Raw genomic sequence first — 56,088 nt, 5'->3', positions numbered from 1 at the left:
TGTCAATGTTTCGATCGGCTGTGGCAGCACATTTGCGATCTGGTTCCAGTGTAAAGGATTTGTAAAGAAACCCGTAAAAACGATTCATAACCTTATAGTTATATTATACTCTTTGTGAAGAGAGGAGGGATATGGAGCATGGACATTTTGGAGTTGGCAGACAGTCTAAAAGCGCTGGGCGATCCCACGAGGCTGAAGATGATTGCTTTATTGAAGCTCCGGGACTTTTGTGTTTGTGAATTTGTTCCGATCTTCAAAATTTCTCAGCCAGCGGTATCTAAGCATGTCGGGCGGCTCAAGGCTGCTGGATTTGTCACGGAAACTCGAAAAGGCCAGTGGGTGATTTATTCCTTGAATCGAAGCAGATTGGCAGAAGTAGGATACGGATTGAGTCAATTGCCCGACCTTTCTGCCGAGATCGAGGAACTTGGTAAGCAAGGTTTGCTAGTGACGTGCGAGTAAGAAAGGAGGGGCAAAAGTGGGTGAACACACAGGAAAGCGTTTGTCTTTCCTAGATCGCTATTTGACCGTGTGGATATTTCTTGCCATGGCATTCGGAATTGGAGTCGGCGTTTTCATTCCTGATACGGTTGCCATCCTGAATCAATTTCAGGTCGGAACTACATCTATTCCGATCGCAATCGGGCTCATTTTGATGATGTATCCGCCGCTTGCAAAGGTGCGCTATGAAGAATTGGGGCGGGTGTTTCGCGACGGGAAAGTGCTGGGGTTATCCCTTGTACAGAACTGGGTGATTGGTCCGATTTTAATGTTTGTGCTAGCGATTGTTTTCTTGCAAGGCTATCCCGAGTACATGGTAGGTCTCATGATGATTGGGCTCGCTCGCTGCATTGCAATGGTCATTGTATGGAACGATCTTTGTAAGGGAGACACTGAATACGCGGCGGGACTGGTTGCCTTCAATTCAATCTTTCAGGTCTTGTTCTATTCCGTTTATACGTACATTTTCATTACAGTTTTGCCAGAGTGGTTCGGTTTGCAGGGGATGGTGGTTGACATAACTATCGCTGAAGTAGCCAAAAGCGTCTTTATTTATTTGGGGGTGCCGTTTCTTGCAGGGATGATCACACGCTATACGTTGGTCCACCGAAAAGGGCGTACCTGGTACGAGAGCGTGTTTGTCCCAAAAATCAGTCCGATCACGTTGATCGCTCTGCTGTTTACGATCATTGTCATGTTCTCGATCAAAGGGGACGTCATCGTCGCGCTTCCGCTGGATGTTGTGCGGATTGCGATTCCACTGTTGATTTACTTTGTCATTATGTTTTTGGTGTCGTTTTTCATGGGGAAAAAGGCAGGAGCTCCTTATCCAGTAACCTCTACGCTGGCGTTCACCGCTGCAAGCAACAATTTCGAATTGGCCATCGCTGTTGCCGTGGGCGTCTTTGGGCTCCACTCCGGGGCTGCGTTTGCTGCGGTGATCGGCCCACTGGTAGAGGTGCCCGTGATGATTGCACTCGTGAATTTGGCACTTTGGTTTCAGAAGAAGTATTTTCATCCAGGCCAAAAGTAAAGGAGAGTCCAACATGGTTAACAAAGCATTCGTCTATTTTCTATGCACGGGCAACTCTTGCAGGAGCCAAATGGCCCACGGTTTTTTGCAAGCGCTTGGCGGGGGAAAGTACGAGGTGATGAGTGCGGGGCTAGAAGCGCATGGGCTGAATCCCCGGGCCGTAGATGTGATGAAAGAAGCAGGAGTAGATATCAGCCATCACACTTCCGACAAGATTGATCCTGTCATTTTGAAAAAAGCGGATTACGTCATTACGTTATGCGGGCATGCAGATGAGAATTGCCCTTTGATCCCGAACGAAAACGCAATCAAGCTGCATTGGGGGTTCGATGACCCAGCCAAGGCAACAGGGACAGAGGAGGAAGTAAAGGAGCAGTTCCGAACCGTTCGTGATGCCATCAGGAAGCGTGTCGTCCAGTTCGTTGAAGCAGGAAAATAACATGAAATGCCCCCGGTTCTCGGATAGGTAAGCGGGGGCATTTTCCAATATCAAAAAAAATTGATGTAATCCGTTGCTTTTGCAAGATTTTGGTGATACAGTTAATACATCAAAAAAAGTTGATGCAGGTGAGACAGGATGAAGCAAGGAGATATAAGCGGGACATTTGAACAATATGAAGCCAAATTTAAAGCTCTTGCGGATCGGAAGCGACTGCAAATCATGTACGAACTGACGCAGCGCGGCAAGGTTTGTGTATGTGATTTGGCAGAAGTGATGGATATGGCACAGTCCAAACTGTCCTATCATCTCAAGATCCTTCTCGATGCCAATCTCATCCAAAAAGAGACGGATGGAACATGGAACTACTATCAGCTAAACGAAACTCAGATCAATCACCTTCTTTCCGAAGAGCTTTGTTGTGTGTTCCGGTCTAGCAACACTTGTTACTAAAATTTTTTTATTCAAAACATCAATTTTTTTTGATATTTAAATCAAATTTTTTTGATATTGAGGAGGAACAGTCATGTTGTATGCTCATATTGGGATTAACGTAACAAATCTGGAGAAGTCGATCGCGTTTTACTCTAAGCTGTTTGACGCTGAACCTGTCAAAGTAAAGCCTGATTACGCGAAGTTTCTTCTGTCTTCTCCAGCTTTGAATTTTACGCTGAATGTAAGCCGTGAAGTGACCGGGAATCAAGTGAGCCACTTTGGATTTCAAGTCGCTTCGACAGAGGACGTCCTCATCCATAAAACACGTTTGGAGAAGCGCAATCTTTTTTCGAATAAAGATGAAAGGAACATTACCTGCTGTTATGCAACCCAGGATAAATTCTGGGTACACGACCCGGATGGAAACGAGTGGGAGTTCTTTTACACGAAAGCAGATGCAGATACTCATCGGGAGATTGCAGCAGTTTGCTGCACGCCTGAATCCGAGAACGGGAATGGGGAGACAAAGAGCTGTTGCTGATGGCGAAATGGGGAGGGCCATATGAAAATGGCGAGAATGTAGATTTACCATAGCCAGCGGAGTCAAGGGAGTGAGGTGAGGCAAACCCTTGACTCGTTGGCAGATGGATTGAGCAATGCAACTGAGTCCTGTACTTATTGCTTCGTCAATATAACCGGCCCGTTCGCCGTAATAGCAATCGTATGCTCGTACTGGGCAGACAGCTTGCCGTCGCGGGTTCTGGCCGTCCAACCGTCGGCATCGACAGTGGCGTGGTAGGTGCCGATATTGAGCATCGGCTCGATCGTGATGACCATGCCTTCTTTCAGGCGCTGACCCCGTCCTGGAGGGCCGAAGTGCGGAACGAACGGCTCCTCGTGCATTTCCTGTCCGATTCCGTGGCCGGTAAAGTCGCGCACAACCGAGTAGCCTTGTGCTTGGGCGTACGTTTGAATGGCGTGGGAAATGTCGCCGATCCGATTGCCGACAACCGCTTGTTCAATGCCCAGGTACAGTGATTTTTCCGTGACTTCCAGCAGCTTTTTCGCTTCCGGTGAGACGGTGCCCACTTCGTACGACCAGGCCGAATCCGCCAGCCAGCCGTTTTTGCGCACAACCATGTCGATCGTGACGATATCTCCATCGCGCAGCGGTTCCTTTTTCGGGAAGCCGTGGCAAATCACGTCGTTAACGGAAGCGCAGGTGGCGTACGGGTAGCCGTGGAAGCCTTTTTGTTCCGGTGTTGCGCCGTGGCTCGCCAAAAACTCTTCTACAAATTGTTCAATTTCCCAAGTGGTTAGCCCAGGACGAATCATCTTCGCAATCTCGCGATGGCAGGCAGCCAAAATCTTGCCTGCTGCGTGCATCAGTTCGATTTCTTCGGGTGTCTTGAGGATAATCATCGACTCTCTCCTTGTCCTCGCGTAAGTTCAAATGCTCTCTATACAGTATACAGTGTAGACCTGTTTGGGGCTAATTGCCACAGTGAAAACGGCATGGTAGGATGAGGAAGAACTAAACAACCTGGGGGTAGGTAGCGTGGACAAGTTTCAAGAACATCTGGCGAACTACCAGATTCATGTAAAGGACGATATCGAAAAACGCGTCGCATTTATTCGCGAGCAGATTGACGGAAACGGGCTGGGCGGCGTAGTCGTAGGCATTTCCGGCGGGATCGACAGCGCCGTAACAGCGGCTTTGTGCGTGCGTGCCCTGGGCCGCGAACGAGTCGTTGGCATCTGGCTGCCAGCGTATTCGCAAAACGTTCACGCCGAAGATTCACAGCGTTTGGCTGAAGCGATCGGAATGAATTTGCATACAGTCGATGTCGGAGCTGCGTACGATGCGCTTGTTCCAGCTATTGAAGGAGTGCTCGCGCTCGACGACAAGACAAAAGGAAATACAAAAGCGCGCCTGCGCATGACCGTGCTGTACGCCGTAGCTAACCAGAAAGGCTATCTGGTTGCCGATACGTGCAACCGCAGCGAGATTCATGTCGGCTACATGACAAAAGGCGGAGACGGTCTGGCTGACTTCAACCCGGTAGCGAGCCTGACCAAGCACGAAATGCGCATTCTCGCCGCTGCACTTGGCGTGCCGGATGCGATCATTACGAAAGCTCCTTCCGCCGATTTGTGGGAAGGCCAAACGGATGAGCAGGAAATGGGCTTTACGTACGAAGACCTCGACCGCCTGCTGATTACCGGAGAAACCAGACCGGAGGCAAAAGAGCGCATCGATTACTTGCACCGCATATCCGAACACAAACGCAACCTGATGCCAGGTATTTAAGATGAGCGATTACAAGCTGTTTACGAGCTGCCTGTGGCAGACGACGAGTGCGGTCGTTTCGACGCCTGACCGACTGTATTTGTTTGACCCGGCCTATTTTCCGCACGAGATCGAGGCGATTGCCGAGTATGTGCAAAGTGCGCGAAACGGACGGGAGCTTGTTCTCGTCTTGACGCATGGCGACTGGGACCATATTGTGGGCTATCCCCGATTTGCCGATGCCAAGCTGATTGGGCACAAAAAAATTACCGACCCTGAGCGGCTTGCCAAAAAGCTGCAGAAGGCGAGGAAGTTTGACGGCTCGTATTATGTGAATCGTCCGTACGAGCTGAATCCTCCCGCGTTTGACAAGCTGGTCGAGCAGGTGGAAGCATGGGAAGAAGTGCGGTTTATCCCGGTTCCCGGCCATACGGTTGATCAGCTGGCGACGCTCTTTTGCGAGCAAAAACTGCTGGTCGTCGGCGACATGCTTTCCAACCTGGAATTTCCGTTTGTGGACGACAGCAGCGCGTACTTGTCGAGCTTGCAAGCGATTGAAAAGCTGGTCGTGGACGGCGAGGTTGAAGAGCTCATTCCGGGGCATGGCGTCCCGGCAAAAGGGCGCGAGTCAATTTTGCACCGGATCAGACGGGACCAAGAGTATTTGCTTGCTGCCCGGAAGCTGATTTTCGAAGGCGTAGCGGCGGGGACGAGCGAGGAAGCGCTGGCAGAGAGCTTTCGGCAAATCTCCTACGACGGTGCGCCGATCGGCCAGTATTTGCAAGATTCCCACGAGCAAAACCGCATCGTGCTGATGAAGGAAGCTGTTTCACTGACAGGTTGATTATTAGGCAGTTTTGTACGATAATAGAAGTTACGCACAAAACTTTCTAGGAAAGAGGTGGAACAGATGTCGACGACTGAATTGATGCTGAGAACGAGCCTCGAAGGCCGCGTGAAACGTACGTTGCAAACGTATTTCCGCCGTCCTAACGACGTGTTGGTAAAAGAAAGCCTCGGAGCGAACGGCCTGTCCCCGGAACAAGTGGAAGTTACGATGGAACTGTTGAAACAAGACGCTACTGTTGCAGAAATCATCGAGCAACTGCGGGATAAAGGCTACTTGGCGTAACGCAAGATTGCGTACATAAAAAAGACCGGACGGACAAGAAATTGTCAGTTCCGGTCTTTTTTATACAGATATAAGATTCTTATCCAGTATAAGTGCAACTAAGGCTGCGCCGCAGGCTTGGCGCAGCCAAGTTTTCTAATGCGAAGCGGTGGAGCCGCCGAATTTTCAGGGAGAGGTGCGGCCGTGGGTCACGGAGCGGCGCAGTTTTTTCCGGCGATACATCAGAAGAGCGCCATGTACCAAAAAATAGCTGGCGACTGCGACGACCAGGCCCATAATCGCGCTTCCTGTGAAGTAGGCCAACCCTTTTTCTTTCATCCAGACAAGCCATTGCGGCCACGCTTCGTGCGGAGGGGCGGGGGGAGACTGTAACGGTTTTCCGACAAAAGCGTACCCAATATTGTAGTTCACGACCATGAAGATAGGCAGCACGAGTTTTCCGATGACAAACGCGATCAAACCCGCAGGCAGGCTGGCGCGAAACAGCCTGACCAGCGGAAAGAGCAGCAAAAAAGCGAGGCCGAAGGTGGGCAGGGTAATGAACTCGACAAAAATCCCGACGGAAAAGCCGCGGGCGACAAAAGAAGGCGCCCCTTTCATTCTGATCAGCTTGTAGTATTCGAATTTCAGTTTGCGGTACAGTTTGTTCCACATAGTTGCCTCTCTTTTGTCTGAACTCATGTTCTGTTTTTCCCAAAAAAGGCTTCGCTTGGGGGAAGCCAATTAACACAAGTATGTCCAGTTCTCCTGGCAAAAATTGATACCCCTTTGTCCACGCCGACCGAGAGGAGCGTTCATTTGTGAATGCTGCTATCTTTTGGCATAATGGAGAGGGCAGACCCGCAAGAAAAGTGGTGGAAGTTATGGCAGAAGTGATGACTACATTTGGCGACTACATTGCGCAATACGGATACGGAGCCTTGTTTGGCTTGTTTTTTCTGGGAATTTTGGGGATGCCGCTGCCAGAAGAAACGCTGCTCGTTTTTTCCGGTTTTCTGGTTTCGACAGGTCAATTGGCTTATTGGCCTACTTTTCTCGTCTGCTTTCTCGGCTCGATATCAGCGATGACGACGGCCTACTGGATCGGGCGAAAGCTGGGCTTCCCTTTTTTAGAGAAGTACGGGAAGCGGCTCGGCATGGGATACACCGTCTACAAAAAAACGGAAGAATGGTTCAATCGGGTAGGAAAATGGGCGCTGCCGCTCGGCTATTTTATCCCTGGGGTGCGACAGTTTACCGCCTACTTCGCGGGAATTACGAGACTTCCGTTTCCGACATTTCTGCTGTACACGTATACGGGCGGGCTGTTTTGGAGCCTGTTGTTCGTCACCTTGGGCTGGCAGTTGGGAGAGCGCTGGGATGAACTGTTCGATCTCATCTCGCGCAATCTGGCTATATTCTTTATCGCATTGTTTGCAATCATTGCCGGCTGGTCTTATTTGCGGCATCGGGCAAGTTTGAAGAAACAAAAACGGAGGGGAATGCAATGAGTGAAGAGAATCGGCAAGACAATAACCTGCCAGTGATTCGCGAGCCTGAGCAGTTGGTTCCGCTACAATTACCCGAGGTGCATCAGCGTTTCTACGACAAACTGCGGGCCAAAATCGAAGCTTTCATCAAAGACAAAGGCGTCAATGACACGGCAGCGAACTATATTTTGTTGGCGCCGGATCTGTTCGTGTTGCTCGCCCGTCTGCTTCTGGACAAGCGGGTAGGCGTTCAGTCCAAGGCGATTGCCGGGGTGGCGGTCGCTTATTTCATCACGCCGATCGATTTTATCCCGGAAGCGCTCGTCGGCGGCGTCGGGCTTTTGGACGACGTCGTTTTGGCAGTTTACGCCCTGCGGCGAATTTTGGTGGACGTGGATGAAAAAATCGTGCGCGAGCATTGGAATGGCAAGGAAGACTTGCTCGGTGTCATTACGAAGGTCGTAAAGTCGGCAGATGACCTCGTTGGCAAAAAAATCGTGAAAAAGCTGGAAGAGACACTGTTCCGAAAAAAATAAACAGGATGGGACACGAATGACAAAATATTTGCTGGATTATCAAGAGGGAGAGAGAGTCGTCGCCTTTTGCCTGGTGAAAAGCAAAGAGGCTGGCGTGGCGAGCAACCAGAGCGAGTATTTGAACCTGGAGCTGGGGGATCGCTCAGGCACGCTCATGGCCAAGCTGTGGGATGTCAGCCCTGAAATGAAAGAGTGGATCGCCGTAAAATCTGTGGTGAAAATCGACGCCGCCGTCCAGATGTACCGCGGGAAAAAGCAGCTGGTAATCCAGCGCATTCGCCCGGCAGCCGAATCGGATGAAGTGTTGATGGAGTCGCTGATCCCTGTATCCCCGGTTCCGGTGGACGAGCTGTGGACGAAGCTCATGCAGACGGTAGACAGCTTGAAAAGCGACACGCTGCGAGCGATTATCCGCGAGGCGTTGGCTACGGAGGAAATCAGCGAGCGGCTGAGGCAGTACCCGGCAGGGGTAAAAATGCACCACAATTACTACCACGGACTGCTGGAACATATCGTTTCCTTGCTGTCAGCGGCGCAAAGCTTGCTTCCGCTCTATCCGCAGGTCGATAGAGATGTCCTCTACGCCACTTGCATCCTGCACGATATCGGGAAGCTGTACGAGCTGTCAGACCCGATTGCGCCGGACTACACCACGCCAGGCCAGCTGATCGGCCATCTGGTGATGGGCGTCGAGATGGTCAGCGGCATTTGCCGCAAGCTGGACATTCCGCTCGGAGACGCCGAGGTGCTTCATCTCAAACATTGCATTTTGAGTCATCATGGGGAAGTGGAGAACGGCTGGGGAAGCGCCGTATCCGGCAAGACTCCGACGGCTGTCTTGTTCCATTACCTGGACCAGATCGACAGCAAAATGAACGCACTCGGGCAAACACTCGCCGACATGGGCGAGGAAGACGAGTGGGCGTACGCAGGTGTGCTCAGACGAAAAGTTTGGCGAGGCTACTAATCGTCATCTGGCAGCATGAAAAAGGAAAAGCACCAAAACCAGAAAGCCAACTGCTCGAATCAGGCAGTTGGCTTTTTTGTGCCGAACAAATTTTCTGAAACCTTTTCCTTCCTGTACCGTCTTACTACAAGATTGGCTTGCAAAGGAGGAGTTTGCTATGAAAAAAAGCAGCAAAATGATTGAAGTAATGCTGGTGGCGACAGTTCTCGCCGTGCCGGGAGCTGCGATTGGAACAGCGGCACCTGTCTATGCCTACGACGGCAAATCTGATCTCGAAGTCATGCCGCTGCCTGACGATATACGCAAGCTTTTGGTCGATTTGAAGGAAGATTACGTGCCGCTTTTGTCCGACCTGCACGTCGATGCGATCGGAAAAGGCAGCAAGTCCGAGACGATCCTTGCTCTGTCCGACCGAAAAAGCGTGATTACCGCAAATATTTTTCTCGATCTCGTCGTCGATGCAGATGGAAACATTACTTCCTTAAAACTGAATGGCGCTGACCGTGATCAGCAAAAGTGGGACAAACAAGCAACCTACAAAAAGCTGACGGATTTTATTCGCGAGAACGTGCCTGACCATATCGTCATAGCGACACAGCCCATGCTCTCTACAGAGCGGAAAGCGGGACTCGACCGCCTGGCAGTCGTGCCGTTTTATCCGGTGCTCAACGGCGTCTGGGTGAAAAAGGAGATGGGTCGCGCCTATATCGATGCTTCGGGACAGATTGTGCACTTTTGGCAAGAGAAAAAGAAGCTTCCACTGGCAACGGAGGTAGCTGACCCGAAAAAAGCGATCGCTCTGGAAAAGGCGGCGAGCGCGTGGGGCAATGACCTGGACGTGCAGCTTGTTTACGATACCGCTGCGGGCAAGCTCGTATACGAGCCGGTCAAGCTCCCGGTTGTGGATGCCCTGACCGGAGAAATCGTCCCGGAAGTCACTGTCACGGCAACGGAAACCGTCAAGCTGAAAGGAACCGCTGGCAACTCAAGCTGGGGCGATCGCACTAAAATGGAAGAGTGGCTTGCGAAGAACTTCGCGCTGAAAATGAGCAGCCTGACATTCGAGGCCCCATCCGTGAAACAAAAGAAACGCGACACCGATCTGTACGAGTGGAACGCGAGAATGTACCAGAGTGCCTCCGTGCTGGTAGAGCGGAAATCGAAGTCATTGCTTGCCTTTTCCCTGGATGGCTCGGCCCAAAGCGAACGGGAAAAACCGCTGAGTGAAGATGAAGCAAAAGCGTTGGCCCTCCGTTTTGCAGAAACGAATTTGTTGTCCAGGGAACAGAGCTTTGTGGTCAAACAAACCCGCCCGGTTGACTACTTGCCCGGATGGGCCGATCAAAATGTGGTGCGGCCGCTCTACCAGTACGATTTTTATCCCGAGGCCAATGGAATCCGCGCGAAAACTCCGCTGTTTACCATCGAAGTAGACGCGAAAAAAGGGAACGTCGTCAAAGCAAAGGTGAACGAAACAGCCGCGATGCCAGCCGCGTTGGACAAACAAGGGGTCATCGGTCAGGAGCGAGCCAAAGAGATGTTGCTGAAGCATGCTGCTTTGCGCCTTGCGTACTTCTATCCGCAGATCGGCGGGCAGACAGCTGCCACTCCGCAGCTCGCGTATGTGCCGACGGCGGATACGGAAGCGTTGCAGGTGGAAGCCAAAACAGGCGAAGTAGCGGGCAACTGGCGTGAGCTGACCGAGTAACCAAAACAGGCAACGACCCGGCGTGGCTGTGTGCTGCCGGGTTGTTTGCATGGATTGTCCCATGCCTTTCTTTTCAAAATAGACAAACACTTCACAGCTAGTAGGATTTTTTTGCTTTTTGTAGAATATCTTCTTGATTCCCATTTGATTTGGCAAAAATGCCGATCACGAGAAGGAGAAAGTGCATGAAACGGCCAACCTATACCCTACCAAGTATTGTCAAAAAGGTGTTCCGGTCCGGCGAGCGCTCCCTCCCACGTACGGAGATTTGCTCCCGGATGGAAGTGAATGAGCTGACGGCTTTTTTGGATCTGGATAGCGCGACACTACTTGATAAAGTGTTGAAGATGGAGCAGTCGCCTGTACGGATTGCCAGCTCGGAGGCGATCGTGGAGATCACTTACCAGCCGCATCAGGTGTACGATTTGGCGCACCGCTTTTTGCGCGATACCCAAACGCCTAAAAAGCTGGAACAGATCGTCGCTGAGTTGCGCCGTCAGACGCAGTTTGGCTGGAATCAGATCCTTCGCATGTTGCAATTGGAACGCGACCCTCGCTTTGTTCAGTATCAAGGCGACGACCGATGGTTCCTGGCAGAGTGGACGCAGGCAAACGACCAAGTCTACGATTTTTGCCGGGATAACGGCATCACGCACGTAGCTGCCCGCTCGCTTGTCCATTTTCTGGAGCAAGAGGTGGGGATCGCCGGGGATGCCGCTTTTCTGCCCCTGCTGGATGACCGATTCCGGGTCGAGGGAGAAACGCTGTATATCATTGTTCGCAGTGAGGAAACCGATGAGGAGCTGGCTGCGGAAGAAATCGCAGCGGCGGACTCTTCTGAATCGATAGCCGTCATCGAGAATGAAACAGAGGAAGTTGCACCCGAAACAGCAAGCCCGTTGCATCAGGAACCGAAACAAGAAGAAACAATTTTTACCAAGGAGGAAACGAACATGACAAACGCTACGAATGTACGAGTGCTGGAGGAAGTACAACAATTGCTGCAAGAAGCAATCAGCCGCCTGGAAGGCCGCAATCAGGAGATGTCCCAGGAAGTCGTCGCGCATTTCCAACAAAGCAATATGCAAGCTATAGAAGTGCTGATGAAAGAGAAACATAAGCATGAGCAAATCGTACTTGGCATTCAGCAAGTACTGGCAACCAGTGAGCAACAATGAGTAAACTTGAGGCCATGATCCGGTTGGAACAGCGATTTGATTTGCTGCGCGACATCATCGCGAGTTATCGGATTCGCCTTCAAGACATGGAGCGGGAAGTGGTGGAACTTTTTGCCGCCAACCAGCTCTCTGCTATATCTACATGCATGAGCGAAAAGCAGCGCATCGTCCGCTTGATGAACCGTCTGGAGCTGTTTATTTCCCAGTGGGAAGGCAACGGCGATGTGGGAATCGCACATGAGCCAAAACGAGAACACTTGAACACATGATGGAAAATGCGGTAATATAGGGGGATTGTGTAGGATTCCCCGCGCATGCCGCGTGGGATGGAAAGGAGATCCAAACCCTCTATGTCAGTAGGAAGAAACGAACTGTGCCCGTGCGGGAGCGGAAAAAAATACAAGAAGTGCTGCGGAGTCGTTACACCGATTACCGAACTGCGCAGCCGTCATGAACAAAAATTGCAGAAAGAATATGCAGGCTGGGTCGAGCGTCTGAACCATTTCGTAGGTGGCAATGTCACCAGCGAGACCATTTCCGAAGCGCGCAGCCGTTTTGCAGCAGAAGTGGGCTTGACCGAAGAAGAAGTCACGCGTCCAGAGTGGGCTGCGCATTTCTTCAACTGGTGTGTCCTGGATGTGAGAACAGGCGGAAGCACGCTGCTGGAGAACTACATCAAGCAGCACGGCCGCCGGATGGAGCCTGACCTCCGTCGTGCTTTTGCAGGCTTGCATCTGAACGTATACGAGATCACGGAAGTAGACCGCGATGTCATGACGGTTCAACATCCGCTCACTTTGGAAAAGCATTACATTTTGCGTTCCAATAGCCTGAATGTCATGCCAGGCCAGATGATCGTCGGTCGCCTGTTGAACCTCGGCTTGCGCAACATGCTCTTTTCCGGCAGCATCATTTTGCAGCCGCATGTCAAAGAAAGCTTGCTGGAATGGCTGAATCAGCATCCGGAAGTGGAGCATGCGGCAGAAGACGCGGGCAAAAGAGTGTATACGACGGAGCTGTACCGTTTCATCGTTCAGTTCGGCGGGACAGAAACAGGCAGCGAACAGCCAGCATCTGGTCAAGGCACCTTGCTGCGCCGCACGTATGTGTTGCCCAATCGCGATCAGCTTTCCAAAGCGATCGAGGCCAATCCAGCTTTCGAGCTGAAAAAGTCCGATGGCGCCAAGGAAATCTGGGTATATGCGACACGCAAGGAAGAGCATCTGTTCCCGGCGCTGAAAGATGCGTTGCTTGAACTGTATGAAGTGCAGGCAGAGGCAATTTTGGAAGGCGACAAGCTGTATCTGGAAGGATACGCTTCGGAGCTGGAGGAAGTGGCGCAGCTGCTTTTGCTGCTCGCTTACGAAAAAGAGGAAGAGATTCGCGTCCTGACCTCGACTGGTTCCAGACTGTCCAAAGGAACCTTGTTCATTACGAGCCAGCCGACATTGCCGCCAAAAGTATTGCAATGGGCTGTGCAGACGTATTTTGCGGAAAAATGGCTGGTGAACCCGCAGGATGCGCTCGACGACCTGCCTCCTGTTTTGGTGGCGGCGTCAGACAGCAAAGAGCTTCACGCCAAGCTGGAAAGCCTCCTGGTGCAAATGGAACAGGATCACAAAGTAGGACAAGGCATTGCCCGTTTCATTCGGATGGACATGCTCCGTCCGCGCCTGAGCCTGTCCAATGCCAGCCTGCACGTGAACAACCTGCTCAACCGACCATTGATCGAAGGCTTGCCAGAAAGTGTGTACACCGTGCATCCTGACCGACTCGCTGACATCAATCGCTTCGTGCAAGAGATGACAGAAGGCAAGTCGGAAGCTACGGTCAAAAAATATGATGAGGTTATGAACAACTTCCGCTCTTTTGTCAGAGGCGCGTTTGGCCCTGCGTTTACCTGGGAGCAGCTGCGCAAGGAGGAGCTTGCTTATTTCCTCGTTCATGACATTTTTACCCGTGCAGATGCTGCGACGAAAACGTTGGCAACAAACCTGCTGTCTGTTCTGACCGCATTCTTCAAGTGGCTGGACAAGCAAGGAGCCAGTGCCTTGTACGCGAACATGCAGTCTTTGCTGGCAGAGCTGAAAGAGACGCTGCCAGAAGCATACCGTTTGCGTGGCGTACTGGAAAAGGAAGCCAATCAGAACTTGTACGGCAACACTTCCGCTCCGAAAGAAGTAGCAGAGGAAACGCTGCTCTTGCTGGATACAGCCGCAAACGGCTGGGTTGCCAAACGTCCTGATGGTGAAAAAATCACGTTGGCTATCGCTGCTGACGGAAAAGACGTGCTGGCGCCTGACTGGATGATTTCCGGCGTGTTTGGCAAAGGCGAGGATGGCAACTGGCGTCTGTACAGCACGCCTGAGCTGTATCCGCCAGCGATTGCCCATTTGCTGGGTGTGCCGACTGGCGTCTTGGTATAAAAACAAAACCCGAGGAATCGCTCCTCGGGTTTTTTCTTTTGACGCAAAAGCGTGCTGTTATTGCACCCACGATTGCAAGGTTTTGTCTTTCGGCAGCAAAAATCCGACCAGACCAATTAACGGGAGCACCGAGCAGAGGGTGATGACGAAGCCAAGGTCGAACATATCTGCCAGGTAGCCAAAAGCGAGAGCACCCATGCCGCCCATGCCGAAAGCCAAGCCAATAATCAAGCCGGACACGGTGCCGATTTTGCCTGGCAAAAGCTCCTGGGCATAAACAACGGTGACCGAAAAGCTGGACAGCATGATGAAGCCGCTTACGAGCAGAAGGGGAAAAGACCAGAAGCCGGAGACGTAAGGCGTCAGCAAGGTCAACGGCAACGCGCCGAGTGTCGAGAGAATCAGCAGATTGCGTTTTCCGAACCGATCCGACAGAGGGCCGCCAAAAAAGGTGCCGATGGCTCCGGCGAGCAGGAAGCCGAACACAACTAGCTGGGCGCTGGAATAATCCATATGTTTGACGTACATCAAGTAAAATTGATAAAAGCTCTGATAGCCCGCATTCATCCAGGAGCGGACGCTGACGATCAGGATGAGCAGCCACAAGGCGACGAGCCGCTGCTTTCGGTTCGTGTACGTCACGACCGCGGCAGCGGCTTTTTTCAGCCTTTGTTGACCGCGATACCACAGCGCCACGTAAAGCAGAACGCCGCTTGCCAAAACCGCCGGAAGCAAAAACCAGGCCGCTCCCGGCTGGCCGAGATTGGCGAAGACGAGAATCGTCATGAGCGGAGCAAGCGCTTGGCCTGCGTTTCCGCCGACCTGAAAAATCGATTGCCCCAAGCCGCGGCGCGGGCCGGATGCCTGATGCGCAAAACGGGACGCCTCCGGGTGAAAGACAGCGGAGCCGATACCGACACAGGCAACAGCGACGAGAACGAAGGAGTAGCTGCCTGCAAAAGCGAGAGCGAGCATCCCGAGCCCGGAGACGAGCAAGGCAAGCGGAGGCAGAAACGGCTGTGACTTGCGATCGGAGAAGTAACCGACAACAGGCTGCAAGACGGATGCAGTCAGGTTCATGACCAAAAGAATGAAGCCGACTTGTGTGAAGGTCAACGCCAGATTCTTTTCCACGATGGGAAGCAAGGCCGGAATGACCGCTTGCAAGCTGTCGTTCAGCAAATGAACGAGACTGATGGCAAACAGCATGCGATACACGGTAGGTGCTGCTGTTGTTGCCCCAGACGCTTGCAGCGGTGTCGATGTGGCACTCATGTCAGTTCATCTCCATTATTCAGAGTGGGAAAATCGTGCAGCTTCTTGTTCAGTGAGAAGTTGCCGTTGACTTTTTCTCACTGTAGCACGGATGGGCTGGAGGCGTCATCACTGTCTGGATGGAATATGCCGACGAGATATACGCTTCGTCTTCCACGATGAAGTTTTGGGATCGGTAGGTAAATGCAAATGCGTTGTCGAAAAGATGAAGGACGAGACCATGAGCAAAAGGCTGGGAGGAGTGCCGAAGTGCTGAAAGGGATTACCGAATACTGGCTATGCGTGGGTGGAGCCAATGTGGACGTGCAAGGAGTCACTTCTGCCAGATTGCTGCCTGGAACGAGCAATCCGGGGCATGTTCAGCAAGTGGCAGGCGGAGTAGCTCGTAATGTGGCAGAAAATCTGGGATGGCTTGGGGAAGAAGTACAGCTTTTTGCTCTTGTGGGAGAGGATGCTGACGGGGAATGGCTGCGGCAAGTGACGGCCAAAAGCGGAGTATCGACCCACGGGATGTTGCGGATTGCTGGCAAATCGACTGGCAGGTATTTGGCGATTCGCGATCTCGACGGAGAGCTGTACACAGCAGTGGCAGACATGGAAGTCAACGAGGCGTGGACAGAGGAGCTTGTCCGTCAGGCTATGGAGCGCCTGCCGCAAGCTGCCGGTCTGTTTATGGATGCAAACTTGCCCGTGCCGGTCATGCACGCCTTTTTGGAAGAGGCAAACAGGCTGGGAAAAATCGTTGCTGTCGATCCTGTCTCCGTGAAAAAGGCGGAAAAATGGCGGCCCTTTTTGCATGGGGTGCATGTGCTGATTGCGAGCATTGATGAGATAGAAATATTGTCCGGCCAATCGCTGCATTCCTTCAACGATGTGGAAGTATGCGCGAAACGATTGCTCGAACAAGGCGTGCGCCAGTTGATGATCAACTGCGGCGAAGCGGGCCTGTATTTGTGCCGGGAAGCCGAATCGATCTGGATCGCCGCTCCTCCTGCGCCGATTCGCGAAGCGGCATGCGACGCTTTTGCCGCGGGCATTCTTTTTGCGCAGCATCGGACGCCCCTGCTGCGGGAACAAGCGGCCTACGGAATGGCGCTTGCGGAAATGAGCCGCGACAAACATCGCCCTTACAATCTGGAACTGCTCATGCAGCGAAAACAGTCTTTTACTGGAAAAGAGATGCAAATTTTCGAGCGGGAATGAGGGTACATAGAACGGCGTACACTAATTGGGTATTTTGTCCCAAGGAGGAGTGTACATGGAAAAGAAGTCCAACGATGTGAACGGCAAGCAAGAAAGCCACGTGCGTCAAGGCGGCGATTCGCATCGCTCCAAGCAAAAGCAGCCGGATGGGCCAGTGCAAGGTTTTAGCCAGGCGCCAAAAGGTCTGCAATAAACAGCAAACCGATTGTGACCGCTTTGCCCAACGCAAGCGGTCACCTCTTTTTTCGGCAAAAAATGCCGGGACGTTTTTCACAGAAAAAAACTCCTCTATCGACAAAAACGGTAGGGGAGTTTTGCGTGAAAGGAACATTTTTCTACAAATGCAGACAATCCTATGGTACAATACCTGAATCAGATGATTACCAACAGAAGAAAATATTAGTTCATCTGGTTAAGTGGCACTGTTCCCAATTGTGCCTCCCTTTTCTTTTGTCAAAAAGCGTGCGCGAACAAGGAGATTGATACATATGCCAGAAACTGTTGCAAAAACACGCGCTTCTGCTCCGCGCAAGAAGAAGCAGCAGCCAACCCGTAGCCGGAAGCTGCGCAGATTCCTGACGATCTTCGCCTTGACGGTTCTGTTGCTGGTCGGCGGTGTCGCTGGAGCAATTTATTGGAAAATTGAAGACACTCTGGACGAAGTAACGAGCCCTGTAGAAAATGGTTTTACCTCTGAAGTATCCAAAAATGTGGACCCGGTCTATCATTCTGACAAGCCGATGTCCTTCGTCTTGCTCGGCTCCGATTCACGGCCAGAGACAGGCTCGATGAACACGGACGTGATGATTGTCGCGGTAGCCAACCCGGAGACGAAAAAAGTGACGATGGTCTCCATCCCGCGCGATACGCGTGTGAAAATTCCGGGATATCGCGATTATCACAAAATCAACTCGGTTTACGCCAACGGCGAGGCTGAGCGCAGACAGGCCGAGCGAAACAAGCAGACGCCGACAGAGGACGGAATTTCGCTCACGAAGAAAACATTGAACGAAATTTTGGGGATTCCCATCGAACATTACGTAGCGGTCGATTTTGATGGCTTCAAAGCTGTGATCGACGAGCTGGGCGGTGTCGAGGTCAATGTCGACCGCAAGCTCGTTTACGACGATCCGACTGACGATACGCACATCAACCTCAATCCTGGACTGCAGAAGCTGAATGGCGAGCAGGCGCTTGGCTATGTGCGCCACCGCCACGACAATCGGGGAACCAAGTATTACTCCAGCGATTTCGACCGCAATCGACGCCAGCAGGAAGTGATTCGTGCCGTCGTTGACAAGGTAGGCTCCCTGGATGGATTGACCAAAGTTTTCAACATCATGGACGTAGGGAAAAAGCATATACATACGGACCTGTCCAAAGAACAAATCAAGGGACTCGCGTACGACTTCAAAGGATTTAGCGCTTCGACGCTGACGACGCTGGACAACGGCGCTTATTGGCAAGGCGGCTATACGTTCCTGGAAAAAGAGAAGCTCGATCTGATTCGCGATTCCTTGCAAGCGGAAATGGGCGTGTCCGGCAATGTAGTAGCAAAGCTGAACAACTCCCCGACATTGGGATCAGGGGAATCAACTGTGTCGGCATCGAGCAGCAACCGATCGACCAAAAAGAAAACGACGGAGTCGGCAGCTTCGGCCAAGCCGAAAGCAAGCGAAGAGACGAAAAAGTCGACGGAACAGGAAGTCGCAGAGGGCGAGGAAAGCGTGACGGATGGAACGACTCCACCGCCAGATGTAGCGAATCCGGAACAGCCGGGCCAGACGACTACACCTGAGTCGCAGACGACAGTTCCGAATGGGACTGTCATCCAGCAGCCTCCTGCCGTTCCAGCAGGAAATAGCGGGACTACGGCACCACCTCCCGATATCGTTTCTCCGCCTGCAACCGGACAGGACGGCGGAGCACCAGCATCGAACCCGACAACGACTCCATCATAGCAAGCAGGCAAAGCACCCGTTTCTTGAAAAAGAGCGGGTGCTTTTTAATGAGGCTGGCAAAACGTTGCCAAGCCTTTTCTGTTTTCAATAGAACTTTTTTTATAAAAAATGAAACGAAAGGTTTAGAAAACACCAAATTCGTGGTACAATAATAATATGCTGATAAGACAGATTAATCAGAAAAATACTTACCTGACTGGAGGGATTTGGATGACGATTTTCTTGGTGAACCTGTTTCTGGTGATTGCCTTTGTGTACCTGATCAGCCGCCAACAAAATGAAGAGCTTGTGTACGATGAAGATTTTTTCCTCCAGAACCCCTCAGCGCTGGAAGAATATCAGCAAATGCCGATCGATTTCCAACACGCCTTTTTCCGCAAGCATAAAGAGTGGATCAAGGAAAAATATATGCGCGGGGAAAGCTACATTTTAGGCTATTGCCCAAACAAAGAAGTAAGACGCGCCTGGCTCTCTGAATTTATGAATCAAAAAAATATGAACAATACACCGACCCCTTCCTGAGCGAAGGGGTTTTTCGCGCACCGGGCAATCGTGCTATACTTCTAGCTGGATAGGGAATAACGCATTTACAGGAGGAACCATTTACCGTGCTGCAATTATTGGTAGAAAAACTAAATCAACTGCTGTCTACACGAGGGATGATTACGGATGTCGTTTTGCGTTCGGATCGCTCCTTGCTGGAAGACGAAGAAATGCGCGAGGTCATGATCACCTTCGCAAGCTCTTTTGAAGAGGAACAGCCGACGGCAACGATTCATCTTTTTTTGCTGGAAGACGAGCAGAGCTGCGAAGTTGAGGTAGAGATTCAATATCCGGGCAAACTCCAGGAAAAACAGGTTCAGGACTTGTGGGAGCAGGCGAGAGGGCGGGTAGCAGAATGCTCGGTTACCGAGAAACGCCGCTATACCGAGCCAGGCAAGCTGGTGGAGGCATCTGTACAGGTGGACTACCACTTTGTCGTGCAGACGCCAGAGCGTGCAGAGCAAGAGACCGCGCTGAACGAGACGCTGGAGCGGTTTGCAGCGGATTTGGGAGAGCTGGTCAAGCTGGGATAAGCCGGGACGAGCAAAGCGAAGCACAGGCCGGGAGGGACACCTCTCGGCTTTTTTTGCTTCCCGGTCTAGAAAGAAAGGCAAGCGGTTTGCTGCAAAGGCGGCAGGCGCTCCCCATGTTTTGTTTGTTTTGCGGAAACAGCGGGCAGGATTTGCGGGCAGAGATGCAGAATCGATTAAACAGAAAATGAATGAGCATTCATTCTTGTTTGAGGGGGTCCTATCATGAAGCTTGCAAATGTCCAACAGCCGATCCGGCTCGGAGCGATGACACTGCCGAATCGGATCATCATGGGCTCGATGCACGTCGGGCTGGAGAAGCTGCCGAACGGCGTAGAGCGCCTCGCAGATTTTTATGCGGAGCGAGCCAGCGGGGGAGCAGGATTGATCGTGACGGGAGGAGCGGCTGTGCTGCCGGAGGGTGGCATGGGTGAGGTCTACTGCAACGTGTTTCTCGATGAACATATCGAACAGCTCAGGATCATTACAGAAAAAGTGCACCAGCAAAAGGGCAAAATCGCGTTGCAACTGTTCCATGCGGGCCGCTACGCGTACAAAGAGGTGACAGGACTCGATCCGGTAGCTCCCTCGCCGTTGCAGGCGCCGATCAATCGCACACAGCCGCGGGAGCTGGACGAGGCTGGCATTGAACGGACGATTGCCGCTTTTGCCAGTGGTGCGGTGCGGGCGCAGAAAGCTGGTTTTGACGCTGTCGAAATCATGGGGTCGGAAGGGTATTTGATCAATCAGTTTCTCTCTCCTGTGACCAACCAGCGGCAGGATGAATGGGGAGGAGACTTTGGGCGGCGGACACGCTTTGGGGTGGAAGTAGCGAAGCGCGTGCGGGAAGCAGTTGGCCGTGATTTTCCTGTGTTGTTCCGAATGTCCGGGCTTGATCTGATTCCGGACAGCACCACGATCGAAGAAACGCTGCAATTCGCCCGGATGCTGGAGGAGGCCGGGGTTGACGCGCTCAATATCGGGATTGGCTGGCATGAATCGAAAGTGCCGACGATCTCCATGATGGTGCCGCGCGGAGCGTATGTGTGGGTCGCCCAGCAAGTCAAAGAGGCTGTCCACATCCCGGTCATCGCCAGCAACCGGATCAACGACATCCGTCACGCAGAAGAAATTTTGCAGGCTGGCCGCTGCGATCTCGTTTCGCTGGCCCGTCCGTTTTTGGCTGACCCGCAAATCGTCGCGAAAAGCGTTCAGGGACGTTTTGATGAAGTCAATACGTGCATCGCCTGTAACCAAGCTTGCCTCGATCATATTTTCGATGGCAAGGTCGCATCCTGTCTGGTCAACCCGATGGTCGGCAGAGAGGTGGAGTGGGCGTTGGCACAGGCAACTGTCCGCAAAAAGGTCGCGGTCGTGGGCGCTGGCCCTGCCGGATTGGAAGCAGCCCGCGTGCTGGCTGAGCGGGGGCACGAGGTTGTTCTGTTCGAAAAGCAGGAGCGCATCGGCGGGCAGTTGAACTACGCGCGACAAGTGCCAGGCAAGGCCGAATTTAACGAGACGTTGCGCTATTATCAGACGCAGCTGGTCAAGCTGGGGGTAGAAGTCAGGCTGGGCACAGAAGCGAGCGCGGACGAATTGGTGCGCGAAGGCTTTGCGGAAGTCGTCATCGCGACAGGGGTTGTTCCGCGCAGACCGGAGATTGCGGGCCAGGAGATGCCGCACGTCGTCATGTACAATGAAGTGTTTGAGCACAAGGTAAAGGTCGCAAGCAAGGTCGTGATCGTGGGCGCAGGGGGAATTGCCTGTGACTTGTCCCACTTGCTCGTCCATGACGAGGTGATCTCACCGGAAGCAGCGGAGTATTTGCTCGCGTATCGGATTTTGGATGCGAAAGCTCTGCACAAGCTGCAAACAGGCAAAAGAAAGGTCTTCATGCTGCGCAGGGGCAAGCACGTCGGCACCGGGCTGGGCAAAACGACGCGCTGGGCGACTTTGGCCTATTTAAAGCAAAACGGCGTAGAGATGCTGACCGAGATCGAGTACAAGCGGATCGCCGAAGAAGGCGTGTACATTACCCGCAATGGCGAAGAGCAGGTCATCCCGGCTGATACGGTGATCATCGCGGCGGGAGCTACGCCGAATGATGCCTTGTATCACGCGCTTGCAGGACGCATTCCGGTGCATTTGATCGGCGGCGCAAAAGAGGCAGGGGAGCTGGACGCCAAGCGGGCGATTTTGGAAGGAGCACAGGTGGGAAGGGCGATTTGATGCCCTGCAAAAGTTTTTCTATTCCGAAAATACATTGGATCGTGTATGATGAAAAAAGTATGTCGTCTTTTTAGAACTTTTGTCGAATCGCTTTTCAACATACTTAAATTCTTGCACAATGGAAGCATACTGTTCAAATTCATTTGATTGGGGGCTTTCGCCTTGATGAACCATAACGGCATTCTATTAGGAAAGCGTTACTTCCTGTACTCCACTGCACCTGTAGCAGAAGTGGAGGGATGGACGTTTACGATTGCCCCGGGGTTTAAGATGATTGCAGGTGGTAGTGCTAACCCACTTCAGACACTTATCAGCGTTTACCGTGAAAATGAAAAGGTTGCTCAACTCGTGCTTCATCATAGACGTTCCGACTCAGATGTCACCGTGCAGGCCGTCTCCAGCGAGCTGCTGCTGGAAATCGCGCCAGCGACCAGAACTGTGAGTGTGGCAGAGAAGTTGTAAGGCACCCTGAGCAGGGTGCTTTTCGCTTTTTTCCCCTCTACATAGATACAGGCGAGGAGGCCGAAGAATTTGACAGCAAACGAATGGCAAGTAGGCGAGCTGCAACTTACGTGGCTCAGAGGCGGTTTGACCCAGCTCGACGGGGGAGCGATGTTTGGCGTGGTTCCCAAGCCGTTGTGGAGCAAACGCTATCCGCCCAACGAAAGCAATCAGATTCCGCTTCGGGCAGACCCGATTTTGATTCAGGCGTATGGCAAACGCATTTTGATCGAATCCGGCATGGGGAACGATCGGCTGACAGAAAAGCAGAAGCGCAACTTCGGCCTCGTGGAAGAATCGCAAGTAAAAGAATCGCTGGCGGCAAAAGGCTTGACGCCTGCTGATATTGATATCATCATCATGACGCACATGCACTACGACCACGCAAATGGACTCGTATCCGTACAGGACGGGCAGCATGTCTCGACTTTTCCGAACGCCGTCATTTACGTACAAGAGCAGGAATGGGCGGAAATGCGAGAGCCCAACATTCGTTCCCGCAATACATACTGGGAAGAAAACTGGCGCCCGATTGAAGCGCAAGTGCAAACATACGGCGACACGCTGGAGGTCGTTCCCGGCATTAGCTTGCATCACACGGGCGGCCACAGCCAGGGACATGCCATCGTCCGCATGGAAAGCGGCGGTCAACTGCTTTTGCATCTCGCAGACATCATGCCGACGCACACCCACCACAATCCGCTGTGGGTCATGGCGTACGACGACTACCCGATGACGTCGATTTTCGCGAAAGAAGAATGGATACTCGGCGGCATCCAGCAAGGAGCCTGGTTCACGTTTTATCACGACGCCGTCTACCGGGCGGTCAAGCTCAATGAAAAAGGCGAAATCATCGAGCACATCAAAATAGAAGCGTAAAGGCCGGGAGATCCCCGGCTTTTTTTTGCAAGTTAGCAGCTATCGAATTTTTGATAAGTCTCATAGAAATTTTTCATAATCCAAAAATTTTGAATGCTCATTGACGAACCATAGACTCCTCACTACAATAGGAACATCACAGAGCGTCTGTTCTGGTAGCAAGGCGCAAGCAGAACAGTTGTGGGGAGAAGAGAGCATGAGCTGGACTAAAAAACGTTTGCAGGAGTACCACCCGATCGTCTGGTCGCTGATTGTCGGGACTGTGTTTGTCAGGGCTGCTAGTTCGATGAGCATGCCGTTTTTGTTTTTATACTTGTCGAATCATACCGATATGGATTTGGCGATGATCGGTTTGACGATCGGAGCTGGCCCATTAGCCGGGACGATTGGCGGTTTTATTGCCGGGACGTTGTCGGACCGAATCGGACGCAGACGGGTCATGCTGGGGGCGTTGTACGTCTGGACGCTCGTCTTTATCGGCTTTGCGATCAGCAAAAACCCGTTGGTCTTGCTGTTCCTCAATATGGCTGGCGGGCTCTGTCGCTCGTTTTATGAGCCGGTCTCGCAGGCGCTGATGGCGGATGTGACGCCGCCGGAAAAACGGTTTCGCGTATTCGGCCTTCGCTATACGGCGATCAACGTAGGGGTAGCGGTCGGTCCGATTGCGGGCGCTGTGCTGGCGAAGACGTCCGTCGCGCTGCCTTTTATGATTACCGCGCTCATTTACTTGCTGTACGTCATCAGCTTGCAAAGATTGCTGAACAAGTTCGGGATCAAGCAAATCGAGGGGCAAAAGAAAGAGACGATTACTTTTGGCCGCGCCTTCAGCGTAGTCGTGAACGACAAGGCATTCCGCCTGTACATGATTGCCGGGGTGCTGGGAGCGGTCGGCTATTCGCAAATGTCCTCCACGCTCGCCAAGTTCACGGAGATGACAGTGGCGTCCGGTGCGGAGCTGTTCGCGATTCTCATGAGCATCAATGCAGTTGTCGTCGTGCTCATGCAGATGCCTTTGACTAGATGGGCAGAAAAAAAGACGCCCCTCACCGCAATTGTGGTCGGAAACGTCATGTATGCACTGGGCGATATCGGCTACGCGTTCGCTGGCTCCTGGGCGCTTTTCATCATCGCCATGGTATTGTTTACGTTCGGTGAAATCTTGACCTTTACCGCAGGTGACGTTCTGATTGACCGCATGGCGCCGGAAGGAATGCGCGGCAGCTACTACGGTGCCAAAAGCTTCAGCAACCTCGGGCAGTTCATCGGTCCGTGGATGGGCGGCATGCTGCTCGGGCTTTACGGCGGGACGACGCTGTTCTTGACCGTAGCCGCCTTTTCCATGGTCAGTAGCGCCTTCCAGTGGGCAGGTCAGCGGGTGTACTTCGCCACGCACGGCAAATCGCTGAACGAGGCGCGGGTGGAATCACTCTAGCGCCTGCATGATCCGCTCGGCGATCCGCGAATACCCTTCCGTGTTCGGATGGAAATGATCGGTGTACAAGTACGACTGTTCCTTGCGCAAGAACATGTCATAAGTCGGGACGACGAATACTTGCGGGTAGCGGGCCGCGATTTGCGAGGCGGAGTTGTTCCAGTCCAGGACGGGTTGCACCGTATCCACAGCCGCTTCCGTATTGCCGAACGGGTTGTACAAAGAAGTGTAGACGATCGTCGCCTTTTTGTTCAGCGCACGAATTTGTCGAATGATCTCCTCATAGTTGGTCGTAAGCCTGTCAATGGCTGCGGCCACTTTTTCTTGTTCAATCGTGTAAAGTCCTCCGGTTTGCCTGAACAAGTCGTTGCCGCCGATGGTGAACAAGATCAGGTCGGCATCGGCAATCAGCGTTTTGACCTGTGCTTCGGACATTTGCTTGAGCAGGTCGGTCGACTCTTGTCCGTTAATCGCGAGGTTGGTAAACGTGATCGAGTGGCCCGCCTTTTTTTCCAACGCTTGCCGGACGAGCCCGACGTATCCTTGACCGTTTGCATCGCCGGCACCGCGTGTGAGCGAGTCACCGAGCGCGACGATTTTGCGGACGCCTTCAGCAGGCAAAGGCGCTGGCGTTTTCGCGGATTCGGCAGGGGATGTTCCTGTAGCGGGGGCCAACTGCTGCGGGTTCATCGCCAGGACAAAGCCTGTAGCCAAGAGCAAAAAGGACAGAAATGACAGCAACCCTGCGGTCCGCCAGAGAAGTTTGCCGGATGTGCGCATCGGCTATCCTCCTATTCGATGTGAAGTGAACAGACATGGTATAATGTGGTTGGACATCTTATGCCAGTGTACCATAAACGCAGAGCTTGCGTCAGTCGCGGGCAGCGCAAACAAAGACAGGAGGGCGCACATTGGGCGATACGGTCCTCGCAGTATCAGGATTGCAAAAAACAATCGGCAAAAAGCAGATTATTCACGATATTACTTTTGAAGTGCTCGCCGGAGAAGTGTTTGGTTTTCTCGGGCCAAACGGAGCGGGCAAGACGACGACGATCCGCATGCTGGTCGGTCTGGCAAAAGCAGATGGCGGAGACATTCGCATCGGGGGAGTATCGCTGCGCGACAATTTCCCGGAAGCGATCGCGCAAGTTGGCTGCATCGTGGAAAATCCCGAGTTGTACAAATTTTTGACGGGAAGAGAAAACCTGGAGCAATTTGCCCGCATGAGCGGCGGGATTGCGCCGGAGCGGATAGAGGAGATCGTGCGCTTCGTCGATCTGGAACGGGCGATTGACGACAAGGTCAAGACGTACTCGCTCGGGATGAGACAGCGGCTGGGAATCGCGCAGGCGCTGTTGCACCGACCGAAAATCTTGATTCTCGACGAGCCGACAAACGGACTGGACCCGGCTGGCATCCGCGAAATGCGCCAGTTTATCCGGCGGCTTGCAGAGGAAGAGGGACTTGCTGTGTTCATTTCCAGCCATCTGCTCAGCGAGATCGAGATGATGTGCGATCGGGTAGCGATTATTAGCCAGGGGAAGGTTATTTCTGTTGGGCTGGTGACTGAGCTGATGGAGCAGTTTGCCGATCAGGTGGAATGGACCATCTCCGCTGCGCATATGCAAAAGGCAATGGACGTGCTGCGTAGGCATAAGGCTGTGACGGAGATTGCCGCGGTCGGAGAAGACCGATTGAAAACGCACATGGATATGGAACGGGTAGGAGAAGTCAACCAGGCGCTGGTTCAGGCAGGCGTTCCGGTCGTGGGAATTGCCACGAAAACGGTGACGCTCGAAGACTTGTTCCTGACGTTGACAGGAGGGGGAGAAAAATGAATCCAAGCATGCTGGGCCTCGTCCAAAATGAAACGGTCAAACTGCTGCGCCGCCGCCGCTTCCTCGTCGTCGTGCTGATTCTGGCGATCCTCATCCCGATTTTTACATACGCGCAGTATCGTTCTGTGATCACCACCCAGGAGCGCATGGGCACGACTGACTGGCGTCCGCTTTTGACCCAGCAAATCGTCGATATGCAAAACAGGCTTGCCTCCAGCCGCCTCCCGGACGAATGGCGCGACATCATTAAAATCCGCATTCAGCAACAGCAATATTATCTCGACCACGATATCAACCCGATGGCGCCTGGAGGTCCGACTTTTGCCCGCGGCTTTATGGATCAGACGATCTCCATGTTTTTGCCGATGATCATCGTCATTTTGGCAGTCGATATCGTCTCGGCGGAATTGAGCGAAGGGACGATCAAGCTGTTGTTGACCAGACCCGTTCGGCGCTGGAAGGTGTTGACCAGCAAGTACATCACTTTGCTGCTGTTTACGTCCTTGACCGTGGTGATGACGCTGTTTATGGCTTATTCGCTGTCAGGCTTCGTCTTTGGCTATTCCGGATGGGACTTGCCTGTGCTCACCGGCTTCGAAGTGGCAGGCGGAGAGTTGCAGACAGCAGGGGCGTTCATGTTGCCGCAGTGGCAGTTTTTGCTCATGCAGTACGGACTGGGCTGGTTCGTGTGCCTCGTAGTCGGAACGATCACGTTCATGGTTTCCGTGCTGATCCGCAGCGCCGCCGCCGGGATGGGAGTCATGATGGCGGCCCTGATCAGCGGCATGATCCTGACCCAGATGGCCTCTTCCTGGGAGTCGTCCAAATACTTGTTCGTCGTCAATTTGCAGTTGACCGATTATTTGAACGGCACACTGCCTCCGATCAAAGGAATGACGCTTCCGTTTTCCTTGACTGTGCTGAGTATATGGGCCGTAGCTGCTCTGATCGTAGCCTACACCGTCTTTATCCGCCGGGACGTCACTTCCTAATTTGGAAAAAAGCGCTACCTTTTTCCTTCTCGTTCGTATTTACTGAGAGGATCAGGAATGGCAACGAGAGGAGATTGACGAGAGAGTATGGACGTATTATGGAAATGCGGGACAGTCGCTTTGACAAGCATGCTTGAATTGTGGGGAGCGATTCCCGTTGGATTTTTATTGCAGTTGCCGCCGTTTTTGACGGGGCTGTTCAGTGCCATTGGTGCAATAGCAAGCGCGGGTATCGTCATCTTTTTGGGCGGCTCCCTGCGAAGCTGGCTGATGAAACGTGTGGAGAAAAAGGGGAAAAACCAAGGACGAATGGGGCGCATTTGGGAGAAGTACGGCGTCATCGGACTTGGACTGGCCTCGCCACTGTTAACTGGCGCTCCGCTCGGTGCTGCGATCGGGATTTCGCTCGGCGCACCAGTCGGCAAGCTGATGTGGTGGATGTCGATCGGCATTGTTTTATGGAGCATCATCCTGACTGTAGCCGTTGCGTACGGCTTGCTTACGTTCCTCACACTGTAGAGGCCCACGAAGGCAACCGCTGCTTTTGGCTAGTGGAAATTTTGCATACGAAGATCAATAGATGAATAAGGAAAACATAGGAAAGCGGGGGATCATTCATGAGTGAGAAAAAGGAAGTGCTGGTGCCTGAACTGGAGGAGTTGCTGCACAAGTTTACCGAGTTGTTGACAGGCGAAGCGACGCCGGAGCGGATCGAGATGGTGAAAGTATGGTGTTTGTATACGACGATGGCAAAAGCAATGCCGCCGCTCATCCAGCATTGGGGCAGCGAGCCGGAGCATCAGGATGCCCGCAATCAGATCAGAGAGATTATCGAGCAAATCAAGCAGTGGAACCAGGCTAAAAATCAGACCCATTAATAAAAGAAGAAACGCCGCCTTTTGTGCTTCATGGCAAAAGGCGGCGTTTTTTGGTGTGCAAAAACCTTATTCCGTCAGAGTGGCGTCGGCTAACCGAATCTCCAAGTATCGCATAGGAGCAAGCTCGCCCCGATAGCTCAGTTTTCCTGCTCGGATTAACTCCTGAATCCGTTGCAACAAATACATGTCACCGATGCACTGCTCGCTGCGGCCCATCACCTCGCCAATGACGCGGCCGGCTTTCTGGAACGAACGGGTGGAGCACTGAAGCAGTGCCGCATCGTAGTAATCTTCCGGCACCGCTTGAACCAGCCCGTTTTCGATAATGCGCAGGCGGCTGGTGGAGTGCAGCCAATGAGCTTCCCAGTCATGCACCCATTCCTCGATTTGAGCGCTAGACAAGCTTGCTTTTGTCTCCCATGCACCATGGAGACGTTCCGAATAAATCTCGCCGACACTTCTGATCACATACGGAATGGTGTTGTTCTCTTCATCTGTGACGGTGTAGTGGATGCGCTGACTATAGGCGGACACATCCACGGCTTCGAAGCGGATTGCTTTGGATTGGAGCATGGAGACGACGTAACGTATCCCGAGCTGATCGGAAGTGCACCGTCCGCCATGCCACAAAACAACCGTGCTGCCTGCGGGGATGTCGGCAGCGAACGTCCGGTCTTGCTGAAATTGTTGGGCGAACAGCTCCAAATCCTCCTGAAAGTCAGGTTCTGTTGCGACGAGCAAGTTTTTGAACCATTGCCAGCGTTGCTCCATTCCATCCTCGGTAGTCAAATGGGCAATCGGGCCGATCGAGAAGTCATCGCGAAGGCAAATGATCGAGCCTGGCAGCCTGGCTGCACGCAGAAATACGCGCAACGTCCCACACGCAGAATCGCCGAAGCCGATATGAAAAGTTTGCATATCTTTTCTCCTTTTCCTGTTTCTGAAAGGGCAACCCTCTTGATTATAGCAGACAGTCGGAAGCGAACAGGGCAAAAGGAGAAGACGCGAAAGCTGTTTGTCTAGTCGTTCAAGCTTTTTGCGAAGGAGCAGCCAGCACCTCTTTTCGTCTTAGCATAGGCAGGACAAACAAAATGCTGACGGCAAACAACAGGCCCGCACCACCGAAAAGCAAGGGAAGGGAATACAGGCTTTTCAGCCATCCCGCGATGCTCATGGAGACGACCATCGTTCCCATAAACAGGGGAGTCAGGACGCCGTTTACCCGGCCGATATACGCTGCATCGCTCGTTTTCAGCAGAAGCGTGTTGATTCCGACGTGAATGCACGGGAAGAACAGACCGTTGATAAACTGGAAAAACATGACTGCCCACAATGCGGTAGACAGGCTGTTCCCGAAAGTCCCGATGGCGCTTATGAGCAGACCAGCAGCAATCAGCATTTGCGGTGAGACTTTTTTCGCGACATTCATGACGGCACCGCCACCGATCAGCATCGCGGCTCCGTTGACCATCATCAGCCATTGCAAATATTCCTTGGGGAGCCCGAGGCGTTCGACGACCAAAAAGACAAACAGCGGCTGAATCAAGCCAGATGCCAGCCCGATGCAAGTGAAGATCGCGCCGAGCGCGCGCAAGGAAGGTTTTGACCACACATAGCGGAACCCGGCTGCAAACTCGGTCCAGAAGCTTTCGCCAGTGTGATTTTTTTGCCCGTCCTCGTCGCGCGGGAGCTGGAACAAAACGACAGCGGAGAGGACAAAAGAGACGCCCATCACGCCAATGGCGGACGAGATCCCGAAAGATTGGTAGAGGAGAGTGCCGAGAGCCGGACCAATTACCATGAACACTGCCATCATCGTCTGAAACATCGCCATGGCAGGTTGCAATTCGTGTCCGGGAACGTGAAGCTTCAACAGTTTCATGCCAGAAGGCTGCGAGAACTGGGAGAGCGTCGCCGAGATCAAGGTGGCGAAAAAGACTGCCTTCCATGTGCCGAGCACGAGGGTGAGCAACACAGCGCCAACAGAGAGCGCACTAAGCAAGTCGCAGATGATCATCGTTTTTCTCGGGCGCCAGCGGTCCGCAAATGTCCCGCCGATGATGGAAAACAGAAAGATCGGGCCAAACTGCGCGACGGAAATCAGGGAAACGGCGTAAGGGTCGTTGTTCGTCTGATCCATGACAAACAAAAGAATCGCGAAGTTGCGAACCCAGACGCCGATTTGCAAAAGCGCTCCTGACAACAGGATGGTGCGAAAATACGTATTTTGAAACAGGGACGAGCGGGGAGGTGAAGCATTAGACATGTGGATGCACTCCTTTTCAATAAACAAAAGTTGTTTTTGTTTATGTTATAACAAACATTATACACATTAGTTTAAAGTGATCAATACCGTACTAAAACTTTTCCATCCCCCGACCCGGCCGCTCGAAGCCAGGCTTGGCAAATAAAAAAAGACACGAGCCTGATGGAACAGGTCGTGTCTTTGGAAAATCGTGTTTTCGTTAAGGCTTCCAGGTCAGTTGCTTGGAAGCTTCAATCAATTCGTCCAGCGAAACACCGTGGGCGGTTATCACTACGTACAGGGACTGATTATTGGACTGGGCGTTGAAATGGACCGCGTGCTCCGCGACCGCATTTTTCGCGTCCTTGTTGTCAAACGAGACGGCAATAGCTTGCTCGCCATTGACTGCAAACAGCTGAGTGGCGGAAAACGTTCCGGGAATCGACAAGCTGCGTTTGCCTTGTGTGTTCCGTACTACGTCGATCCGAATCCAGTCGTTGTTGCGCTTGTAATCAGCGGCCAGATGCGTTACTTTTTGGCTCGTTTCTGATTCGTATTGCACGGAAATCGAGCTTAGCGAAAAGCTGTTCGGGTTTTGGGCCAGCACGGGAACGGGCATATCGGACGCTTGTACGGCTGTATCTGTATCCGTAAAGGTCGACAGCGTGATCGGCTGTTTGGCTGCCATGGCCAACGACGGGCCGACGAGTCCGTTTTCGCTGTTCTCTTGCTCGGGCACGGCGGTCATTCCCATAGGCTGATCGGCCGTGATCGCGGGTGCCCCGCCTTTTTTCGCAGCCATCAGGGCGTTCTCGGCGACGTTTTCTTCGCTTGCCGCGTTTTCTTTGGCATTCACCGCAGGTACTTTGGCAGTCGGTTGACTTCGGGCAGCCGCAGCCCCCTGGTTTTCCGGCTGAGCGGTGCGCGCTTGCGGCGGCGCCGCTTTGCTTTGCTGCGTGTCGTCCAGCGCAACAAGGGCATTGGCGGCAGCTGGCGCGGCATCACCGTTCGGATTAACTGCTGCTGCCGCTCCTGTGGACGGAGTAGCCGCTTCGTTTTGCTTCGCCATTGGCTGACTGCTGCCGCCTGTTGCACCTGTTGTCGCCTGGGCTGGTGCAGGAGGAGCGGCTGGAGCTGTCTCTTGCGCTTGCGTCGCATTGCCGCTGTACGCCACGATTTGATTGCTTGCGCTTGCCTGATTGGCTTCCGGTTGGGCGGCTGTCTGCATCATCTGATCGTCCTGAAGCTGCTGATAGCTCAGGAAGCCCACTGCCAGGAGGACTGCTGCGGCGCTGACCCAGGCGAATGAAGGGAAGCCTTTGGGCCGACGCTTGCTGGTTGCTGGTGCTGCCGCTTGCTGTGGAAGCACAGCGACGGTTGCGGTGGCGGCATGAGGGGGCACACCTTGTCCTGCGTTCTGGTAGATGGCTTGCATAATCCGCTCTTCCAGATTCGCTTGGGGCAGTGGAACCTCCTTCAAGAACTGCACCTCCTCTTCTGTTGTCATTTGCGTTTCAATCCATGCGATGCACTCCTCACAAGTTTCTATATGAGAGAAAATATCGCTGTCTGTGTCATCTAGCCATGCTTTTCTAAATGCCTGGCAGTTCATGTACGAGTCCCCCTTCCTTGCGGGTTAACAATTTTGCGAGTTCTTGGCGAGCGCGCAAGTAGCGGACGCGTGCTGTAGACTCGGCGATGCCGAGAAGAGTTGCAATTTTTTCAAACGGATACTCATGCGTGCAACGCAGAACGATTACTTCCCGGTAAGTATCCGACAGCAAGGCGAATGCTTCCTGGATTTCCCTGCGCTGCTCCTTGTTCATGAGCGAATCCTGCGGAGATTCGTCTCGTGTATTGGACGGCACGTACGCCAATTGCTCGTCAGAGTCGTGAAACTTTCGGCGGCGCAAAAAATCGATACTCTTGTTGCGGGCAAGCGTATGTAACCAGGATGAAAACTGCGAGTCGCCTCGAAACGTAGACAGTTTTTCATACGCCTTGACGAACACTTCCTGAGTAAGATCTTCTGCATCAGCGCGATTGTTCACCATTTTGTAGATAAAAACGTAGATCATATGCTGATATCGCTGGATGAGGTCGCGATACCCTTCAATTTCGCCCTGAAGAATCCGCTGAATGATTTCGGCGTCGGATTGCATTGAATCTCCGGCCTCCCTTCCCTCTATGTGACGCTGGCTTCTGTCGAAACGTTTCAGACCAGCATCTCGTTTTCTATAATTTCGTATGGATAGCCTTGTTCTACGAGAAAAAGCTGACGATGGAGCGAAAACTCCTGCTCTCTCGTATCGCGTGTAACGAGTGTATAAAAGTGGGCAGTGTTGTTGTCCGTTTTCGGTCGCAAGATGCGTCCCAGGCGCTGTGCTTCTTCCTGACGGGAGCCGAACGTGCCGGAAATTTGAATCGCGACGTTGGCGTCCGGCAAATCGACGGCAAAATTGGCTACCTTGGAGACGATCAGGCGTGTGATTTCCCCTTTTTTAAATTGTTCGTACAGCGTCTCGCGCTCTTTTTCCGGGACTTTGCCCGTAATCAGCGGAAGCTGCAAGGCGGTTGCCATTTGCTCCAGTTGATCGACGTACTGGCCGATGATCAACACTCTGTCGCCCTCGTGGCGGTCGAGCAGCTTGCGGACCACTTCGAGCTTTTTCGGGTTTTCGGCAGCGATCCGGAACTTTTGCCGGGCGGTTGCATGTGCGTACGCTTCCCGCCATTTTGGCTCAAAAGGCAGCCTGATTTCGCGGCAACGCGCTTCCGCAATCCAGCCAGCTTCCTCCATCGCTTTCCAGGGAACCTCGTACTTTTTCGGGCCGATCAACGTAAAGACGTCTTCTTCCCGGCCGTCTTCCCTGACGAGCGTGGCGGTCAACCCGAGTCGGCGTGTAGCCTGGATGCCGGAAGTAACACGAAAGACAGGTGCAGGCAGCAAATGCACCTCATCGTAAATAATAAGCCCCCAGTCACGCTCTGAAAAGAGTTTCATATGAGGAAATTCATCCAGAGAGGTGGGGCGGTATGTGAGAATTTGATAAGTTGCCACAGTTATCGGCTTTACTTCCTTGTGATCTCCGGTGTATTCGCCAACAAGATCGGGGTCCAGTTCGGTTTTGTCCAGCAGCTCGGAAATCCACTGGCGCACGGAGGTCGTATTCGTCGTCAAAATAAGGGTAGCGGTCTGCAATTGCGCAATCGCGCCAATGCCGATGACCGTTTTCCCGGCTCCACAGGGCAGGACGAGCACGCCGCTGCCACCCGTAACCGCGCCGCCCAAGTGAAAAGCATCGACAGCGTCTTTTTGATAGGAGCGCAAAGCAAACGGCTTGCCCGACGCACTGGTCTGCCGCAAGCTGACCGGACAGGCTTCTCCTTGCGAATACCCCGCCAAATCCTGCACAGGCAGTCCAAGCTTGATCAGCTCCTGCTTGATCAGCCCGCGTGCGTAGCTTTTGAGTGTATAGCCTTCTTCGAACAAGGCCGCGATCGATTTGTATCCGGTCAGCTCTGTGAGAACAAGAGGATCGTCACTATTTAATACGAGATCATCCCCGTGACGTTCCAACCGAATCAGCCCGTATTTGCGCATCGTTTCTTCTATTTCTTTGACGAGCGTTGGCGGCACGCCGTATTTGCTGTATGCGCCAAGCACTCCTGTTACTTCATTCGGGGAAAGTCCGCTGGCTGCCGCATTCCACAGCGACAACGGGGTAATCCGGTATGTATGGATGTACTCCGGACTTTTCAGCAATTCGCAAAAACCGCTGATGGCCTGTCTTGCCTCCGCAAACAACGGATGTTGTGTTTCCAATAATACAGTGCGATCGCTTTGGACGATCATCGGCAAGTCTGGACGATAAGACAAAAGATTCACCTCGTTACAAACGGCATATGAATCAGCACTATGGTATCACAATCCGGAAAAGAAAGAAAAACAGACAGGTAACATTTGCGATAGGATGGGAAACAATATCCCAAAGCAATGGACGGAAAGGGAGGCGGGGAGAATGGGAATGTGGGGAAGCTTGTTTAACTTGGGTTTGGTCTTGATCCTCGTTTTCCTCAACGGCTTCTTCGTTGCAACCGAGTTTGCCGTGGTGAAAGTGAGGGAGTCGCGCATTGCCCAGCTCGTGGCAGAAGGCAACAAACGGGCGGAGAACGTGGAGCAAGTCATCCACAATTTGGATGCTTATTTGTCTGCCTGCCAATTGGGCATCACTCTCGCCTCGCTCGGACTCGGCTGGCTTGGCGAGCCTGCTGTGGCTCACTTGCTGCATCCGGTATTTCGCTACTTCCAGCTGAACGAGACGCTGGTGAGCAGCATTTCCTTTATTATTGCGTTTTCCGTGATCACTTTTTTGCATATCGTGCTGGGCGAACTGGCTCCGAAGACACTTGCGATTCAGCGCACCGAAATGGTCGTGCTCGCTGTCAGTCGGCCGATCCAGCTGTTTCACAAAGTCATGTATCCGTTTATCGCTTTGCTGAACTGGTCGGCAAGCCGCATCCTCGCCTTGTTCCACATTTCCATGGAGCCGCATCAGGAGGCGCATACAGAAGAAGAAATCCGTATTCTGGTCAACGAAAGTCACAAAAGCGGCCTGATCGACCAGACAGAGCTGATGCTGGTAGACAACATTTTTGATTTTTCCGAGACGATGGCGCGGGAGATTATGGTTCCGCGAACCGATATGGTTGTGCTCAACGTGCGCGATCCGTTTGACGAAAATGTCCGCCTCGTGCAAAACGGCCGATTCACCCGCTATCCGGTCGTCGATGGCGACAAGGATCACGTCGTGGGGAGTTTGCACATCAAAGACATGCTGACAGGGCTTTTGGAAGGCGAGCACAGCGATCTGAAAACGTTGATGCGCCCGGTTTTGACGGTTCCCGAGACGATCTCGATCAGCCGTCTGCTGACGATGCTGCAAAAACAGCGCGGGCAAATGGCGATCATCATCGATGAGTACGGGGGCACGGCTGGCTTGGTGACGCTTGAAGATATTATGGAAGAAATCGTCGGCGATATCCAGGATGAATTTGACGACGAGCGTCCGGAAGTAGAAAAGAACGACGGCATGCTGTCGCTTGACGGCAGAATGCTTTTGGAGGAAGTGGGCGACTACCTGGACCTCGATTTGGAATCCAGCGAGGTCGATACGCTGGCCGGGTGGATTTACATGCAAATCGACCATCCGCCCCGCGTAGGCGACCGGGTGCGGGAGGGCAAGTTCGAGTTTGTGGTGGGGGAAGTCGATCACTACCGGATTACCAGGGTTCTCGTGAAAAAAATGCCAAATGCAGAGGAAGAAACCGGAACGGAAGATTGATGAAAAAAGCTTTTCAGGACGCAATAATATGCTATAATGGGACACAAGTTGCACAAATGCAAGATGCCTTGTTACCAGAGGGTGATCAGGCACAGAGAGCAGAGCTTAGAGGAGGAAGTACAGATGAGACGAGCAGTCAGTATGGCACTGACCACTTTGCTGGCCATTTCTTTGGCAGCATGTGGCAATCAAACAGGTGGACAAAATGAAGCAACAGCGACCAGTTCCGGCCAAGGCCAAACGGTGAAGCTGGGCTTGACGCAATTCGTAGAGCATCCCGCTTTGGATGCGATTCATCAAGGAATCTTGGATGGCTTGAAACAATCCGGCTACGAAGAGGGCAAAAATCTGGAGGTTGACTACCAGAACGCCCATGGCGATATGAACAACACGGTATCGATTGCGCAGAAGTACGCCGGAGACAAGAAGGATTTGGTCGTAGCGATTGCGACTCCATCCGCTCAGGCTGCAGCCAAGGCGATTACCGACAAACCTGTTTTGTTCAGTTCCGTAACAGATCCGATCTCGGCTCAGCTGGTCAGCAGTCTGGAAAAACCGGACAAGAACGTGACTGGAACGAGCGACAAAGTATCGATGGAACAACAATTGAAGCTGATCAAAACCTTCCTGCCCCAGTTGAAAAAGCTGGGCGTGATCTACACCACCTCCGAGGTCAACTCTGAGGTACAGGTAAAAGAGCTGGAAGAGGCAGCGAGCAAAGAAGGCGTAGAAATCATCAAGGCGGGCATTTCGCAGCTTTCCGAGGTGCAATTGGCAGCTCAGGGACTTGCTGGAAAAGCTGACGCCATGTTCATTCCGATTGACAATACCGTCGTGTCCTCTTTTGAGGCTGTACTGGGAGCAGCGGAAGCGAACAAGATTCCTGTTTTTGCTTCCGACACAGACACCGTAAAACGCGGCGCAGTAGCCACGTACGGCATCGACTACTACCAGATTGGCAAGCAAACAGGCGAAATGGCTGCCCGTGTCCTCAAAGGACAAGCGGTTGCAGACACTCCTGTCGAAATTTCAAAGCAGGCCGACCTGTACATCAATGAAACAGCAGCCGGGAAGTTTGGTCTCACGATTTCAGAGGCACTCAAACAGCAGGCGAAAGAAATCACCAAGTAAAAAGAGAGCGTCAAGCTCTCTTTTTATTCTTTTAAAACTGTTTTATCCGTGTTAAAATTAGAAAAAATTTTTCAAGGGGGCATTTATCACATGTTCAAACAGAAAAAGACTATTAGAAAAATTCAGAGTTTTTTATTTCCTTTGCTGCTTTTGTCTGTTACCGCATGTGGACAGCAAAGCGCTACCCCGGCGAGCAACGAGCAGACTCCACCTGCTTCGAACCAGCCGGCGCCAGCTGCTGAAACCAAACAGTTTAAAATCGGGATTTCTCAGTTCGTAGAGCACCCGGCATTGGATGCAGCACGCGAAGGCTTTGTGGCGCAGCTTGCCAAAAACGGATACGAAGACGGCAAACAAGTAAAAATCGACGTCAAATCAGCGCAAGCGAGCATGGATACAGCAATCTCCATCGCGCAAAAATTCGAGTCTGACAAAGTAGACCTCGTACTGGCGATCGCGACGCCGACCGCTCAGGCTGCTGCCCAAACAAGCAAAGACATTCCGATCTTGTTTACGGCAGTAACCGATCCGGTAGAGGCAGGTCTGGTAAAAGCGATGGATAAACCGGGAGCAAACGTGACAGGTACTTCCGACATGAACCCGGTGGAAGAGCAATTGAAGCTGATCAAAGAATTGAAGCCAGATGCGAAATCAGTTGGAGTTATCTACAGCTCCGGCGAAGTGAACTCCAAAGTGCAGGTAGATGCGGCGAAAGCAGTAGCGGACAAGCTGGGCCTGTCCATTCAGGAAGCAGCGATCACCAGCGCAACAGAGGTGAAGCAAGCGGCTGAGTCGATGGTAGGCAAAGTAGACGCGTTCTACGTGCCGACAGACAACATGGTCGTATCGTCGATTGCAGCAGTCCTGAGCGTTGCCGAAGCGCAAAAAATTCCGGTCATCGCAGGGGAAGAAAACTCCGTGAAGAGCGGTGCAATTGCTACTTACGGAATCGACTACACCAAGCTCGGCGAACAAACAGCAGACATGGCAGCAAAAATCTTGAAGGGCGAAGCGAAGCCGGCAGACATGGCTGTCGAGATGCAGGCAGACATGAAGCTCGTATTGAACAAAAAAGCAGCGGAGAAAATGGGAGTGACCATTCCGCAATCCATGCTCGACCGCGCTGGCGAAGTGATCGAGTAATAATCGCAGCAACAGGAGGATTTCTTCTATGAATTTGGCAATAATGGGAGCCATCGAGCAGGGCTTGCTATTCGGAATTTTAGCTCTGGGCGTGTATTTGACCTTTCGCATTCTAAACGTACCTGACTTGACGGTAGATGGCAGCTTCGCCTTGGGCGGAGCGATCGCAGCCAAGTTTATCATCGATGGAACCAACCCGTACCTGGCTACTCTCCTGGCGTTCATCGTCGGGGGATTGGCAGGGGCATTTACCGGCGTTTTGCATACAAAAGGAAAGGTCAACGCACTGCTGGCAGGGATTTTGACCATGATCGCGCTGTACTCGATCAACCTGCGGATTATGGGAAAGGCGAATTTGCCTTTGCTGCGTGAAGATACGTTGTTCACCTATGTAAAAGATTTGAGCATTCCCGACTTGACGGTAGGCGGCGTCACTTTGCTGACTGGCGTATCCATCGTATTTTTCGTCGGAGTTCTCGTGCTCAAGCTGGTAATTGACTGGTTCCTGCACACCGACCTCGGCCTCGATCTGCGGGCGACAGGGGACAATCCAAAAATGATTCGCAGCTTCGGAGTGAATACGGACACGACCACGATTATCGGTCTGGCGCTGTCCAACGGTCTGGTAGCTGTGTCTGGCGCTTGGGTTGCCCAGTTCCAGGGCTTTGCCGATGTCGGCATGGGGATCGGGATGATTGTGATTGGTCTTGCTTCTGTTATTGTCGGGGAAGTGCTGTTCGGCAGCTCCTCCATTTTCCGCGTCACACTCGCTGTCATTCTCGGTTCGATTGTGTACCGTTTGGTGATTGCCCTGGCTTTGCAGGCGGGATTGAATCCGTCCGACATGAAGCTGATTACCGCCTTGATCGTCATTGTCGCATTGACTGTTCCGACCGTTGCCAAAGGAATCTGGAAAAAACAAGCGGTACGCTCGGTAAGGGGAGGAAACAGCAATGCTTAAAATTTCCTATGTTAACAAAGTGTTCAATGCGGGCACCGTCAATGAAAAAATCGCGTTGCGCAATGTAAACTTGCACGTCAAGCGCGGAGAGTTCATCACCGTAATCGGCAGTAACGGAGCCGGAAAGTCGACGATGATGAACATGATCTCCGGCGGGCTGTTCCCGGACAGCGGAACGATCACGATTGACGGCAAGGATGTCACGCGCCTGGGCGAGCACCAGCGGGCCGAATTGATCGGTCGGGTGTTCCAGGACCCGATGGCAGGTACTGCGCCGAACATGACGATTGAAGAAAATTTGGCGATCGCGCTCGGGCGTGGACGCCGCCGCACGCTAGGCTTCGGAGTGAACAACCACAAGCGCGAGTTGTTCCGCGAGCAGTTGAAGCAGCTTGACCAAGGACTGGAAAACCGTTTGAAAACAAAGGTGGGATTCCTTTCCGGCGGTCAGCGTCAGGCGCTCAGCCTGTTGATGGCTACATTTACGGAACCGAAAATTTTGCTGCTGGATGAGCATACGGCAGCGTTGGACCCGAAAAGGGCGCAGCTCATTGTCGAGCTGACCGACAAGATTGTCGCTCGCCACAAGCTGACGACGATCATGGTCACGCACAACATGGAGCAAGCGCTGAACATGGGGAATCGCCTGTTGATGCTGCACGACGGCGGGATCATTCTCGACATTCCGGATGAGAAAAAACGAACCATGAAGCCGCAAGACTTGCTGCGCGCCTTCGAGGCAGCCCGTGGCGGAGAGAGCTTCAGCGAAGACCGATTCTTGTTGACCTAACGCTTTTCATCAGCCTTCCTGCGCGAGCGGGAAGGTTTTTTCTTTGGCGGTCAAATAGCGGTGCATGGCGAACGCTCCAATGACCAGGATGCCAGCGACGATCGTGAACAGCAGCGTGCCGCCGTAGTGCAGCAAGACCAGACTGCCCAAATACGGGCCGCACATGCGGGAAATATCCCAGTGTGTCCCGGTGATGGCAAAATATCGGCCGCGCATCGAGGATGGCGCAATCCGCGTGACAAAAGCGAGCAGTTGGGTCAAGCCGACGCTTTCGCCGATGACGAGCAGCACTTGCATGGCGAGCAGAAGCGGCAAGGAATCGATGTAGGCATAACCGAGAGCGACGAGGAAGAAGCAGCCGTATGATGCGGTGATGAGCCAGCGAGCGGGCATGTGCTGTGTCCACTTGACGAGCAGAAATTCAAACATGATGAGCAAAATCCCCTTCACAGCGATGAGCAAGGCGAGAGCTTGCAAATAGTCGGGCAGCGTATTTTTCATGTGCAGCTGCAAATTTGTTTCGGTTTGCGCATAGAACAGACTGATCGGCAGTGAAAGCGTCATGATCGCCAATGCCGGGCGGTATGCCTTCCATGCTCCTCTACTGAAGCGTGGCGCTTTCTCGTGAGCTGCTTCCGCCCATTCCGGCAACGGCGTTTGCGGGATTTTCCACAAGACCGCCGCCGCGTAAACGAAAAGCGAGATCGCGGTAAACAGAAAAGCCATCGCCGGATTGTACTTGTAGAGAATCACGCCAAGGAGTGGCCCGATTGCCGCCCCAATGCTTGAGGACGTATTCAACAGAGCAAAAGCACTTGCCATTTGCCCAGGCGGGATCGTATCGGCCAGATGGGCGCGGCTTGCCGGGATGAACAGGGAGCGGCCAGCGCCGTTGAGCACGTACAGGACGGCAAAAGCGGCGATAGAATCGGCAAAAGCCATCCCGAGCATGGCGAAGCCTTGAATCAGCAAGGCAACGAGCAGCATCGTTTTGCGCCGAATCCGGTCAGTCAATCCGCCCGCGAACAAGGTCAGCAAAATCTCGGAAAACGGCTGCAAGCCGATCACCAGCATGGTGAGTGTGACGGAGCCGCTGATGTTTTCGCTCAAGTACAGGACGAGAAAAGGCGCGATCATCGTGCTGGACAGGGAAGTGAGCGTTTCCCCGAACAGACGAACCCACAGCAAGGCAGGGTATTCCGCGATAAAGTTGCGGAAGGAAGCGGGGAGCAGATGCATAGACGTGTGTCCTTTCTCCGGAGGTTCCGGCTTGGTGGTTGGTTCTTCGAATTGTAAGCTGGCGGACGACACAGAAAAAGCGTACGATTAGGGGAATCATTTTTTCATGTTTTTTATTGGCGGTGAAATGAGATGCAACTGGTTGAACAATATCTTCGTTTATGTGCGCTGAGGCCAACCGTTTCGGTCGGTCGTCCGCTGGAGATCACGCTGGCAGAAGTCGCGGCGATTTTGTGCTGTACGCTGCGCAATGCCACATTGACATTGAAAAAAATGCAAGCCCGCGGCTGGCTCGGCTGGCAGCCGGGACGAGGCAGGGGGAATCATTCCGTTCTGACCCTCCTTTTGGAACCGGCAGATTTGCTGCTGTCTGTAGCCAAGGAGCTTGCCCAAACAGGGGAAATTCGCGCGTCCCAGGAACTGATGCAGCAATACGGGGAGGCGTGGCCGACTTTTTCGCAAAATTTTTCACTCTGGATGAAAAGTCAGTTTGGAGCGCGGGTGACGCGGGAAAAGGGTAGTAATAGCCGAGTCGATACATTGCGCTTGCTGCTCGATCGCCCGTTTGAAGCACTGGACCCGATTCACGTTTTGCTGCGTTCGCAAACGCATTTGGTCAAGCATCTGTTCGATACGCTTGTCCGGTTTGATCCGCTCACGAAGCGAATAGAGCCGCAGCTGGCCTTTCATTGGGAGACGGACGAGAGCGGAAAGCGCTGGACGTTTTACTTGCGAAAAGGCGTGCTGTTTCACCATGGCCGCCTGCTGACTGCTGACGACGTCCGTTTTTCCTTGCTGCGCCTGATGGAGCAATCGTTCAAGCATCGCTGGCTGGCTCGTTCTATCGAGTCGGTAAACGTCTGTGATGACTATGTCGTGACGATTGAGTTGAAAGAGCGGGATGAGCTGTTTTTGCAAGCGTTGAGCAAAGAACAACTGTCGATTGTCCCGCGTGACTACACCGAGCAGATGGGGGAGCAGTTCTCGCGGTTGCCGGTAGGGACAGGGCCGTTTCGCGTTGTGCGCCACGACGATTCCATGCTTGTCCTTGAGGCGTTCGCGCCGTATTTTGCCGGGCGGCCGTTTTTGGACAAAATTGAAATCTGGTGCGTCCCTGGCATGGGACAAGCGGACTGGACAGATGAGAGCGTGCTGACTGTGGCGAAAGCGAGTTCGCTCCAGGAAGCGGAGGCAGAGCCTGCGTGGAACGAAGTCGCCCGGCAGGAGAAATGCTTTCAGTACGTCAGCTTGAATGCAGCCAAAAAAGGCCCTTTGGCGGACGCTTCCTTTCGCAGCTTGCTTGCGGAGCTTTTGGCTGGCCCTGCGCTCAGGGAGGAGTTGAAGGGCGGCAGGGAGCAGGCGGAAGTATGGGGAGGATATCGGCAGACGGCAGGCTCCACTCCAGACGATCCAGCGGAAATCGCCCGCCTGGTAGATGCAAGAGGCTACGGCAAAGAGACGCTCAGCCTGTACACTTATCCAGACGCGGATCACATCGAGGATGCCGAATGGATTCGGGACAAGGCCAAAGCGTACGGCATTCCGATCGAGATTCAGTACGCCACTCCGGAAGAACTGGCTTTACCTGCCTTGCTGCAACACGCTGATCTCGTCGTCGACAGCGCCAATGTGGACGAGCGAACGGAGCTGTCGCTCGTCGAGTTTTTGCTGGCAGAAGCTTTGAGCATCACGCACCATCTGACTGCACACGGCAAAGCGGAGCTGGAAGGGCTGATTCGCAGCTTGGGGCAAACTACGCTGACAGAGGAGCGTCAGACGATTGTGCGCACGATGATGGAAAAGCTGATGGCTGATCATATTTTTGTGCCCCTGTACGCCAATCGCGTCGAGATGAAAGCACACCCTCGTCTGTCGGGAATCAGCCTGGACGCGTACGGCTGGATCGATTTTCGGACGGTCTTTGGGCGATAATCGCATTCTCTGCCTTTGTTCATATAGGGAATGGCCGACTTCGCCCGCAAATGTGGCGAAATCGCGCCTCCCAGCCAAAGAGAAGCAAAAATTTGTCACACATTCATATGAAACCGCTTTCCTTTTTTATCGTATTATTAGATGTATATATCATCGTTTGTTTATTACTTGTTCGGAGGAGGAACGACACGTTGTATACCAAAACGGAAAAAGACAAACATATTTTGTTTGCATCCTTGCGCTTGATGATTTGCGTCGGGCATGCCGACGGTTATATAGGTTCCCGGGAAGTTGACCGCATTCATGACATTGTCAATTCGGAACATTTTACGCTAAAAGAGCGGCAAATCCTCATGGATGACATCGATTACCCGAAACGTCCCGAGGTGATCGTAGAAGACATGGTCGACCTGAGCCAGAGCGAGAAGCTCGTCATGATGCGCAAGCTGTACCATATGGCGCTGATTGACCGGAAGCTGTCGCCGCTGGAGACGAAGGAAATCGCGCGCATCGCTTGCCTGATCGGCATTTCCCAGGAGAAGCAGGCGCAAGTGGAAGAATGGATTCGCGAAGGGATCGCCTGGCGCGATCGCTGGAAAGAGATCGTCGGCGACTAATTACGACCCCAATCGCATTGGGGTCTTTTTTATTGTCCAGATGTGTCGCAAGTTGCGGGCGGGAAGCTTGGCTTGGCAAAGCTTTCTAAAGTACAATAAAAGGAAGTGTGAAGCAAATGCGACTAGGCGCCACGATGAAGGAGGAGATCTTATGTTGCGAATTTTAGTTACGAATGATGACGGCATCGAGGCATTGGGCATCAAGCGGCTGGTGGAAGCGCTGCTCGTACTGGACCAGGCAGAAATCTTTGTGGTGGCTCCCGATGAGGAAAAAAGCGGCGTTGGCCACGGGGTGACCTATCGCACGCCACTGGCAACGGAAAAACGCGACTTTTACGGTCTTCCCGTCAAAGCGTGGGCGGTGAACGGCAATCCCGCCGACTGCGTGAAAGCCGCCTATCATTTGCTGTTTGCGGCAGAAGAAAAGCCCGATATCGTGTTCTCGGGAATCAACGTAGGGACGAATTTGGGGCGCGACATATATTACTCCGGCACATGCAGCGGGGCCAGAGAAGCGGTTATTTTGGGAGTTCCCGGCGTTGCCCTGTCCTATGACAACTGGTACGACCAGGAAAATTACGGCGACGTCGTACAGATGATCGCGCCGCTCGTGAAAGATTTTGCGGAGCGAGCCGGAAAAGGCGAATTGGCGCCAGAAGTTTTCTGGAATATCAACATTCCGCACGTCCCGCTTGCGCAAGTCAAAGGGATTGTTCCGGCGACGCTTTCGCTGCATCATTATGAGGACAAGTACAGCGAAGCAGCAGAAGGATATTTTTTGATGCGGGAGTACCCGCAGGTGATGCCGATTGCAGAGCCGTATGACTACGACCTGGTGAAGCATGATTACATCGCCGTCACGCCTGTCCATATCGATGCCACGGATCGTTCGCTGCTCAAGCAGATGGACGGCTGGCCGCTGATGCAGCCATGGGAAAAGCAGGGGGAGCAGCCAGATGAATGAGGAGTTCAATCCCGTGCTTGCCCCGGACCCGGCTCTGCGCTCTCCCGTCAAGGAGACGCAGGGCGAGGTTCTCGATAAGCACGATTTTTTCGACTTGTACCAGCTCGCCAGCGAAGCGGGGCTGCCTTATTTTGCCCGCATGAACGGAACAGGAGAGGTCGAGCTGTACCTGGTGTTTGAATCGGTGGACGCTTTTGTCGAGCAGACGCGGGATGCTGTCTCTGTTGAGTTCAAGACGTATCAAGGCAAGCTTTTGGGCGTGATCTGGACGCTGTCTGATCCGCTCCAGCCGCTCGGCTTTCCGCTCACTTTTGACATCCAATTGGCGGAGCAGCGGGGAATGGCGTTGCGAATGCTGGAACAGCCTTGTACGCTCCTGCACTATTTGGCTTACGGGGAAGGCGAGCTGACGCATATTTACTCCGAGTCCATCTTTTTTTCCGCAGGAGAGGTCGAGCGCACCCGGGAAATGATTCGTTCCCTTTTTGAGGGGAAAGTCGAGACGATCCCGCAGGAGGCACAGGTGCGCGAGGAAGAAATGCGAAGCATCGCGGCACTGTCTTTTCCCGACACGGTTTTCACGGAAGAAGGGCTGGCTTTTGTCCTCGACTACAGACGGATGCAGGCCGTACATGGCGAAGAAGGCGCCCAGCACCTGCTGATGAGCACCGTTCGCCAGGCTGTCTGGGTGATGCGCAGACACGCGCGCAGCGAGGTGCGGGAGTCCGCGTTTACCGTATGGGTGGCGGAGCGCGGCGAACTGCTCGATCTGATTGTCACCCCAGGGCTTGGGCACTTGTTTGAGGTCATCCACATGGCAGAGGAGGACGCCAATCCGTTTTCCCGCTTCCTGTTGACGCTGCCGGAATATGTGGAGACAAAAGAAGTTTCTGCGCTCGGTCTGGGCGCGTATCCGCTTTTGCGCTATGAAAATGGCGTACTCTATCATTTGGAGCTGGACGAAAATGTACAGGCGCATCTGCAAACCCTGTTCGTGAAAGCGTTTCCGGGCATGCCTGTTCCGTATCAGTAAATGTTGCAACATTGTGAAATAGCATTTTCATAGGAATCTTTTGCCCTTCGATGAAATAAGGGTAAATAAGTCATTTTTCAACAAAGGATACGACAAGGGGAAGTACGAAGTAATAAAGCAGATAATCCGTTGGGGAGAGGTGACGACGATGTACGCTGTAGAGCCCGATTTGTTCCAGGCTGTTTCCGATTGCGCTCACCGTTTTCAAGGGGAGATCGAACAATTGGCAAAGCGTCATGCACTAACGATTGAGGGAGGTCTGCCTGCGCTTGAATTGCAGGTGCAGCCCCAATGCCAGGCTTTGCTGGAGTACAACTTGTGGGGGGAAGCGGGACTCGTCGCGATCCACGGCAAACTAAACTTGCGGGGCGGAGTAAAAAAAGACTCATTTTCCATCATGATGAAATTCTCGCTGTCTCATGATCCGGAACTGGACATCGAGGGCAAAAAACTGCGGATTGAGGAAATTTTGTACGGCGAAGCTGACCTGTTCTGGAACATACCTCCGGCGGGGCATGTCGGGCACGTCGAGCTGACACTTCGCTTCACCTATCAACCTGGCTCTGGACGACTGGGCGAATATGTGCGCAGCGTTTTGGGCATCGTAACCGGAAAGATGATGGCTGCCTAAAGCGGCGTAGATGGTAAAATGGCTCTCCGTCACAGGAGGGCTATTTTTCGTTGAGGCAAGAAGGCAGCCAAAAGGAGGACGAAAAGACGTCTATGCGTTTGTTCGTGGCATTGGATATTCCAGAAGAGGCGGTTCAATATATTTCCGCTGTCCAAGAACGGCTCAAGCCGGAAGTGATGGCAGACAGATGGCAGCCGCTGCACAATCTGCACCTGACTCTGCATTTTCTCGGAGAGGTGGACGAGCGGCTTGTCCCGGCTGTTTGCGAGGACATGGACATCGTCAGCGCGATTATCGAGCCGTTCACCTTGCGCATCGGCGGCTTTGGCGCATTCCCGCACGCCCAGCATCCCCGCGTCTTGTGGCTCGGGCTGCGCGGGCAAACGAATCCGCTGAAGCAGTTGCATCTCTTGCTCGCCAGACGTTTTGAGCTGCATGAGGGCGTGGCGTATGACCGCAAGCGCTATCGGCCGCACATCACGCTTGCCCGCGGGCCGCAGGCAGGAAGCGAGGGACTGCCGCTCATGGACTGGAACGAGCGGTTTTTGGCTCCCGATTCGCCGCGCTGGAAAGTACGGCATGTCCATCTGTACCGTTCGGAGCTTTTGCCAGAAGGAGCCGTGCATACCGTGATTCATACGAGCACGTTTGATAAAGATCACAGCAAAAAACGAGCGGTACCTGAATAGACTAAGAAAAGGACCAGGGGAAAGCTTTCCAGAAAGCGGTGGAAAACGGATGGGTGAGTTCACGACCGGCATTCTTTATCCACGCAAATACGAACCGAAAGTGCTGATTGCCTTGTCCAAGTCTTCGCAACCGTACTTCCACAGAAACATCAATGGCGACTGGAACGCATTTTTCCTGCAGGATGAATGGATTGAAACCTCCTCGACGCTTGATTTTTTGCTTACACTGTCGAAGCAATTCGTGCCGCTGCTTTGGTTTCATGATGCAGAAGACAATGGCTGGGGGTTTCGTCTGTTCGATGCTGGCTTCGAGGTCTCTTCGGCGACGATCAGCTATTCACTGGATGTGGAGATGGCAGAGGCGGAGTTCGGCAGACTTTATCCGGAGATTGACCTGCAGGAAAGAATTACAGACAGCGAGGACGTTCGGCAAAAGTATGAAGACATACTGGACCGGGTTGTGCGTTCGGAGTTGTATCGGCGAGAGGTAGGGAAGGGAATTACCCGCATCAAACCGCAATCCTTCAACCGGATCGCGGGCCCCAAACAGGTGCAGCAGCTGCGCTCGCTGTTCGACTTGCAACTGCTGACAGACGTAGACGATGAGACCGGGGCTTCACTATTGTACGACTCAGTCGATCTTTTCAAAGAGATTTTAGGGATTGAGGAAATGGTATGGGTCAATTATGCGTACTTGGCAAGCGGAGGCAGGGAGTAACGACAGAAAAGGACGGGGGCAGATGGCTCCCGTCCTGCTTTTGTTTGAGCGGTCGGTTGAGCGATGCTAGGGGCGAAGGAGCGGGGCGATTCAGCTGCCGACGAACATGCCCTGGATGATCGGTTCCTTTTCCGAAAAGCGAATCGGGATGGAAATCGCCGTGTACAAGTTCACGGCATTCGACACTTGAAAATGCAAGTGAGGCTCGCTGGAGTTGCCAGAGTTGCCGCAACGTCCGATGATTTCTCCTGCCGACACGATGTCGCCGGGCTTGACCGTGATGGAATGCTGCTTCAGATGGGCGAGCAGGCTGAACTCGCCCTGCCCGTGATCGATCTCGACGAAGTTTCCCGCAGGCTGTTCCTCGTTCATCACGCCGACTGGCGCGTTGTCCGGCACATCGCTTGCGACCTTGACCACTTTTCCGACGCACGGAGCCACGATGGGCTGATCAAAAGCGTAATAGCTCTCGTTGACAGCAGGATCGCCGTGACAGGAGCGCCCTTCTTTCATGATCAAAAAGTCGTAGGCGTAACGCTGGTTGTCGTAGGCGTAGTGATAGTTGATCAGTTCGTTTTTCCCGCCCCAAAAAGTAAACCACGTTCCCTGAAAAGGCAGGCGGTACAGATGGCGGCTGCAAGCCTGGTCTGTGTCGGGATGAGACGTCAGGTGGGAAAGGCGCAGCCCGTGAATGATCCCGTCTGCATCGATGGCGGCAGACAAGCCCTTTTGTCCGTCGCAAGCCGTCCAGACGAAGCGCGTCATCGCATTCAGCGGCACGACAGACAGTGGCTGTTCCTCGTAGCATTCCAGATCGCGATGAAAATCGGCGGCGAAGGAAATAAATTCTTCCCTGCTAACCTCGTCCCGAAAAGCGCTGCTGCACATGTCATACAGCGCCGAGTATTGTCCGCTGCTCAAAGCAAGCGGGATGGCACGAGCCAGCGGGAAAAGCGGGTGAGCAAGCATCGAAAATCACGCTCCGTATGCAAAAAATCTCAACAGCTAGTACGAACCAGGTCGCGCTCAAGTTTCCTGGCGTGACATCCTCGGCAAAAAGGAACAGAGTCAGCAAAAAACCAGTACCAACGACGTGTACTGGTTTCCTTCAGCCATAAATGTCTGCTTATTTTTTCCACTGACCAAAAATTTCATCGATATTCAGCAGCATGATCAGCTTGTCATCTAGACGGGCAATGCCTTGCAAATACTTGCCCTCGACACCCGCCACGATAGGGGGAGCCGGTTCGATCAGGTGCTGCGGAATGTTCATGACTTCGGATACCGCATCGACGATGATCCCGATGTTCAGCCCTTCCAGCTGCAAGTCGACAAAGCGGGTGTCGTCTGTTTGTTCCAGCGGCTCCAGGCCAAACATTTTGCGCAGGTTGACGATCGGCAAAATTCGTCCGCGCAGGTCAATGACGCCTTCTACATACTCAGGCGATTTGGGGAAACGGGTGATCGGCAATGGCTTGATGATTTCGCGCACCAGCGCGATGGACAGCCCGTAATACTCACTTCCCATTTTAAACAAGATCGATTGGGCCGTTGCAGCTTCCCCCTCCCAATCTGTGCCGCTGTTTCGCTTTGTCAGTTCCATCTATACAATTCCTCCCCGGACCACTTTCCTATGTCTTTACCCATATTGTACCATGGACAAACCTGTTGGGCGGCATTTTTTCCATCTTCGTGCCCGGTTTGCCAAGCGAGCAATTTTTCTTAGGAGAAACAGCCATAATAGAAAACGAACAGACCAACAAGCGAAAAGGCTCGTCAGTCTGTTCGTCTGTTTTTTGGCGCATTACGGCTCGCGCAAGTCGTTGAGCGAAATGCCTTGCTCCAGGGCGAAATCAAAATCATCCACATCGTAAAATTGAACAGGCACGATATATTCCAAAATCCGATCCTGAAAATCGGGCTGGTCTGTGAGCAGCGGGACTTCAAAGCGTACGGACGTCAGCAAAAGCTGCGTCTCGACAGGATCAAATATTTCTCCCCACATGGCATTGTCCTCTACCTTGATGACGGTCAGCGTAACGCCGTTCGGAAAGGCAAAAGGAACTTTCGACCAAGGGGCAATCAGTCCTTTTTCCAGTCGTTTGCGATTGAATGGATCGGCAAAAAACTGGCTCATTTCCTGCATGATCCGGCGCACATACTGATCGTCACCGGAGTAGGGCATGATTGGCTCAGGACTCTGGATAAATTCGTCCAATTCATAGATTGTCGACGCGGGTATCAGATATTCTACCGGTTGCGATGGGACCATCAACTCCCCGTAGATAGCCAACATAATCGCTTCAATAACGAATTGTTTCGACATTTCGACAACCCTCCTCGTTACCATCATACTGAAATCGCGGAGTGACAACAAGCCCGGACAAGCTGTTCATGGCAGTAGCAGAACCGAGTAAACCGAAACGGAGGAACTATCCTTGGTTGATCCTGACTTCTTTTCTTCGCTCTTGCTGATTATCACCATCAACATCGTCCTCAGCGGAGACAACGCAGTCGTCATCGCGATTGCTTGCCGCAGGCTGCCTGCCGAGCAGCAGAAAAAGGCGATCGTTTGGGGAACGACGTTGGCTGTCATCGTGCGGGTAATTGCGACGATTCTCGCTGTGTACCTGTTGAAAATTCCTTATTTGTATTTGATTGGCGGGACGATTTTATTGTGGATCAGCTACAATTTGTTGCGCGAGGGAGACGATCAGGACGACATTGATGCCAGCGAGGATCTGGTTTCTGCCGTGAAAACAATCGTGGTCGCGGATATCATGATGGGGCTGGACAACGTGCTTGCGATCGCGGGCGCAGCCCAGGGAAACATTTTGCTGATTGTCATCGGGCTACTCATCAGCGTCCCTCTGATGGTCTTTGGCAGCCAGCTGATCCTTCGCGTGATGGAGCGGTTTGCTTGGCTCGTCTACTTCGGCTCGGGTGTGCTCGCACTCGCCGCGGCCAATATGATTTTGACGGAGGAAACGGTTCGGGCCTGGGTCGATCCGTATCCGGGGCTGGCTTTTTTGGTCAAAGCGGTGTTGGTTTTGGCGGTATTGCTGTTAGGGTACAGGCAGCGCTCAAAAGGAAAAGCGAGTTGACAAGCGGGAGGAATGAAGCGGGAAGCAGCGCGTTTGTGCTCCCCGTTTTTTGTGAAAAGGAAGTTTCAGAATAAACTTTACATTCATTGACAAATCCGCTTTCTATCTTATATGATTGAAAAAATTAGAAGAGTCTAGTTTTAGCTGAGGAGAGATGAGCATGTCATTGACAGAACAGACGAAAAAAGGATACTTTGGCGAATTTGGCGGAAGCTTTGTGCCGCCGCAGCTTCAGGAAGTGCTGGATTATTTGGCGGAGCAGTTTGAAAAGTACAAGGACGATCCCGAATTTAACGAAGAGTTCAAGTATTACCTGAAAGAATACGTGGGGAGGGAAAATCCGCTGACCTACGCCCGTCAGCTGACAGAAAAGCTCGGCGGCGCGAAAATCTACTTGAAACGCGAAGATTTGAACCATACAGGTGCACATAAAATCAACAACGTCATCGGGCAAATCCTGTTGGCAAAGCGCATGGGCGCGCATCGCATTATCGCGGAGACTGGCGCGGGGCAGCACGGTGTAGCTACCGCCACAGCTTGCGCGATGTTCGGCATGGAATGCATCATTTACATGGGTGCAGAGGACATGAAGCGCCAGTCCTTGAACGTGTTTCGGATGGAGCTTTTGGGGGCAAAAGTCATCGGGGTGTCCAAAGGACAAGGCCGACTGAAGGACGCCGTCGATGAAGCGCTGAACGACCTCGTGGAAAACTACGAAAATACGTTTTACTTGTTGGGCTCCGCTGTAGGGCCGCATCCATTCCCGACGATGGTCAAGCACTTCCAGGCGATCATCAGCGAGGAATCCAAGCGCCAAATTTTGGAGAAGGAAGGTCGCCTGCCTGATGCCGTGATCGCTGCGGTAGGTGGCGGAAGCAACGCAATCGGTGCGTTCGCGCATTACATCGACGAGCCTTCCGTGCGCTTGATCGGCGTCGAGCCTGATCAGGCACCGACTTTGAACGAAGGGGTTCCGGCAGTGCTGCACGGGTTCAAATGTCTGGTGCTGCTCGATGAACAAGGGGAACCGAAGAAGACGTACTCGATTGCAGCCGGTCTGGATTACCCGGGAATCGGCCCGGAGCACAGTCAGCTCAAAACGAGCGGACGAGCCGAATACTACACAGTGACGAACGAAGAGGTGCTGGCAGCTTTTCAGGAGCTGTCCAAGGCGGAAGGCATCATCCCAGCGCTGGAGAGCGCCCATGCAATTGCCCATGCCCTCAAGCTCGCCCCGACGCTTTCGCGGGAGCAGATTTTGATCGTCAATCTCTCGGGTCGAGGCGACAAAGACGTCGAGCAAGTGTTCCGTCTGTTGAACGAATAGTTGCCCATATAAAAGAAAAGAGCAGCCTTCTTCCAGCGAAGAGGCTGCTTTTTTATAACAACGTATCTATAGCGTTTTGACGATGGTCACGCTCATCCAGTCTTTGTCGTACAGGTTGATCTCAAAAGGAGAAGCGACCTCTGAGCCGTCCTCGTTGGTCAGGATGCGAATGATCGGCCGATTGACCGCGAGCGGATTGACCCGCGAGACGACCCCTGTATGCCCGGAACTGAGCAAGACGGTAGAGGAGATCGGAAAAATCGCGACATGCTGCAAGAACAATTTGAGCAGGTCGAGGTCAAAATACGTGTTCCCCGAAGCAAACAAATACTCGGTCGCATCGCTCGGCGAGTAGCTTTTGCGAAAAGGACGCGGGGAGATCAGCGCATCGTACACATCCGCGATCGCGACAATCCGCGCGTATTCGTGGATGTTTTTTTCACAGAGCTGACGGGGGTAGCCTGTCCCGTTGTAGCGCTCGTGGTGTTGCAGCGCACAGTGCGCGGATACGACAGAAATATTGTGCTGGCTGCGCAAAATGTTGAAGCCGTCTTCCGTGTGGTATTGCAGGCGCTGCCGTTCTTCGACGGTCAGTTCCTTGCGCAAGCTCCACAGTTCCTTTGGCACCTGCGTCATTCCGATGTCGAACAGCAGAGCGCCAATCCCCAGCTCCATCATTTGCTGCTGGTTGTAGCCTTTGGCCAGACCGACGACTCCTGCGAGCACAGCAACGTTGACGGCGTGGTGAAAAAAATAGCCGTCCATGACATGAAGATTGGACAAATTGACCAAAACGTCTTTGCGGCTGCTCAAGTCCTGCATAATTTCCCGGAACACCTTTTGAAAGGTGCTCCCGAAATCAGGAAGGGACGTGCGGCGCTTGATCTGCGGCTGATCCATCAGCGTCGTCATTGTTTTGTAGACGGTATCGACGGCTTCTTTGCGCGTCTCGTCGCGGATCGTGTCTTCGGGTATGATGTCTTCGGTGCGCTTGTCCTGAATGTAGAGCGTATCAATCCCCAATTGTTTGAGACGTTCAATGTAGCGTTCAGTCAGTTGTACACCCAGACCTAAGAGGACGTTTCCGTTTTCCTGAAAAATGCTTTTGGCAATGATATCTCCCGGCTTTACTGAAGTAATATGCAATTTTCTCACAACGAAAGCCCCAGTCCTTTGTCGATAGAATGTAAATAGTCCTGATTTTCAGTCACATCGTATAGTCTAATTCTATCATATGGAAAGACCGGGACACTACCGCTTCCTGTCACTTCGCCAAATTGTCGTTTTTTTCCACTTGTTACTGCTCGGCGGCGCGGTCGGAGCGGGTAAACCAGCGGAACGGATTCAACGACCAGCGCGGCTCGTGACGGGCGTAGCGCTCCTTGCGACGAGTCAGGCGCTGCTGCATCAAATCCATTTCAAATGTGACGCGGCGCATCTCCAGGCGCAATGATTCCTGCATTTCCTCGATATCCGCGATCTTTTGCAAAATGGTCGATTGCATGCTGTTCAAAGACGACAGCTGCGTCAGTTCCTGCTGAAACTTCACCAGCGTCTCGTGGACGGCAAGCTCCATTTCCCGCATGCCGGACTCCACCTGGGTGCCCGCACTGAAAGCTACAGCCGTTTCTTCCGCGCTGGCGCACTCCTCGACTGCCAGCATTTCTTCCGACAAACGCCCTTCATCTATGAGCTGTCGCTGAATTTCTTTCAGGGAGCTGTTTCCGCTATCCTTGCGCTCTTTTACTTCTCGCAGCAGGGCGAAGCCTGCCTCACTGATCAAATAGTGACCCTGCGGATTTTTCAGACGTTCCTTGACAGGTACGAACAAGTCCAGCCAGTTGCGCAGCGTACGAACGTGCACGTCAAGGCGATCAGCTACCTCTTTCGAAGCCATCCAAACTTGTACATCCATCCCGAATCACTCCTTTTTCCCCTGGGTATTCCCGGTGGACTCATTATAGCACCATTTTTTTCCGGGTAAGAGAGAATCGACAAAGGTTCTAAAAAGTAGTGGCATTTCGTCTGATTTGGACAGACCGTTGTTTTTTGTCACAGATTCGCGAGCAGGACGAAATGGCTGCTTCCACTCATAATGGCCCGGACAGGCGCGTACATATGGAGGGAATACACGTCCCATACTCATGCGGGATGAGGAGAGGACTGGATGATGCAACCTGTCTTTTGGGTAGTTTTGCTTGCGGCCGCGCTGGCAAGCTGCGTGGGCGGACTGTTGCTTTGTCTGCGCGTCTGGTCGCAAAAGGCATTGTTCGCCATGATCAGCGCCGGAGCGGGCCTGCTTTTGGCGATTACGTTTCTGGACTTGATGCCGCATGTGCTCCAGGGCGCGAATATGCGGATGATGCCGTTTGTGCTCGTCGGTTTTGCGGCGATGTTTGCCCTGGAATTGCTCGGGAAAGCCGGAGGAGAAATCGGTTCGTCAAGCATCATCGGTGTCGTAAGCGGATTTTTGCTGCACGCCTTTGTCGAAGGCATGTCGCTTGTGGCAAGCTTGACGGTGGATTCGGAGGTAGGCATGTCCGTCCTTTTGGCTATGCTGCTGCACAAAATACCGGACGGGGTCACGGTCGCTTCCCTGATGCTCGCGGCTACAAACTCGCGGAAAAAAGCGCTCTGGGCCGCGACCTCCCTGGGGATTGCCACGATTGTCGGAGCTTGCAGCTTCGGAGTTGCCGAGCGTCTTTTTCCGCCGAACTGGTCGGATGTGATGCTTGCGATGACCACGGGAATTTTCCTGTACGTGTCGGCCAGTCATCTGGTGCCATACATTGTGCAGGCGAGGCGGGCGGAATACGGCGTCTACTTTTTTGGTTCCGTCCTGGTCTATCTGGTGTTGTCTGCTTACTTGCACGCGAATCATCTTCATGCATAAACCAGGGCGCTCCTTGCCAGCCTAATGAACAGAATGGCATGACAGATTGACGCAAAGGAGCCTTGGTGAGCATGAATGAACAAAATCGTAATCAAGTCGACGAAACCGCGCAGGCGGCGAGCGAGTTCCCGGTCATGGGAACTTCCCTGAATCCTTTTGACGAAGCGTGGGGGACGTTCGTTCCCACCCCGAGCGAGTCTTCGGCGGCGACCGAGTAGTTCGCCAAAGCCGATGAAGCCGATGTCGAAACGAAGCGTTTCCTGCTCTTTTCACGCGCCCCTCTCGTAACGAAGGACAAGATCGGTTATAATGGCGGGGAATAGCTTGGGAAGGGGCGAATACATAATGAATACACTGTTGCAAGGCAAAAATATCGTAATCATGGGTGTAGCGAACCACCGCAGCATCGCTTGGGGCATTGCCCAATCTTTGCACAACGCGGGAGCGAACCTGATTTTCACCTATCAGGGAGATCGCCTGCGCGAAAACGTAGCAGAGCTGTCTGCCAAATTGGGCAAGGAATCTTTGCTGGTGAACTGCGACGTGACCAAGGACGAAGAAGTGGAAGCAGCATTCGCGACGATCCGGGAAAAAGTGGGCGTCATTCACGGCTTGGCACACTGCATCGCGTTTGCCAAAACAGAGGAGCTGGAAGGCGAATTCGTCAACACTTCCCGTGACGGATACGCATTGGCACAGGATATCAGCGCGTTCTCGCTGGTAGCGGTAGCGCGTGCTGCTCGTCCGCTGATGACAGAAGGCGGAAGCATCGTGACCATGACTTACCTGGGTGGCGAGCGCGTGGTGCAAAACTACAACGTCATGGGCGTGGCAAAAGCGGCGCTGGACGCATCTGTACGCTACCTCGCGAACGACCTCGGCAAAGAGAACATCCGCGTGAACGCGATTTCTGCTGGCCCGATCCGTACGCTGGCGGCAAAAGGCATCCGC

60 protein-coding genes (1 of these 60 running past the window's edge) are annotated in these 56,088 nt (G+C 53.0%); 45 read left to right on the top strand and 15 right to left on the bottom strand.

Annotation, left to right across the window (positions count from 1 at the left end; all coding sequences use genetic code 11):
- The first annotated feature begins 138 nt into the window (after positions 1-138).
- The 5 genes from HP435_RS19540 (at position 139) to HP435_RS19520 (ending at position 2,949) form a co-directional block, all read left to right on the top strand.
- Positions 139-462 carry an ArsR/SmtB family transcription factor gene (locus HP435_RS19540; protein ID WP_173599600.1) on the top strand — a complete coding sequence of 108 codons (324 nt, stop codon included), beginning with the start codon at positions 139-141 and terminating at the stop codon, positions 460-462.
- Positions 463-478: 16 nt separating this feature from the next.
- The gene (arsB, locus tag HP435_RS19535; RefSeq protein WP_173599601.1) at positions 479-1,534 is read left to right on the top strand and encodes an ACR3 family arsenite efflux transporter; all 1,056 of its coding nucleotides are present in this window, start codon (positions 479-481) and stop codon (positions 1,532-1,534) included.
- A 13-nt stretch (positions 1,535-1,547) separates the two neighbouring features.
- Complete coding sequence (gene arsC / locus HP435_RS19530) at positions 1,548-1,973, top strand: arsenate reductase (thioredoxin) (protein WP_122964785.1); 426 nt, start codon at positions 1,548-1,550, stop codon at positions 1,971-1,973.
- Positions 1,974-2,111: 138 nt separating this feature from the next.
- Positions 2,112-2,426: an ArsR/SmtB family transcription factor gene (locus tag HP435_RS19525; protein WP_217365776.1), complete on the top strand. Its 315-nt coding sequence runs from the start codon at positions 2,112-2,114 to the stop codon at positions 2,424-2,426.
- A 73-nt stretch (positions 2,427-2,499) separates the two neighbouring features.
- Positions 2,500-2,949 carry an ArsI/CadI family heavy metal resistance metalloenzyme gene (locus HP435_RS19520; protein WP_173599602.1) on the top strand — a complete coding sequence of 150 codons (450 nt, stop codon included), beginning with the start codon at positions 2,500-2,502 and terminating at the stop codon, positions 2,947-2,949.
- A 134-nt stretch (positions 2,950-3,083) separates the two neighbouring features.
- Here HP435_RS19520 and map read toward each other — a convergent pair whose 3' ends face one another.
- Entirely contained in the window at positions 3,084-3,830 is a 747-nt protein-coding gene (map, locus tag HP435_RS19515) for a type I methionyl aminopeptidase (RefSeq protein ID WP_122964787.1), read from the bottom strand.
- A gap of 136 nt (positions 3,831-3,966) precedes the next feature.
- On the opposite strand from map, the gene nadE reads away from it, so the two are divergent.
- From nadE to HP435_RS19500, 3 genes are all read left to right on the top strand, one after another.
- Positions 3,967-4,719: an NAD(+) synthase gene (nadE, locus tag HP435_RS19510; RefSeq protein WP_122964788.1), complete on the top strand. Its 753-nt coding sequence runs from the start codon at positions 3,967-3,969 to the stop codon at positions 4,717-4,719.
- Position 4,720: 1 nt separating this feature from the next.
- On the top strand, positions 4,721-5,542 hold the full coding sequence (locus tag HP435_RS19505) for an MBL fold metallo-hydrolase (RefSeq protein WP_173599603.1): 822 nt from the start codon (positions 4,721-4,723) through the stop codon (positions 5,540-5,542).
- Between the two features lie 66 nt (positions 5,543-5,608).
- Entirely contained in the window at positions 5,609-5,830 is a 222-nt protein-coding gene (locus HP435_RS19500) for a hypothetical protein (protein WP_063230062.1), read from the top strand.
- Between the two features lie 165 nt (positions 5,831-5,995).
- Here the strand turns inward: HP435_RS19500 and HP435_RS19495 are convergent, their stop codons facing one another.
- Positions 5,996-6,484 carry a DUF2062 domain-containing protein gene (locus tag HP435_RS19495; RefSeq protein WP_122964790.1) on the bottom strand — a complete coding sequence of 163 codons (489 nt, stop codon included), beginning with the start codon at positions 6,482-6,484 and terminating at the stop codon, positions 5,996-5,998.
- A 209-nt stretch (positions 6,485-6,693) separates the two neighbouring features.
- Between HP435_RS19495 and HP435_RS19490 the strand changes: the two genes are divergently transcribed.
- The 7 genes from HP435_RS19490 to HP435_RS19460 all read left to right on the top strand — a co-directional run bounded on the left by HP435_RS19490 (position 6,694) and on the right by HP435_RS19460 (position 14,114).
- Positions 6,694-7,320: a DedA family protein gene (locus HP435_RS19490; RefSeq protein ID WP_122964791.1), complete on the top strand. Its 627-nt coding sequence runs from the start codon at positions 6,694-6,696 to the stop codon at positions 7,318-7,320.
- A complete protein-coding gene (locus HP435_RS19485) occupies positions 7,317-7,835 on the top strand; it encodes a YkvA family protein (protein WP_122964792.1) in 519 nt (172 codons plus the stop codon). Before HP435_RS19490 ends, HP435_RS19485 begins: the two co-directional genes overlap by 4 nt.
- Before the next feature lie 16 nt (positions 7,836-7,851).
- Entirely contained in the window at positions 7,852-8,802 is a 951-nt protein-coding gene (locus tag HP435_RS19480) for a 3'-5' exoribonuclease YhaM family protein (RefSeq protein WP_063230065.1), read from the top strand.
- 157 nt (positions 8,803-8,959) lie between these two features.
- Entirely contained in the window at positions 8,960-10,510 is a 1,551-nt protein-coding gene (locus HP435_RS19475; protein ID WP_173599604.1) for a YcdB/YcdC domain-containing protein, read from the top strand.
- Positions 10,511-10,695: 185 nt separating this feature from the next.
- A complete protein-coding gene (locus tag HP435_RS19470) occupies positions 10,696-11,688 on the top strand; it encodes a hypothetical protein (protein WP_122964795.1) in 993 nt (330 codons plus the stop codon).
- The gene (locus HP435_RS19465; protein WP_063230068.1) at positions 11,685-11,957 is read left to right on the top strand and encodes a hypothetical protein; all 273 of its coding nucleotides are present in this window, start codon (positions 11,685-11,687) and stop codon (positions 11,955-11,957) included. The genes HP435_RS19470 and HP435_RS19465 overlap by 4 nt, the downstream gene beginning before the upstream one ends.
- A gap of 81 nt (positions 11,958-12,038) precedes the next feature.
- Entirely contained in the window at positions 12,039-14,114 is a 2,076-nt protein-coding gene (locus HP435_RS19460; RefSeq protein ID WP_173597791.1) for a YecA family protein, read from the top strand.
- Between the two features lie 57 nt (positions 14,115-14,171).
- On the opposite strand, the gene HP435_RS19455 is transcribed toward HP435_RS19460, so the two are convergent.
- On the bottom strand, positions 14,172-15,389 hold the full coding sequence (locus tag HP435_RS19455) for an MFS transporter (RefSeq protein WP_122964797.1): 1,218 nt from the start codon (positions 15,387-15,389) through the stop codon (positions 14,172-14,174).
- A 249-nt stretch (positions 15,390-15,638) separates the two neighbouring features.
- Between HP435_RS19455 and HP435_RS19450 the strand changes: the two genes are divergently transcribed.
- From HP435_RS19450 to HP435_RS19410, 9 genes are all read left to right on the top strand, one after another.
- Entirely contained in the window at positions 15,639-16,592 is a 954-nt protein-coding gene (locus tag HP435_RS19450) for a carbohydrate kinase family protein (RefSeq protein WP_122964798.1), read from the top strand.
- Between the two features lie 55 nt (positions 16,593-16,647).
- Complete coding sequence (locus HP435_RS19445; RefSeq protein ID WP_167470311.1) at positions 16,648-16,785, top strand: hypothetical protein; 138 nt, start codon at positions 16,648-16,650, stop codon at positions 16,783-16,785.
- 295 nt (positions 16,786-17,080) lie between these two features.
- Positions 17,081-18,553, top strand: a complete 1,473-nt coding sequence (locus tag HP435_RS19440) for an LCP family protein (protein WP_173597790.1) — start codon at positions 17,081-17,083, stop codon at positions 18,551-18,553.
- 210 nt (positions 18,554-18,763) lie between these two features.
- Positions 18,764-19,075, top strand: a complete 312-nt coding sequence (locus tag HP435_RS19435) for a hypothetical protein (protein ID WP_005828950.1) — start codon at positions 18,764-18,766, stop codon at positions 19,073-19,075.
- 86 nt (positions 19,076-19,161) lie between these two features.
- Positions 19,162-19,629: a hypothetical protein gene (locus HP435_RS19430; RefSeq protein WP_173597789.1), complete on the top strand. Its 468-nt coding sequence runs from the start codon at positions 19,162-19,164 to the stop codon at positions 19,627-19,629.
- A 222-nt stretch (positions 19,630-19,851) separates the two neighbouring features.
- Entirely contained in the window at positions 19,852-21,855 is a 2,004-nt protein-coding gene (locus tag HP435_RS19425; RefSeq protein WP_122964801.1) for an NADPH-dependent 2,4-dienoyl-CoA reductase, read from the top strand.
- Between the two features lie 165 nt (positions 21,856-22,020).
- The gene (locus tag HP435_RS19420; RefSeq protein ID WP_122964802.1) at positions 22,021-22,317 is read left to right on the top strand and encodes a hypothetical protein; all 297 of its coding nucleotides are present in this window, start codon (positions 22,021-22,023) and stop codon (positions 22,315-22,317) included.
- 69 nt (positions 22,318-22,386) lie between these two features.
- On the top strand, positions 22,387-23,235 hold the full coding sequence (locus tag HP435_RS19415) for a YtnP family quorum-quenching lactonase (protein WP_122964803.1): 849 nt from the start codon (positions 22,387-22,389) through the stop codon (positions 23,233-23,235).
- 196 nt (positions 23,236-23,431) lie between these two features.
- Positions 23,432-24,667: an MDR family MFS transporter gene (locus HP435_RS19410; protein ID WP_173599605.1), complete on the top strand. Its 1,236-nt coding sequence runs from the start codon at positions 23,432-23,434 to the stop codon at positions 24,665-24,667.
- Here the strand turns inward: HP435_RS19410 and HP435_RS19405 are convergent.
- Positions 24,659-25,447 (bottom strand): GDSL-type esterase/lipase family protein, encoded by a 789-nt coding sequence (locus HP435_RS19405; protein ID WP_122964805.1) that lies wholly within the window; start codon positions 25,445-25,447, stop codon positions 24,659-24,661. The genes HP435_RS19410 and HP435_RS19405 overlap by 9 nt on opposite strands.
- A gap of 131 nt (positions 25,448-25,578) precedes the next feature.
- Here HP435_RS19405 and HP435_RS19400 point away from each other — a divergent pair, with 131 nt between their 5' ends.
- The 4 genes from HP435_RS19400 to HP435_RS19385 all read left to right on the top strand — a co-directional run bounded on the left by HP435_RS19400 (position 25,579) and on the right by HP435_RS19385 (position 28,375).
- Positions 25,579-26,505, top strand: coding sequence for an ABC transporter ATP-binding protein (locus HP435_RS19400; protein ID WP_173597787.1), 927 nt, complete (start codon positions 25,579-25,581; stop codon positions 26,503-26,505).
- Positions 26,502-27,497, top strand: a complete 996-nt coding sequence (locus HP435_RS19395) for an ABC transporter permease (protein ID WP_122964807.1) — start codon at positions 26,502-26,504, stop codon at positions 27,495-27,497. The genes HP435_RS19400 and HP435_RS19395 overlap by 4 nt, the downstream gene beginning before the upstream one ends.
- Positions 27,498-27,584: 87 nt before the next feature.
- Positions 27,585-28,016: a small multi-drug export protein gene (locus tag HP435_RS19390; RefSeq protein ID WP_122964808.1), complete on the top strand. Its 432-nt coding sequence runs from the start codon at positions 27,585-27,587 to the stop codon at positions 28,014-28,016.
- 98 nt (positions 28,017-28,114) lie between these two features.
- Positions 28,115-28,375: a DUF2573 family protein gene (locus tag HP435_RS19385; protein ID WP_063230083.1), complete on the top strand. Its 261-nt coding sequence runs from the start codon at positions 28,115-28,117 to the stop codon at positions 28,373-28,375.
- A 66-nt stretch (positions 28,376-28,441) separates the two neighbouring features.
- Here HP435_RS19385 and HP435_RS19380 read toward each other — a convergent pair whose 3' ends face one another.
- The 5 genes from HP435_RS19380 to HP435_RS19360 form a co-directional block, all read right to left on the bottom strand.
- Positions 28,442-29,293 carry a DUF1835 domain-containing protein gene (locus HP435_RS19380; protein ID WP_122964809.1) on the bottom strand — a complete coding sequence of 284 codons (852 nt, stop codon included), beginning with the start codon at positions 29,291-29,293 and terminating at the stop codon, positions 28,442-28,444.
- A gap of 109 nt (positions 29,294-29,402) precedes the next feature.
- Complete coding sequence (locus HP435_RS19375; protein ID WP_122964810.1) at positions 29,403-30,641, bottom strand: MFS transporter; 1,239 nt, start codon at positions 30,639-30,641, stop codon at positions 29,403-29,405.
- Positions 30,642-30,840: 199 nt separating this feature from the next.
- Positions 30,841-32,109: a hypothetical protein gene (locus HP435_RS19370; RefSeq protein ID WP_307723376.1), complete on the bottom strand. Its 1,269-nt coding sequence runs from the start codon at positions 32,107-32,109 to the stop codon at positions 30,841-30,843.
- A gap of 103 nt (positions 32,110-32,212) precedes the next feature.
- Positions 32,213-32,782 carry an RNA polymerase sigma factor gene (locus tag HP435_RS19365; protein ID WP_063230087.1) on the bottom strand — a complete coding sequence of 190 codons (570 nt, stop codon included), beginning with the start codon at positions 32,780-32,782 and terminating at the stop codon, positions 32,213-32,215.
- A 53-nt stretch (positions 32,783-32,835) separates the two neighbouring features.
- Positions 32,836-34,500: a DNA repair helicase XPB gene (locus tag HP435_RS19360; protein WP_173597782.1), complete on the bottom strand. Its 1,665-nt coding sequence runs from the start codon at positions 34,498-34,500 to the stop codon at positions 32,836-32,838.
- A gap of 142 nt (positions 34,501-34,642) precedes the next feature.
- Between HP435_RS19360 and HP435_RS19355 the strand changes: the two genes are divergently transcribed.
- The 5 genes from HP435_RS19355 (at position 34,643) to HP435_RS19335 (ending at position 39,990) form a co-directional block, all read left to right on the top strand.
- Positions 34,643-35,965: a hemolysin family protein gene (locus tag HP435_RS19355; RefSeq protein WP_122964813.1), complete on the top strand. Its 1,323-nt coding sequence runs from the start codon at positions 34,643-34,645 to the stop codon at positions 35,963-35,965.
- A 123-nt stretch (positions 35,966-36,088) separates the two neighbouring features.
- Positions 36,089-37,096: an ABC transporter substrate-binding protein gene (locus tag HP435_RS19350; RefSeq protein WP_122964814.1), complete on the top strand. Its 1,008-nt coding sequence runs from the start codon at positions 36,089-36,091 to the stop codon at positions 37,094-37,096.
- Between the two features lie 90 nt (positions 37,097-37,186).
- Complete coding sequence (locus HP435_RS19345) at positions 37,187-38,239, top strand: ABC transporter substrate-binding protein (RefSeq protein WP_122964815.1); 1,053 nt, start codon at positions 37,187-37,189, stop codon at positions 38,237-38,239.
- Between the two features lie 28 nt (positions 38,240-38,267).
- Positions 38,268-39,200, top strand: coding sequence for an ABC transporter permease (locus HP435_RS19340; protein ID WP_122964816.1), 933 nt, complete (start codon positions 38,268-38,270; stop codon positions 39,198-39,200).
- Complete coding sequence (locus HP435_RS19335; protein ID WP_063230093.1) at positions 39,193-39,990, top strand: ABC transporter ATP-binding protein; 798 nt, start codon at positions 39,193-39,195, stop codon at positions 39,988-39,990. Before HP435_RS19340 ends, HP435_RS19335 begins: the two co-directional genes overlap by 8 nt.
- 9 nt (positions 39,991-39,999) lie before the next feature.
- Here the strand turns inward: HP435_RS19335 and HP435_RS19330 are convergent, their stop codons facing one another.
- On the bottom strand, positions 40,000-41,229 hold the full coding sequence (locus HP435_RS19330; RefSeq protein WP_173597781.1) for an MDR family MFS transporter: 1,230 nt from the start codon (positions 41,227-41,229) through the stop codon (positions 40,000-40,002).
- Positions 41,230-41,361: 132 nt separating this feature from the next.
- Between HP435_RS19330 and HP435_RS19325 the strand changes: the two genes are divergently transcribed.
- The 7 genes from HP435_RS19325 to HP435_RS19295 all read left to right on the top strand — a co-directional run bounded on the left by HP435_RS19325 (position 41,362) and on the right by HP435_RS19295 (position 47,813).
- Positions 41,362-43,161, top strand: a complete 1,800-nt coding sequence (locus HP435_RS19325; protein ID WP_173599606.1) for an SgrR family transcriptional regulator — start codon at positions 41,362-41,364, stop codon at positions 43,159-43,161.
- A 191-nt stretch (positions 43,162-43,352) separates the two neighbouring features.
- The gene (locus tag HP435_RS19320; protein ID WP_063230096.1) at positions 43,353-43,778 is read left to right on the top strand and encodes a TerB family tellurite resistance protein; all 426 of its coding nucleotides are present in this window, start codon (positions 43,353-43,355) and stop codon (positions 43,776-43,778) included.
- Between the two features lie 151 nt (positions 43,779-43,929).
- Positions 43,930-44,742: a 5'/3'-nucleotidase SurE gene (gene surE / locus HP435_RS19315; RefSeq protein ID WP_122964819.1), complete on the top strand. Its 813-nt coding sequence runs from the start codon at positions 43,930-43,932 to the stop codon at positions 44,740-44,742.
- A complete protein-coding gene (locus tag HP435_RS19310) occupies positions 44,735-45,775 on the top strand; it encodes a hypothetical protein (RefSeq protein ID WP_122964820.1) in 1,041 nt (346 codons plus the stop codon). The genes surE and HP435_RS19310 overlap by 8 nt, the downstream gene beginning before the upstream one ends.
- Before the next feature lie 148 nt (positions 45,776-45,923).
- Entirely contained in the window at positions 45,924-46,406 is a 483-nt protein-coding gene (locus HP435_RS19305; protein ID WP_063230099.1) for a hypothetical protein, read from the top strand.
- A 92-nt stretch (positions 46,407-46,498) separates the two neighbouring features.
- Positions 46,499-47,095, top strand: a complete 597-nt coding sequence (gene thpR / locus HP435_RS19300) for an RNA 2',3'-cyclic phosphodiesterase (protein WP_122964843.1) — start codon at positions 46,499-46,501, stop codon at positions 47,093-47,095.
- 49 nt (positions 47,096-47,144) lie between these two features.
- Entirely contained in the window at positions 47,145-47,813 is a 669-nt protein-coding gene (locus HP435_RS19295) for a hypothetical protein (RefSeq protein WP_122964821.1), read from the top strand.
- A gap of 90 nt (positions 47,814-47,903) precedes the next feature.
- Here the strand turns inward: HP435_RS19295 and HP435_RS19290 are convergent, their stop codons facing one another.
- From HP435_RS19290 to HP435_RS19280, 3 genes are all read right to left on the bottom strand, one after another.
- Entirely contained in the window at positions 47,904-48,782 is an 879-nt protein-coding gene (locus tag HP435_RS19290; protein ID WP_173599607.1) for a M23 family metallopeptidase, read from the bottom strand.
- Between the two features lie 157 nt (positions 48,783-48,939).
- A complete protein-coding gene (locus HP435_RS19285; RefSeq protein ID WP_173599608.1) occupies positions 48,940-49,416 on the bottom strand; it encodes a chemotaxis protein CheW in 477 nt (158 codons plus the stop codon).
- Positions 49,417-49,617: 201 nt separating this feature from the next.
- Complete coding sequence (locus HP435_RS19280) at positions 49,618-50,139, bottom strand: ADP-heptose synthase (protein ID WP_122964824.1); 522 nt, start codon at positions 50,137-50,139, stop codon at positions 49,618-49,620.
- Positions 50,140-50,251: 112 nt separating this feature from the next.
- On the opposite strand from HP435_RS19280, the gene HP435_RS19275 reads away from it, so the two are divergent.
- Together HP435_RS19275 and trpB are read left to right on the top strand one after the other, a co-directional pair.
- Positions 50,252-50,917: a TerC family protein gene (locus HP435_RS19275; protein ID WP_122964825.1), complete on the top strand. Its 666-nt coding sequence runs from the start codon at positions 50,252-50,254 to the stop codon at positions 50,915-50,917.
- Positions 50,918-51,077: 160 nt separating this feature from the next.
- Entirely contained in the window at positions 51,078-52,244 is a 1,167-nt protein-coding gene (trpB, locus tag HP435_RS19270) for a tryptophan synthase subunit beta (RefSeq protein ID WP_063230105.1), read from the top strand.
- A 66-nt stretch (positions 52,245-52,310) separates the two neighbouring features.
- On the opposite strand, the gene HP435_RS19265 is transcribed toward trpB, so the two are convergent.
- Both HP435_RS19265 and HP435_RS19260 read right to left on the bottom strand, forming a co-directional pair.
- Positions 52,311-53,399 carry an HD-GYP domain-containing protein gene (locus tag HP435_RS19265; protein ID WP_173597778.1) on the bottom strand — a complete coding sequence of 363 codons (1,089 nt, stop codon included), beginning with the start codon at positions 53,397-53,399 and terminating at the stop codon, positions 52,311-52,313.
- A 142-nt stretch (positions 53,400-53,541) separates the two neighbouring features.
- On the bottom strand, positions 53,542-54,159 hold the full coding sequence (locus tag HP435_RS19260; RefSeq protein WP_122964828.1) for a MerR family transcriptional regulator: 618 nt from the start codon (positions 54,157-54,159) through the stop codon (positions 53,542-53,544).
- A 252-nt stretch (positions 54,160-54,411) separates the two neighbouring features.
- Between HP435_RS19260 and HP435_RS19255 the strand changes: the two genes are divergently transcribed.
- The 3 genes from HP435_RS19255 to fabI all read left to right on the top strand — a co-directional run.
- A complete protein-coding gene (locus HP435_RS19255) occupies positions 54,412-55,137 on the top strand; it encodes a ZIP family metal transporter (RefSeq protein WP_173599609.1) in 726 nt (241 codons plus the stop codon).
- 71 nt (positions 55,138-55,208) lie between these two features.
- Entirely contained in the window at positions 55,209-55,355 is a 147-nt protein-coding gene (locus tag HP435_RS19250) for a hypothetical protein (protein WP_167470312.1), read from the top strand.
- Positions 55,356-55,482: 127 nt separating this feature from the next.
- A protein-coding gene (gene fabI / locus HP435_RS19245; protein ID WP_063230109.1) for an enoyl-ACP reductase FabI crosses the window boundary here: on the top strand, positions 55,483-56,088 show its 5' portion. It continues 168 nt past the right edge of the window; the window shows 606 of its 774 coding nt (coding positions 1-606); it begins with the start codon at positions 55,483-55,485; its stop codon lies beyond the right edge, outside the window.

This window comes from Brevibacillus sp. HD3.3A, from assembly GCF_013284375.2.
Taxonomy (GTDB): Bacteria; Bacillota; Bacilli; order Brevibacillales; family Brevibacillaceae; genus Brevibacillus; species Brevibacillus parabrevis.
The sequence above is the reverse complement of the archived record's forward strand: the minus strand, read 5'-3'. Positions and strand labels throughout refer to the sequence as shown.

Bases quoted from the DNA above. Each gene is read 5' to 3' on its own strand.
- HP435_RS19405 (WP_122964805.1), bottom strand. From the start codon at position 25,447: ATGCGCACATCCGGCAAACTTCTCTGGCGGACCGCAGGGTTGCTGTCA.
- HP435_RS19290 (WP_173599607.1), bottom strand. From the start codon at position 48,782: ATGCTTGCTCACCCGCTTTTCCCGCTGGCTCGTGCCATCCCGCTTGCT.
- HP435_RS19350 (WP_122964814.1), top strand. From the start codon at position 36,089: ATGAGACGAGCAGTCAGTATGGCACTGACCACTTTGCTGGCCATTTCT.
- HP435_RS19440 (WP_173597790.1), top strand. From the start codon at position 17,081: ATGCCAGAAACTGTTGCAAAAACACGCGCTTCTGCTCCGCGCAAGAAG.
- HP435_RS19505 (WP_173599603.1), top strand. From the start codon at position 4,721: ATGAGCGATTACAAGCTGTTTACGAGCTGCCTGTGGCAGACGACGAGT.
- HP435_RS19460 (WP_173597791.1), top strand. From the start codon at position 12,039: ATGTCAGTAGGAAGAAACGAACTGTGCCCGTGCGGGAGCGGAAAAAAA.
- HP435_RS19395 (WP_122964807.1), top strand. From the start codon at position 26,502: ATGAATCCAAGCATGCTGGGCCTCGTCCAAAATGAAACGGTCAAACTG.
- HP435_RS19285 (WP_173599608.1), bottom strand. From the start codon at position 49,416: ATGGAACTGACAAAGCGAAACAGCGGCACAGATTGGGAGGGGGAAGCT.
- HP435_RS19435 (WP_005828950.1), top strand. From the start codon at position 18,764: ATGACGATTTTCTTGGTGAACCTGTTTCTGGTGATTGCCTTTGTGTAC.
- HP435_RS19475 (WP_173599604.1), top strand. From the start codon at position 8,960: ATGAAAAAAAGCAGCAAAATGATTGAAGTAATGCTGGTGGCGACAGTT.
- HP435_RS19335 (WP_063230093.1), top strand. From the start codon at position 39,193: ATGCTTAAAATTTCCTATGTTAACAAAGTGTTCAATGCGGGCACCGTC.
- thpR (WP_122964843.1), top strand. From the start codon at position 46,499: ATGCGTTTGTTCGTGGCATTGGATATTCCAGAAGAGGCGGTTCAATAT.
- HP435_RS19470 (WP_122964795.1), top strand. From the start codon at position 10,696: ATGAAACGGCCAACCTATACCCTACCAAGTATTGTCAAAAAGGTGTTC.
- HP435_RS19540 (WP_173599600.1), top strand. From the start codon at position 139: ATGGACATTTTGGAGTTGGCAGACAGTCTAAAAGCGCTGGGCGATCCC.
- HP435_RS19455 (WP_122964797.1), bottom strand. From the start codon at position 15,389: ATGAGTGCCACATCGACACCGCTGCAAGCGTCTGGGGCAACAACAGCA.
- HP435_RS19480 (WP_063230065.1), top strand. From the start codon at position 7,852: ATGACAAAATATTTGCTGGATTATCAAGAGGGAGAGAGAGTCGTCGCC.
- HP435_RS19420 (WP_122964802.1), top strand. From the start codon at position 22,021: ATGAACCATAACGGCATTCTATTAGGAAAGCGTTACTTCCTGTACTCC.
- HP435_RS19295 (WP_122964821.1), top strand. From the start codon at position 47,145: ATGGGTGAGTTCACGACCGGCATTCTTTATCCACGCAAATACGAACCG.
- HP435_RS19260 (WP_122964828.1), bottom strand. From the start codon at position 54,159: ATGGATGTACAAGTTTGGATGGCTTCGAAAGAGGTAGCTGATCGCCTT.
- HP435_RS19325 (WP_173599606.1), top strand. From the start codon at position 41,362: ATGCAACTGGTTGAACAATATCTTCGTTTATGTGCGCTGAGGCCAACC.
- trpB (WP_063230105.1), top strand. From the start codon at position 51,078: ATGTCATTGACAGAACAGACGAAAAAAGGATACTTTGGCGAATTTGGC.
- HP435_RS19495 (WP_122964790.1), bottom strand. From the start codon at position 6,484: ATGTGGAACAAACTGTACCGCAAACTGAAATTCGAATACTACAAGCTG.
- HP435_RS19390 (WP_122964808.1), top strand. From the start codon at position 27,585: ATGGACGTATTATGGAAATGCGGGACAGTCGCTTTGACAAGCATGCTT.
- HP435_RS19410 (WP_173599605.1), top strand. From the start codon at position 23,432: ATGAGCTGGACTAAAAAACGTTTGCAGGAGTACCACCCGATCGTCTGG.
- HP435_RS19340 (WP_122964816.1), top strand. From the start codon at position 38,268: ATGAATTTGGCAATAATGGGAGCCATCGAGCAGGGCTTGCTATTCGGA.
- arsC (WP_122964785.1), top strand. From the start codon at position 1,548: ATGGTTAACAAAGCATTCGTCTATTTTCTATGCACGGGCAACTCTTGC.
- surE (WP_122964819.1), top strand. From the start codon at position 43,930: ATGTTGCGAATTTTAGTTACGAATGATGACGGCATCGAGGCATTGGGC.
- HP435_RS19465 (WP_063230068.1), top strand. From the start codon at position 11,685: ATGAGTAAACTTGAGGCCATGATCCGGTTGGAACAGCGATTTGATTTG.
- HP435_RS19305 (WP_063230099.1), top strand. From the start codon at position 45,924: ATGTACGCTGTAGAGCCCGATTTGTTCCAGGCTGTTTCCGATTGCGCT.
- HP435_RS19520 (WP_173599602.1), top strand. From the start codon at position 2,500: ATGTTGTATGCTCATATTGGGATTAACGTAACAAATCTGGAGAAGTCG.
- HP435_RS19310 (WP_122964820.1), top strand. From the start codon at position 44,735: ATGAATGAGGAGTTCAATCCCGTGCTTGCCCCGGACCCGGCTCTGCGC.
- HP435_RS19375 (WP_122964810.1), bottom strand. From the start codon at position 30,641: ATGTCTAATGCTTCACCTCCCCGCTCGTCCCTGTTTCAAAATACGTAT.
- HP435_RS19500 (WP_063230062.1), top strand. From the start codon at position 5,609: ATGTCGACGACTGAATTGATGCTGAGAACGAGCCTCGAAGGCCGCGTG.
- HP435_RS19490 (WP_122964791.1), top strand. From the start codon at position 6,694: ATGGCAGAAGTGATGACTACATTTGGCGACTACATTGCGCAATACGGA.
- HP435_RS19255 (WP_173599609.1), top strand. From the start codon at position 54,412: ATGATGCAACCTGTCTTTTGGGTAGTTTTGCTTGCGGCCGCGCTGGCA.
- HP435_RS19425 (WP_122964801.1), top strand. From the start codon at position 19,852: ATGAAGCTTGCAAATGTCCAACAGCCGATCCGGCTCGGAGCGATGACA.
- HP435_RS19365 (WP_063230087.1), bottom strand. From the start codon at position 32,782: ATGCAATCCGACGCCGAAATCATTCAGCGGATTCTTCAGGGCGAAATT.
- HP435_RS19345 (WP_122964815.1), top strand. From the start codon at position 37,187: ATGTTCAAACAGAAAAAGACTATTAGAAAAATTCAGAGTTTTTTATTT.
- HP435_RS19525 (WP_217365776.1), top strand. From the start codon at position 2,112: ATGAAGCAAGGAGATATAAGCGGGACATTTGAACAATATGAAGCCAAA.
- HP435_RS19385 (WP_063230083.1), top strand. From the start codon at position 28,115: ATGAGTGAGAAAAAGGAAGTGCTGGTGCCTGAACTGGAGGAGTTGCTG.
- HP435_RS19250 (WP_167470312.1), top strand. From the start codon at position 55,209: ATGAATGAACAAAATCGTAATCAAGTCGACGAAACCGCGCAGGCGGCG.
- HP435_RS19380 (WP_122964809.1), bottom strand. From the start codon at position 29,293: ATGCAAACTTTTCATATCGGCTTCGGCGATTCTGCGTGTGGGACGTTG.
- HP435_RS19280 (WP_122964824.1), bottom strand. From the start codon at position 50,139: ATGTCGAAACAATTCGTTATTGAAGCGATTATGTTGGCTATCTACGGG.
- HP435_RS19485 (WP_122964792.1), top strand. From the start codon at position 7,317: ATGAGTGAAGAGAATCGGCAAGACAATAACCTGCCAGTGATTCGCGAG.
- HP435_RS19330 (WP_173597781.1), bottom strand. From the start codon at position 41,229: ATGCATCTGCTCCCCGCTTCCTTCCGCAACTTTATCGCGGAATACCCT.
- map (WP_122964787.1), bottom strand. From the start codon at position 3,830: ATGATTATCCTCAAGACACCCGAAGAAATCGAACTGATGCACGCAGCA.
- HP435_RS19445 (WP_167470311.1), top strand. From the start codon at position 16,648: ATGGAAAAGAAGTCCAACGATGTGAACGGCAAGCAAGAAAGCCACGTG.
- HP435_RS19355 (WP_122964813.1), top strand. From the start codon at position 34,643: ATGGGAATGTGGGGAAGCTTGTTTAACTTGGGTTTGGTCTTGATCCTC.